Source organism: Microbacterium oxydans, from assembly GCF_900095745.1.
GTDB lineage: Bacteria > Actinomycetota > Actinomycetes > Actinomycetales > Microbacteriaceae > Microbacterium > Microbacterium oxydans_B.
In genome coordinates this window covers 1-55580 of sequence record NZ_FMIR01000011.1, presented here as the reverse complement: position 1 = coordinate 55580, position 55580 = coordinate 1, and the positions used below count along the sequence as shown (strand labels likewise).

The 55580-nt window shown below is 68.4% G+C and carries 59 protein-coding genes and 1 tRNA gene (1 of these 60 running past the window's edge); 21 read left to right on the top strand and 39 right to left on the bottom strand.

The genetic code is table 11. The annotated features are described in order from the left end of the window. From BQ2383_RS04915 to infC, 7 genes are all read right to left on the bottom strand, one after another. Positions 1 to 879, bottom strand: the 5' portion of a protein-coding gene (locus BQ2383_RS04915) for a TAXI family TRAP transporter solute-binding subunit (RefSeq protein WP_091030410.1). It extends 84 nt beyond the left edge of the window; only the first 879 of its 963 coding nucleotides appear in the window; the start codon lies at positions 877 to 879; its stop codon lies off the left edge, out of view. Continuing rightward, positions 876 to 2252, bottom strand: coding sequence for a sensor histidine kinase (locus BQ2383_RS04910; RefSeq protein WP_091030406.1), 1377 nt, complete (start codon positions 2250 to 2252; stop codon positions 876 to 878). Before BQ2383_RS04910 ends, BQ2383_RS04915 begins: the two co-directional genes overlap by 4 nt. A gap of 3 nt (positions 2253 to 2255) precedes the next feature. Then, a complete protein-coding gene (locus tag BQ2383_RS04905) occupies positions 2256 to 2927 on the bottom strand; it encodes a response regulator transcription factor (RefSeq protein ID WP_091030403.1) in 672 nt (223 codons plus the stop codon). A gap of 35 nt (positions 2928 to 2962) precedes the next feature. Then, positions 2963 to 3775, bottom strand: coding sequence for a TrmH family RNA methyltransferase (locus tag BQ2383_RS04900; RefSeq protein WP_091030501.1), 813 nt, complete (start codon positions 3773 to 3775; stop codon positions 2963 to 2965). Positions 3776 to 3859: 84 nt separating this feature from the next. After that, positions 3860 to 4246: a 50S ribosomal protein L20 gene (gene rplT, locus BQ2383_RS04895; RefSeq protein WP_029262486.1), complete on the bottom strand. Its 387-nt coding sequence runs from the start codon at positions 4244 to 4246 to the stop codon at positions 3860 to 3862. 35 nt (positions 4247 to 4281) lie between these two features. After that, positions 4282 to 4476 (bottom strand): 50S ribosomal protein L35, encoded by a 195-nt coding sequence (rpmI, locus tag BQ2383_RS04890; protein ID WP_017828564.1) that lies wholly within the window; start codon positions 4474 to 4476, stop codon positions 4282 to 4284. A 72-nt stretch (positions 4477 to 4548) separates the two neighbouring features. Continuing rightward, positions 4549 to 5199 carry a translation initiation factor IF-3 gene (gene infC, locus BQ2383_RS04885; protein WP_091030399.1) on the bottom strand — a complete coding sequence of 217 codons (651 nt, stop codon included), beginning with the start codon at positions 5197 to 5199 and terminating at the stop codon, positions 4549 to 4551. A gap of 230 nt (positions 5200 to 5429) precedes the next feature. Here infC and BQ2383_RS04880 point away from each other — a divergent pair, with 230 nt between their 5' ends. Next, entirely contained in the window at positions 5430 to 5828 is a 399-nt protein-coding gene (locus BQ2383_RS04880) for a DUF1844 domain-containing protein (protein ID WP_091030396.1), read from the top strand. On the opposite strand, the gene BQ2383_RS04875 is transcribed toward BQ2383_RS04880, so the two are convergent. The 7 genes from BQ2383_RS04875 to BQ2383_RS04845 all read right to left on the bottom strand — a co-directional run bounded on the left by BQ2383_RS04875 (position 5829) and on the right by BQ2383_RS04845 (position 10664). Then, on the bottom strand, positions 5829 to 6242 hold the full coding sequence (locus BQ2383_RS04875) for a hypothetical protein (protein ID WP_091030392.1): 414 nt from the start codon (positions 6240 to 6242) through the stop codon (positions 5829 to 5831). A 24-nt stretch (positions 6243 to 6266) separates the two neighbouring features. Then, positions 6267 to 7064, bottom strand: coding sequence for an SseB family protein (locus tag BQ2383_RS04870; RefSeq protein ID WP_091030389.1), 798 nt, complete (start codon positions 7062 to 7064; stop codon positions 6267 to 6269). After that, a complete protein-coding gene (gene priA, locus BQ2383_RS04865) occupies positions 7048 to 7794 on the bottom strand; it encodes a bifunctional 1-(5-phosphoribosyl)-5-((5-phosphoribosylamino)methylideneamino)imidazole-4-carboxamide isomerase/phosphoribosylanthranilate isomerase PriA (protein ID WP_091030386.1) in 747 nt (248 codons plus the stop codon). Before priA ends, BQ2383_RS04870 begins: the two co-directional genes overlap by 17 nt. Positions 7795 to 7897: 103 nt before the next feature. Beyond that, positions 7898 to 8533, bottom strand: coding sequence for an imidazole glycerol phosphate synthase subunit HisH (hisH, locus tag BQ2383_RS04860; protein ID WP_091030383.1), 636 nt, complete (start codon positions 8531 to 8533; stop codon positions 7898 to 7900). Continuing rightward, positions 8530 to 9147 (bottom strand): imidazoleglycerol-phosphate dehydratase HisB, encoded by a 618-nt coding sequence (hisB, locus tag BQ2383_RS04855; RefSeq protein WP_091030380.1) that lies wholly within the window; start codon positions 9145 to 9147, stop codon positions 8530 to 8532. Before hisB ends, hisH begins: the two co-directional genes overlap by 4 nt. Continuing rightward, positions 9144 to 10229: a histidinol-phosphate transaminase gene (locus BQ2383_RS04850; RefSeq protein WP_091030377.1), complete on the bottom strand. Its 1086-nt coding sequence runs from the start codon at positions 10227 to 10229 to the stop codon at positions 9144 to 9146. The genes hisB and BQ2383_RS04850 overlap by 4 nt, the downstream gene beginning before the upstream one ends. Positions 10230 to 10295: 66 nt before the next feature. Continuing rightward, the gene (locus BQ2383_RS04845; RefSeq protein WP_091030375.1) at positions 10296 to 10664 is read right to left on the bottom strand and encodes a LysM peptidoglycan-binding domain-containing protein; all 369 of its coding nucleotides are present in this window, start codon (positions 10662 to 10664) and stop codon (positions 10296 to 10298) included. 290 nt (positions 10665 to 10954) lie between these two features. Between BQ2383_RS04845 and lexA the strand changes: the two genes are divergently transcribed. Both lexA and BQ2383_RS04835 read left to right on the top strand, forming a co-directional pair. Next, the gene (lexA, locus tag BQ2383_RS04840; protein ID WP_091030373.1) at positions 10955 to 11641 is read left to right on the top strand and encodes a transcriptional repressor LexA; all 687 of its coding nucleotides are present in this window, start codon (positions 10955 to 10957) and stop codon (positions 11639 to 11641) included. Between the two features lie 21 nt (positions 11642 to 11662). Further along, positions 11663 to 13528: a S9 family peptidase gene (locus BQ2383_RS04835; RefSeq protein WP_091030369.1), complete on the top strand. Its 1866-nt coding sequence runs from the start codon at positions 11663 to 11665 to the stop codon at positions 13526 to 13528. A 10-nt stretch (positions 13529 to 13538) separates the two neighbouring features. Here the strand turns inward: BQ2383_RS04835 and smpB are convergent, their stop codons facing one another. From smpB to ftsE, 3 genes are all read right to left on the bottom strand, one after another. Beyond that, entirely contained in the window at positions 13539 to 14015 is a 477-nt protein-coding gene (gene smpB / locus BQ2383_RS04830) for an SsrA-binding protein SmpB (protein ID WP_021199784.1), read from the bottom strand. Positions 14016 to 14078: 63 nt separating this feature from the next. Next, positions 14079 to 14993, bottom strand: coding sequence for a permease-like cell division protein FtsX (ftsX, locus tag BQ2383_RS04825; RefSeq protein WP_091030366.1), 915 nt, complete (start codon positions 14991 to 14993; stop codon positions 14079 to 14081). After that, on the bottom strand, positions 14990 to 16132 hold the full coding sequence (gene ftsE, locus BQ2383_RS04820) for a cell division ATP-binding protein FtsE (protein ID WP_091030363.1): 1143 nt from the start codon (positions 16130 to 16132) through the stop codon (positions 14990 to 14992). Before ftsE ends, ftsX begins: the two co-directional genes overlap by 4 nt. Before the next feature lie 184 nt (positions 16133 to 16316). Between ftsE and BQ2383_RS04815 the strand changes: the two genes are divergently transcribed. Together BQ2383_RS04815 and BQ2383_RS19435 are read left to right on the top strand one after the other, a co-directional pair. Further along, positions 16317 to 17369 carry a DUF2510 domain-containing protein gene (locus tag BQ2383_RS04815; protein ID WP_091030359.1) on the top strand — a complete coding sequence of 351 codons (1053 nt, stop codon included), beginning with the start codon at positions 16317 to 16319 and terminating at the stop codon, positions 17367 to 17369. Between the two features lie 25 nt (positions 17370 to 17394). Further along, complete coding sequence (locus tag BQ2383_RS19435) at positions 17395 to 18351, top strand: DUF2510 domain-containing protein (RefSeq protein WP_208617621.1); 957 nt, start codon at positions 17395 to 17397, stop codon at positions 18349 to 18351. Between the two features lie 50 nt (positions 18352 to 18401). On the opposite strand, the gene prfB is transcribed toward BQ2383_RS19435, so the two are convergent. Continuing rightward, on the bottom strand, positions 18402 to 19511 hold the full coding sequence (gene prfB, locus BQ2383_RS04805; protein WP_091030353.1) for a peptide chain release factor 2: 1110 nt from the start codon (positions 19509 to 19511) through the stop codon (positions 18402 to 18404). Positions 19512 to 19629: 118 nt separating this feature from the next. Here prfB and BQ2383_RS04800 point away from each other — a divergent pair, with 118 nt between their 5' ends. From BQ2383_RS04800 to BQ2383_RS04780, 5 genes are all read left to right on the top strand, one after another. Further along, on the top strand, positions 19630 to 20889 hold the full coding sequence (locus BQ2383_RS04800; RefSeq protein ID WP_091030350.1) for an MFS transporter: 1260 nt from the start codon (positions 19630 to 19632) through the stop codon (positions 20887 to 20889). Next, entirely contained in the window at positions 20886 to 21446 is a 561-nt protein-coding gene (locus BQ2383_RS04795) for an NUDIX hydrolase (RefSeq protein ID WP_091030348.1), read from the top strand. Before BQ2383_RS04800 ends, BQ2383_RS04795 begins: the two co-directional genes overlap by 4 nt. A gap of 90 nt (positions 21447 to 21536) precedes the next feature. After that, complete coding sequence (locus tag BQ2383_RS04790) at positions 21537 to 21872, top strand: ArsR/SmtB family transcription factor (protein WP_244175895.1); 336 nt, start codon at positions 21537 to 21539, stop codon at positions 21870 to 21872. Between the two features lie 71 nt (positions 21873 to 21943). Further along, positions 21944 to 23122 carry an MFS transporter gene (locus BQ2383_RS04785; protein WP_091030342.1) on the top strand — a complete coding sequence of 393 codons (1179 nt, stop codon included), beginning with the start codon at positions 21944 to 21946 and terminating at the stop codon, positions 23120 to 23122. Between the two features lie 214 nt (positions 23123 to 23336). After that, positions 23337 to 24536 carry a hypothetical protein gene (locus BQ2383_RS04780; RefSeq protein ID WP_091030339.1) on the top strand — a complete coding sequence of 400 codons (1200 nt, stop codon included), beginning with the start codon at positions 23337 to 23339 and terminating at the stop codon, positions 24534 to 24536. A gap of 98 nt (positions 24537 to 24634) precedes the next feature. Here BQ2383_RS04780 and BQ2383_RS04775 read toward each other — a convergent pair whose 3' ends face one another. The 7 genes from BQ2383_RS04775 to BQ2383_RS04745 are packed head-to-tail and all read right to left on the bottom strand — an operon-like array spanning position 24635 to position 29081. Further along, the gene (locus BQ2383_RS04775; protein ID WP_091030336.1) at positions 24635 to 25075 is read right to left on the bottom strand and encodes a pilus assembly protein TadG-related protein; all 441 of its coding nucleotides are present in this window, start codon (positions 25073 to 25075) and stop codon (positions 24635 to 24637) included. Between the two features lie 14 nt (positions 25076 to 25089). After that, the gene (locus BQ2383_RS04770) at positions 25090 to 25545 is read right to left on the bottom strand and encodes a TadE family protein (protein ID WP_091030332.1); all 456 of its coding nucleotides are present in this window, start codon (positions 25543 to 25545) and stop codon (positions 25090 to 25092) included. Then, the gene (locus BQ2383_RS04765) at positions 25514 to 25915 is read right to left on the bottom strand and encodes a TadE/TadG family type IV pilus assembly protein (RefSeq protein WP_091030328.1); all 402 of its coding nucleotides are present in this window, start codon (positions 25913 to 25915) and stop codon (positions 25514 to 25516) included. The genes BQ2383_RS04770 and BQ2383_RS04765 overlap by 32 nt, the downstream gene beginning before the upstream one ends. A gap of 1 nt (position 25916) precedes the next feature. Beyond that, positions 25917 to 26129: a hypothetical protein gene (locus tag BQ2383_RS04760; RefSeq protein WP_091030325.1), complete on the bottom strand. Its 213-nt coding sequence runs from the start codon at positions 26127 to 26129 to the stop codon at positions 25917 to 25919. A gap of 20 nt (positions 26130 to 26149) precedes the next feature. After that, positions 26150 to 27088, bottom strand: a complete 939-nt coding sequence (locus BQ2383_RS04755; protein WP_091030323.1) for a type II secretion system F family protein — start codon at positions 27086 to 27088, stop codon at positions 26150 to 26152. Then, positions 27085 to 27942: a type II secretion system F family protein gene (locus tag BQ2383_RS04750; protein ID WP_091030320.1), complete on the bottom strand. Its 858-nt coding sequence runs from the start codon at positions 27940 to 27942 to the stop codon at positions 27085 to 27087. The genes BQ2383_RS04755 and BQ2383_RS04750 overlap by 4 nt, the downstream gene beginning before the upstream one ends. After that, positions 27939 to 29081, bottom strand: coding sequence for a CpaF family protein (locus BQ2383_RS04745; protein WP_432206334.1), 1143 nt, complete (start codon positions 29079 to 29081; stop codon positions 27939 to 27941). Before BQ2383_RS04745 ends, BQ2383_RS04750 begins: the two co-directional genes overlap by 4 nt. 189 nt (positions 29082 to 29270) lie before the next feature. On the opposite strand from BQ2383_RS04745, the gene BQ2383_RS19170 reads away from it, so the two are divergent. From BQ2383_RS19170 to BQ2383_RS04735, 3 genes are all read left to right on the top strand, one after another. Then, positions 29271 to 29486, top strand: coding sequence for a hypothetical protein (locus BQ2383_RS19170; RefSeq protein ID WP_140403302.1), 216 nt, complete (start codon positions 29271 to 29273; stop codon positions 29484 to 29486). A gap of 85 nt (positions 29487 to 29571) precedes the next feature. Next, positions 29572 to 29653: transfer RNA gene (locus BQ2383_RS04740), tRNA-Leu, on the top strand. 96 nt (positions 29654 to 29749) lie between these two features. Next, positions 29750 to 30514 carry a DedA family protein gene (locus tag BQ2383_RS04735; protein WP_091030316.1) on the top strand — a complete coding sequence of 255 codons (765 nt, stop codon included), beginning with the start codon at positions 29750 to 29752 and terminating at the stop codon, positions 30512 to 30514. Between the two features lie 32 nt (positions 30515 to 30546). On the opposite strand, the gene BQ2383_RS04730 is transcribed toward BQ2383_RS04735, so the two are convergent. Next, positions 30547 to 31356, bottom strand: a complete 810-nt coding sequence (locus tag BQ2383_RS04730; protein WP_029262512.1) for a Ku protein — start codon at positions 31354 to 31356, stop codon at positions 30547 to 30549. Between the two features lie 58 nt (positions 31357 to 31414). Between BQ2383_RS04730 and ligD the strand changes: the two genes are divergently transcribed. Then, positions 31415 to 33385 carry a non-homologous end-joining DNA ligase gene (gene ligD, locus BQ2383_RS04725; protein ID WP_091030311.1) on the top strand — a complete coding sequence of 657 codons (1971 nt, stop codon included), beginning with the start codon at positions 31415 to 31417 and terminating at the stop codon, positions 33383 to 33385. 20 nt (positions 33386 to 33405) lie between these two features. On the opposite strand, the gene BQ2383_RS04720 is transcribed toward ligD, so the two are convergent. The 4 genes from BQ2383_RS04720 to murI form a co-directional block, all read right to left on the bottom strand. Continuing rightward, positions 33406 to 34326: a cation diffusion facilitator family transporter gene (locus BQ2383_RS04720; RefSeq protein WP_091030308.1), complete on the bottom strand. Its 921-nt coding sequence runs from the start codon at positions 34324 to 34326 to the stop codon at positions 33406 to 33408. Between the two features lie 106 nt (positions 34327 to 34432). Beyond that, the gene (gene rdgB / locus BQ2383_RS04715; RefSeq protein ID WP_091030495.1) at positions 34433 to 35026 is read right to left on the bottom strand and encodes an RdgB/HAM1 family non-canonical purine NTP pyrophosphatase; all 594 of its coding nucleotides are present in this window, start codon (positions 35024 to 35026) and stop codon (positions 34433 to 34435) included. Between the two features lie 2 nt (positions 35027 to 35028). Then, positions 35029 to 35766, bottom strand: a complete 738-nt coding sequence (gene rph / locus BQ2383_RS04710) for a ribonuclease PH (RefSeq protein WP_091030304.1) — start codon at positions 35764 to 35766, stop codon at positions 35029 to 35031. 53 nt (positions 35767 to 35819) lie between these two features. Further along, complete coding sequence (gene murI / locus BQ2383_RS04705; RefSeq protein WP_091030299.1) at positions 35820 to 36650, bottom strand: glutamate racemase; 831 nt, start codon at positions 36648 to 36650, stop codon at positions 35820 to 35822. Between the two features lie 63 nt (positions 36651 to 36713). Between murI and BQ2383_RS04700 the strand changes: the two genes are divergently transcribed. After that, the gene (locus BQ2383_RS04700) at positions 36714 to 38039 is read left to right on the top strand and encodes a nicotinate phosphoribosyltransferase (protein ID WP_091030295.1); all 1326 of its coding nucleotides are present in this window, start codon (positions 36714 to 36716) and stop codon (positions 38037 to 38039) included. A gap of 2 nt (positions 38040 to 38041) precedes the next feature. Here the strand turns inward: BQ2383_RS04700 and BQ2383_RS04695 are convergent, their stop codons facing one another. From BQ2383_RS04695 to BQ2383_RS19625, 3 genes are read right to left on the bottom strand one after another with little or no spacing between them, the layout of a single operon-like run. Then, positions 38042 to 38308: a DUF3039 domain-containing protein gene (locus BQ2383_RS04695; RefSeq protein ID WP_046013003.1), complete on the bottom strand. Its 267-nt coding sequence runs from the start codon at positions 38306 to 38308 to the stop codon at positions 38042 to 38044. Between the two features lie 40 nt (positions 38309 to 38348). Next, positions 38349 to 39914 (bottom strand): hypothetical protein, encoded by a 1566-nt coding sequence (locus tag BQ2383_RS04690; protein WP_091030292.1) that lies wholly within the window; start codon positions 39912 to 39914, stop codon positions 38349 to 38351. Further along, the gene (locus BQ2383_RS19625; RefSeq protein ID WP_347876381.1) at positions 39890 to 41710 is read right to left on the bottom strand and encodes an ABC transporter ATP-binding protein; all 1821 of its coding nucleotides are present in this window, start codon (positions 41708 to 41710) and stop codon (positions 39890 to 39892) included. Before BQ2383_RS19625 ends, BQ2383_RS04690 begins: the two co-directional genes overlap by 25 nt. A gap of 247 nt (positions 41711 to 41957) precedes the next feature. Between BQ2383_RS19625 and BQ2383_RS04680 the strand changes: the two genes are divergently transcribed. The 4 genes from BQ2383_RS04680 (at position 41958) to BQ2383_RS04665 (ending at position 45605) form a co-directional block, all read left to right on the top strand. Further along, positions 41958 to 42650 (top strand): NTP transferase domain-containing protein, encoded by a 693-nt coding sequence (locus tag BQ2383_RS04680; protein WP_091030288.1) that lies wholly within the window; start codon positions 41958 to 41960, stop codon positions 42648 to 42650. A 79-nt stretch (positions 42651 to 42729) separates the two neighbouring features. Continuing rightward, positions 42730 to 43689 carry a hypothetical protein gene (locus BQ2383_RS04675; RefSeq protein WP_091030285.1) on the top strand — a complete coding sequence of 320 codons (960 nt, stop codon included), beginning with the start codon at positions 42730 to 42732 and terminating at the stop codon, positions 43687 to 43689. Between the two features lie 87 nt (positions 43690 to 43776). Then, entirely contained in the window at positions 43777 to 45366 is a 1590-nt protein-coding gene (locus BQ2383_RS04670) for an acyl-CoA carboxylase subunit beta (RefSeq protein ID WP_374225477.1), read from the top strand. Next, positions 45363 to 45605, top strand: coding sequence for an acyl-CoA carboxylase subunit epsilon (locus BQ2383_RS04665; protein ID WP_374225478.1), 243 nt, complete (start codon positions 45363 to 45365; stop codon positions 45603 to 45605). Before BQ2383_RS04670 ends, BQ2383_RS04665 begins: the two co-directional genes overlap by 4 nt. A 7-nt stretch (positions 45606 to 45612) precedes the next feature. Here BQ2383_RS04665 and BQ2383_RS04660 read toward each other — a convergent pair whose 3' ends face one another. The 6 genes from BQ2383_RS04660 to BQ2383_RS04635 form a co-directional block, all read right to left on the bottom strand. Continuing rightward, a complete protein-coding gene (locus BQ2383_RS04660) occupies positions 45613 to 48642 on the bottom strand; it encodes an alpha-mannosidase (RefSeq protein WP_091030280.1) in 3030 nt (1009 codons plus the stop codon). A 98-nt stretch (positions 48643 to 48740) separates the two neighbouring features. After that, complete coding sequence (locus BQ2383_RS04655) at positions 48741 to 49940, bottom strand: ROK family transcriptional regulator (protein ID WP_091030276.1); 1200 nt, start codon at positions 49938 to 49940, stop codon at positions 48741 to 48743. Between the two features lie 315 nt (positions 49941 to 50255). Further along, positions 50256 to 51263, bottom strand: a complete 1008-nt coding sequence (locus tag BQ2383_RS04650) for a hypothetical protein (RefSeq protein ID WP_244175894.1) — start codon at positions 51261 to 51263, stop codon at positions 50256 to 50258. Further along, complete coding sequence (locus BQ2383_RS04645) at positions 51260 to 52495, bottom strand: hypothetical protein (protein ID WP_091030269.1); 1236 nt, start codon at positions 52493 to 52495, stop codon at positions 51260 to 51262. The genes BQ2383_RS04650 and BQ2383_RS04645 overlap by 4 nt, the downstream gene beginning before the upstream one ends. Then, positions 52485 to 53144, bottom strand: a complete 660-nt coding sequence (locus BQ2383_RS04640) for a response regulator transcription factor (RefSeq protein ID WP_091030266.1) — start codon at positions 53142 to 53144, stop codon at positions 52485 to 52487. The genes BQ2383_RS04645 and BQ2383_RS04640 overlap by 11 nt, the downstream gene beginning before the upstream one ends. Positions 53145 to 53184: 40 nt before the next feature. Next, on the bottom strand, positions 53185 to 54432 hold the full coding sequence (locus BQ2383_RS04635; protein WP_091030264.1) for a class I SAM-dependent RNA methyltransferase: 1248 nt from the start codon (positions 54430 to 54432) through the stop codon (positions 53185 to 53187). A gap of 23 nt (positions 54433 to 54455) precedes the next feature. Between BQ2383_RS04635 and BQ2383_RS04630 the strand changes: the two genes are divergently transcribed. Together BQ2383_RS04630 and BQ2383_RS04625 are read left to right on the top strand one after the other, a co-directional pair. Continuing rightward, positions 54456 to 55094 carry a Maf family protein gene (locus BQ2383_RS04630; RefSeq protein WP_091030484.1) on the top strand — a complete coding sequence of 213 codons (639 nt, stop codon included), beginning with the start codon at positions 54456 to 54458 and terminating at the stop codon, positions 55092 to 55094. A 78-nt stretch (positions 55095 to 55172) separates the two neighbouring features. Further along, positions 55173 to 55580, top strand: a 408-nt coding sequence (locus BQ2383_RS04625; RefSeq protein ID WP_279627346.1) for a biotin carboxylase N-terminal domain-containing protein, incomplete at its 3' end; no start/stop codon positions are given.

Here is a 55580-nt window from a genome sequence, read left to right as displayed (position 1 = left end):
CAGCGCGGCGGTCGGAACCTCCCCTGCGATCCGCAGGCGGGCATCGAACAGTCCGGTCAGGATGTCGTGCGCGACCCCGTCCGGGGTCGAGGAGCTCGTGACGAGATAGTTCGGGACGGCCATGGTCGGCGCCGAGGCGGCGATGCCGTAGGTGCCGGCGGGCACATCGGCGGGTCGATAGGCATCCGAGTACCGATCGTTCACCTCGTTCACCCAGTCCTGCTCGATCGGGAGCAGGCGCACGGATGTCGTCTGCGAGAGCGCCGCGATTCCCGGTGTCGGCAGCCCGCCCACCCAGAAGAAGCCGTCGATCTCGCCGCGCTCCATCGCTGCGATCGATTCGCCGAGGTCGAGCTGGGGATCACGGAGAGACCCGATGCCGACACCGGCGGCGTCGAGCACGCGAGCCGCGATCACGTTCACCCCGGAGTTCTCGGCACCGAGGGAGACCGTCCGCCCCGCGAGATCGGGGAGGCTCATCACATCGGAGTCGCCACGCACCACGACCTGCACGTACTCGTCGTAGAGACGCGCCAGAGCGCGTACCTGAAGGGGCTCGTCGAAGGCACCGGTTCCCGCCACCGCATCGGCTGCCGCATCGCCCTGCGCGAAGCCGATCAGCGCCTCGCCGGAGTCCACACGCAGCAGGTTGTCCACAGACCCGGCTGTCTCCTGCCCCACGATCCTGATGTCCAGTCCGGCAGAGAGCTCGTCGGCGAGATGGGTGCCGTAGTCGTAATAGACGCCCGTGGAGCCGCCGGCCGCGATCGCGTATTCGGCGTCGGTCCACTCGCTCGCGCGCTGGCTGCAGGCGACGAGCGCCCCGACCATCATGACCGAGAGGATTCCGGCGATCACCCGCCGCGCCACGGCCGTCATGGAGTCGTCCTGTCGGGGAGCAGCAGCACGACCTCGAGCCCGCCGCCGTCGGCCGCTGCCACCGCCACCTCGCCGCCGACCGTCGCCAGCAGGTCGCTCGCGATCGCGAGCCCGAGCCCGGAGCCCGGCGTGTCCGCGCTCTCGGCGCTCCGCCAGAACCTGTCGGTCGCCGCCGCCGCCTGCTCGGCGCTCAGCCCCGGACCCTGATCGCGGACCGTGATCCGGCAGACGTCGCCCTCGCGATGCGCGCCGATGCCGATCCACGCGCCGTCCGGCGAGAACTTCACGGCGTTGTCGATCACCGCGTCCAGCGCGCTCTCCACGACCGTGCGGTCGGTCACGCTCATCACCGACGGCTCCCCCGTCGAACGCAGGGCGATCCCCCGCTGCCCGGCCACGTCGCGCCAGGCGTCGAGACGGCGAGCAGACAGCGTCGCGAGGTCGACGGCGGAGATCGTGATGTCCGCGCGCCCGCCTCGGGCGAGGCCGAGCAGCGTCTCGAGGATCCGCGTCATCCGGCGCCCCTCCTCCCTCGTCTCCTCCACATCGTCACGCCATTCCCGCCCGAGCCCGGTCGCGAGGTGCTCCACGCGCAGGAGCAGCGCGTTGAGCGGATTGCGCAACTCGTGCGACGCGTTGAGCGCGAACTCCTGCTGCCGCGTCATGACGCGCTCGATCTGGTCGGCCATGCCGTTGAAGACCTGGGCCATGCGACGGAGCTCCGGTGGTCCCGCATCCTCGGGGACACGCGCGTCCATCTCCCCCCGCTCGATGGCCACCATCGCCTCGTCCAGCCGCCTCACCGGCGACAGCACCCATCGGGCGAGCCGGAAGACGAGCAGCACGCCCAGCGCGATCAGCACGAGAGCGATGGCCGAGATGACCAGAAGCTGCTGCGCGATCGCGGCTCGTGGGGCGTCGACGTCTCCGGCGACCAGCACCGCACCGATCACGTCGCCGTCGTCGAAGACCGGCTCCGCCAGCGCGGCATCCGCCACCGTCCAGGGGAACACGGCCGCCGGTTGCTCGGCGCGTCGTCCGGAGAGTGCCAGCCGCACCCGCTCCGCGTCCTCCTCCGCGAGCACGGCCGAGCCGTGCTCCCCCGCCGCCCAGGGCGCACCGCCGAGATCGAACACCGTCACCTCGATGCCGTACACCTCCTCGAAGCGGTCGACCTCGGCGTCGATCACCGCTGAGCTGCCGGAACGCAGCGACTGACGCGCGCTCGTGACGAAGTAGCCGAGGTCACCGAGCTGTTGGGCATAGAAGGACTGCTGCACGCTCTGTGCCGCACTCCATCCGGCCGCACCGCCGAGGGCGACGAGGATGACCACGAGCGGCACGAGGAAGACGATGACCAGACGCCGACGCATGACTCAGGACCCCGCGAGGCGGTAGCCGACTCCGCGCACGGTCTCGATCACACCACGGGATCGGGTCTTCTTCCTGATCGCCCCGACGTGCACCTCGAGGGAATGCCCGAAGCCCCGCCAGTCCGTGTTCCACACCTCGCGGATGAGACGCTCCTTGGGAACCGCCACCCCGGGATAGCGCGCGAGCACCGCGATGATGTCGAACTCCTTGCGGGTGAGCTCGATCGGCACACCGTCGACCAGCACCTGCCTCCCGACGAGGTCGATCTCCAGTGAGCCCCCGAGGAGCCGTACCCGCGCGTCGGACTCCGGTCGCATCGGCCGTGAGCGTCGGGTCACAGCCTCGATCCTGGCCAGAAGCTCATGCACGTCGTAGGGCTTGACCACGAAGTCGTCGGCGCCGGCGCGCAATCCCTTGATGCGCTCGGCGACCTGGTTGCGCGCGGTCACGATCATGATCGGAACCTCGGAGCGTCCACGGATACGACGGCACAGGTCGACGCCGTCCACGTCGGGGAGCCCCAGGTCGAGGAGCACGACCTCGGTGTCGGCGCCGAGGAGATCCAGCGCCGAGGCCCCATCGCAGGCGCGCACCGTCGCATAGCCCGACCGCGCGAGGAACGCTTCGAGCGCCGCAGCGACACGGTCGTCGTCTTCGACGATCAGAATCCTCATCGACCCTGCTACCCGCTTCCTTCGTCGGCCGGATGTCAGCCGACAGACGTCGCCCGCTGCGCGAAGGCGCTCTCGTACAGGCACACGCTGGCAGCGGTCGCCAAGTTGAGGGACTCCGCCTTGCCGAAGATCGGCAGCCGCAGCACCTGGTCGGCCAGGGCGAGAGCATCGTCTTCCAGACCACGCGCCTCGTTGCCGAAGAGCCATCCCGTCGGCTCGGCGAGCACGCCCTCCGCCCGGGCCTCCAGCAGGTCGTCGCCCTTCACGTCGGCCGCCAGGATGCGCAGACCTGCGGCATGCGCGCGCTTCACGACGTCGGCGAGATCTCCCCCGACCGAAACCGGGAGGTGGAACAGCGAGCCGGTCGTGGCACGCACGACCTTCGGGTTGTAGGGGTCGACGGTACGACCGGTCAGCACGACGGCATCCGCGCCCGCCGCATCAGCCGCCCGGATGATCGTGCCCAGGTTCCCGGGATCGCGCACCTCTTCGCAGATGGCCACGAGACGCGGCGAGGCATCGAAGATGTCGCGCACCGAGGTCGGGGTCTGCTGGACGACGGCGACGAGGCCCTGCGGAGTGACGGTGTCGGCCATCGCGTTCAGCACGTATTCGGTGACGTACTCGACATCGATGTCGGCGTCGGCGGCCTTCGCGCGGATGTCCGGATGCTTCTCCCACCCGCTCGGCGTCGCGAACAGCTCGACGATCGCCTCCGGGCGGTACGTGAGCGCCTCACGCACCGACTGCGGACCTTCCAGCAGGAACAGGCCCGTCTCGGTTCGCGCACTGCGCTTGGTCAGCTTCGCGACGGCACGGACTCGGGGCGAACGGGGGTTCTCCAGCACGTTCACAGTCTAGGGTCCCTGCGGACGCCGGATACGCGAAACGGGCGCCTCCCCGAAGGGAGGCGCCCGTTTGAAGCGAGATGCTTACGCAGCCGACTTCGGTGCGTTGACGTCGGAGGGCAGAGCCTTCTTCGCCGTCTCGACCAGCGTCGTGAACGTGGCAGCGTCGTTGACCGCGAGGTCGGCGAGCATACGACGGTCGACGGTGACACCCGCGAGGCCGAGGCCCTGGATGAAGCGGTTGTACGTGATGCCGTTCTGGCGAGCCGCAGCGTTGATGCGCTGGATCCAGAGGCGACGGAAGTCACCCTTGCGCTTGCGACGGTCACGGTACGAGTAGACCAGCGAGTGGATGACCTGCTCTTTGGCCTTGCGGTAGAGGCGCGAACGCTGACCGCGGTAACCCTTTGCGCGCTCGAGGATGACCCGGCGCTTCTTGTGGGCGTTTACTGCCCGCTTGACTCTTGCCATTTTCCTGTGTTCCTATTCGTGCGTTCGGGCGCGCGTCAGCGGCCGAGAAGCTTCTTCGCGACCTTGGTGTCAGCCTTCGAGAGCACCTGGTCCTGGTTCAGACGACGGGTGCGACGGCTCGACTTGTGCTCGAGGTTGTGGCGCATCCCGGCCTGCTGCTTCTTCAGCTTGCCGCTGCCGGTGATCTTGAAGCGCTTCTTAGCACCCGAGTGGGTCTTCTGCTTCGGCATCTTCTCTTCCTTCGTATGGCGCCTTCTCAGGCGACGGTGTCAACCCGCGGTGCGGGAGTTCTGGGGGCGGATCTACTCCGCTGCAGCTTCCGCCGGTGCGTCGGTATCGCTCTTGGCGTCGCGGGCGGCCTGCTTGTTCGCTGCGCGCTGCGCGTCGCGAACCGCGTTCTGCTCCTGCTTCGCTTCGGACTTGCTCTTCAGCGGAGCCACGATCATGACCATGTTGCGACCGTCGATGGTCGGGTTCGACTCGACCGTTCCGAGCTCGGCCACGTCTTCGGCGAACTTGCGCAGCAGACGAACGCCCTGCTCCGGACGCGACTGCTCGCGACCGCGGAACAGGATCATGGCCTTGACCTTGTCGCCGGCCTTGAGGAAGCCCTCGGCACGCTTGAGCTTGGTCGTGTAGTCATGAGCCTCGATCTTCAGACGGAAGCGGACTTCCTTGAGGATCGTGTTCGCCTGGTTGCGGCGAGCTTCCTTGTCCTTCTGGGCGGCCTCGTACTTGAACTTGCCGTAGTCCATGATCTTGACGACGGGCGGCTTCGAGTTGGGGGCGACCTCGACGAGGTCGAGATCGGCTTCCTGCGCGAGGCGCAGCGCTGCCTCGATGCGGACGACGCCGATCTGCTCACCCGCGGGGCCGACGAGGCGGACCTCGGGGACGCGGATGCGCTCATTGGTACGGGGATCGCTGATGCGGAACTCCTTAGACGATGTGATTCGGCCACCGCGACGCTGTCTGCATCACGGGCGAAATCGGAATCGTCCCACCCACCGGCAGTCAGACGCCGGCTCCGCACCCTACCTGCCGGGTCCGTCTTGCGGACGGAGCCGGTGGAGTGCAAGACCCGGTAGCCTGGAACGGCAAGCGCGGGTGGGAAGTGAATCCTCTTTCGATCCGGAGCATAACGCTCCGGAGCCCGCCAAAGTCTAACAGAAAGCAAGGCGAAGTGACGAACCAGGCACCGGACGAGGCCGCACGCGAGCGCGAAGAGCGCTGGGCACGTCAGGAGGAGGCCGCGTCGTCGGCCACTCGAGACATCGCCGACGTACCCGCGGTCGAGGTGATCACCACGGCGGCCGTGCACCTCATGAGCGCGGGAGCGGTCAAGCTCGGCCTCGCCGACGATCCTGACGCGGCGGCACAGCTCGACCTCGACGAGGCTCGCAAGCTCATCAACGCCCTCGCCGGGCTCATCACGGCCGGCGCCCCCGAGATCAGCGACATGCACGCGCGCTCGCTCCGCGACGGACTCCGCTCCCTGCAGCTCGCCTTCCGCGAGGCCTCCTCGATCCCCGACCCCATCGGCAAGGGCCCGGGCGAGAAGTGGACCGGGCCGGTCAACTAGTCAGGGTTCGAGGACGATCGGATCCGCGGTGGAGGGTCCGCCGCACGGCTCATCGGAATGCGTCCACGCGATCGACTCCTCAGACTCGTGGATGAGCGTGTTCTGGGCGTCGAACAGGCGGATCTCGACGACCTCGGGCGTCGACATGTCGAACCCGAGCGCCCACGTCCCGTCGTCCTGAGGCGTCGCCATGAACAGGTTTGTCGATGAGGTCGGCTCGGTACCCGGTGCCGGCGAGCACTCCCCCTCGACGCAGAACTGGACTCCCGCTGCGCCCGGGACTGCACTCGCATCGAGGGTTGCTCCGTTGAACCAGCCGATGGCTGGGCAGGCCAGGGCACAGCCTGAGCCGCCCGTGACAGCGCCGCCGAGAAGAGCGACGACCGCGATGGTGCGCAGGAGACGTCGGGACATGCCCCCGATCGTAGCGAAGCGTGATCAGATGCTGCGGCGGAGCTTGACCGTGAGGGAGTCCGCGAGCACAGCGATGCGGTCGTCCGATGCCCAGCGCTGAGCCAGACGCGAGAGCACGGCATCGAGCACCTCGCGTTCCAGGCCGTCGACGAGTTCCAGGACGACGATCAGCTCGGGGCCACGCAGACGCGCGTCGGGGTCACCGGACGCCACCGCCACGTCGATCACGGCCAGTTCGTGGGCCACGCTCTCCTGGAGCGCGGTGTAGACCTCGGTGGAGAGGAAGCTCGGCTCCCAGGCATGTTCCTGAGCGATTGCCCACACGGCCGGTCGCCGGATGACGAATTCCGTGTCGGAGGTCGGATCGAGCACGATCAGGTCGGTGTCGTCGGCCGACGCCGCCAGCGCGGCACGGAGCGCCTCCACGGGGATCGGGCGCGCCGCGGGATCCCACTTCTGCATCGCCTCGACCGAGGAGAACACCGGCTGCACCCGCCGCCCGTCGGGAGCCGCGACCGTGACGATCGACAGCTCCTGCGTCTTGTCGACGGCGAGACCGTTCGGGGCGATGCCTTCCTCGCCCTTCTCGGCGATCAGGGGGACCAGCACGCGAGCGGAGCGGAAGGCGTCGACGACCTCGACCTGACTGCCCTCACCCGCGCGGAAACGCAGGAGGGCGGCCAGCAGCGCGGGGTCGGCCGAACCGTCGTCCCCGGCGTGCGGATTCGACTCGAAGCTGCGCCCCTCCCAGGGGACTCCGGCCGAGTCGCCGTGGTTGTGCGGCTCCGGCCCGCAGGCGTGCGCGTCAGTCTCCTGCGACATCCAGTGCCTCAGCCAGCGTGAATGCACCGGCGTACAGGGCCTTGCCGACGATCGCACCCTCGACACCCAGCGGCACGAGCTCACGAAGCGCGGCGATGTCGTCGAGGTTGGAGATGCCCCCGGAGGCGACGACCGGCTTCGGCGTGCGCGAGGTCACCTCGCGAAGGAGTTCGAGGTTCGGGCCGCGGAGCGTGCCGTCCTTGGTCACGTCGGTGACGACGTAGCGGCTGCAGCCGGCGTCTTCCAGGCGGTCCAGGACCTCCCAGAGGTCGCCGCCCTCCTTCGTCCATCCGCGTGCGGCGAGCGTGGTGCCGCGCACGTCGAGGCCCACAGCGATCGCCTCGCCGTAACGACCGATCACGTCGGCGGCCCACTCGGGGTTCTCCAGTGCGGCCGTGCCGAGGTTGATCCGAGTGGCGCCGCTCTCGAGGGCGGCCTCGAGGGTCGCGTCGTCACGGATGCCACCGGAAAGCTCGATGTTGACGCCCTTGAACTGCTTGATGACCTTGCGCAGGATCGGCGCGTTGCTCCCGCGACCGAACGCGGCGTCGAGGTCGACGAGGTGGATCCACTTCGCACCCTGTGCGGCCCACTCCCCTGCGGCGTCGAGCGGGTCGCCGTAGCTCGTCTCGGTTCCGGCCTCGCCCTGGGTGAGGCGGACGGCCTTGCCCCCGGCGACATCGACCGCGGGAAGGAGCGTGAGCGAGGGAGACTGTGCGAAGTCGTTCATGGGGTCCTTGGCTAGGGAAGGTCTGCAGCCCGGAACGGGCACGAGAACCGAGGGTAGTCCGCCGGACGGCGGGTGACAAAACGGATGACGTCCGCCGTGGGCGTCAGAGGCTCCCGACCCAGTTGCGCAGCAGCTGGATGCCCGCTTCACCCGACTTCTCGGGGTGGAACTGGGTCGCCGAGAGCGGACCGTTCTCGACGGCGGCGAGGAAGGGGTCGCCGTAGGTCGTCCAGGTCAGCACGGGTTCGGGGAACGGCGGGATCACGTCGAGCTCCCAGGACTGGGCCGCGTAGGAGTGCACGAAGTAGAAGCGCTCGTGCTCCAGGCCACGGAAGAGCACGCTGTCGGCACCGGGCTCGACGGTGTTCCAGCCCATGTGCGGCAGCACGGGTGCGTTGAGCTCGGTGACCGCGCCGGGCCACTCGCCGAGGCCCGCGGTGTCGTGGCCCCGCTCGACGCCATGCTCGAAGAGCACCTGCATGCCGACGCAGATCCCGAGCACCGGTCGTCCACCGGCCAGACGACGGTCGATGATCTCGTCGCCGCCGTGCGCGTGGAGCGCGTCACGGACCGCCTGGAACGCGCCGACACCGGGAACCAGGAGACCGTCGGCCTCGAGCGCGACCTTGCGGTCGCGGGTCAGCACGGCATCCGCTCCGGCCGCAGCCAATGCCTTGACGGCCGAATGGACGTTTCCCGACTCGTAGTCGAAGACGGCGACGCGGGGACTCTGGCTCACAGTGCGCCCTTGGTGGACGGGATGCCGTCGACGAGTGGGTCGAGTGCTTTGGCCTCGCGGAACGCGCGGGCGAACGCCTTGTACTCCGCCTCGGCGATGTGGTGCGGGTCGCGGCCGCCGAGCACGCGGACGTGGACCGTCAGCGCGGCGTTGAAGGTGATCGCCTCGAACGAGTGCCGCACCAGCGAACCGGTGAAGTGCCCGCCGATGAGGTGGTGCTCGAAACCGGCGGGCTCGCCGGTGTGCACGAGGTACGGACGTCCAGAGATGTCGACGACCGCCTGCGCGAGCGCCTCGTCGAGCGGCACGAGCGCGTCGCCGTAACGGGAGATGCCGGACTTGTCACCCAGCGCCTCGAGGATCGCCTGTCCGAGCACGATGGACACGTCTTCGACGGTGTGGTGCGCGTCGATGTCGGTGTCGCCCGAAGCGCGCACGGTCAGGTCGGTCAGCGAGTGCTTCGCGAAGGCGGTGAGCATGTGGTCGAAGAACGGGACCGAGGTGTCGATGCGGCTCGCTCCGGTGCCGTCGAGGTTCAGCTCGAGTTCGACGGTGGACTCCGACGTGCTGCGTACGCGGCTCGCGGTGCGCGGGGTCGGTGACGGGGTGCTCATGATGCCGATCCTATCGAGGCCAGAGCATCGAGGAACGCGGTGGTCTCGGCCTCGGTGCCCGCGCTGACCCTGAGGTGACCGGGGATTCCGACGTCGCGCACCAGCACACCGCGATCGTAGAGCTGCTGCCAGGTCGCATGCGGATCGGCGACGCCGCCGAAGAGGACGAAGTTCGACCAGGATTCGTGCGGCGCATAGCCGAGAGCCTCGAGGGTCGCGGTGATGCGATCGCGCTGTTCGACGATCTCCTCGACCATGCCGAGCATCACATCGGAATTGCGCAGAGCGGCGACGGCCGCAGCCTGCGTGAGTGTGCTCAGGTGATAGGGCAGGCGTACCAGACGCAGCGCATCGATGAACGTCGGGTCGGCGGCAAGATATCCGACCCGCGCACCGGCGAAGGCGAAGGCCTTGCTCATCGTGCGGGAGACCGCCAGGCGCGGACGCCCCTCGAGCAGTGTCAGCGCGGAAGCCGCGTCGCGCGGTGCGAACTCCTGGTAGGCCTCGTCGACGATCACGATGCCTCGCGCCGCTTCGTAGACGGCCTCGACGACGTCCAGGCCGAGCGGGGTGCCGGTGGGGTTGTTCGGCGTGCACAGGATGATGACGTCGGGGTCGGCCGCGCGCACCTGCTCCGCCGCTTCCTCCGGTGTGATCGTGTAGTCGGGTTGCCTCGTCCCGGGGATCCAGCGTGCACCGGTGCCCTGCGCGATCAGTGGGTACATGGAGTAGGTCGGCGCGAATCCGAATGCCGTGCGTCCGGGCCCCCCGAAGGCCTGCAGGATGTGCTGGAGCACCTCGTTCGAGCCGTTGCCTGCCCAGATCTGCTCCGGGGAGAGGCCGTGCCCCAGGTACTCCGCGAACGACTCGCGAAGAGTGGTGAACTCCCGGTCGGGATAACGGTTCACATCGCGGATCGCGAGCGCGATGTCGTCGAGAATGTCACTCGCCACCGCGTCCGGGATGGGATGCGTGTTCTCGTTCACGTTGAGAGCGATCGGGAGCGGCGCCTGCGGAGCACCGTACGGCGTCAGTCCGCGAAGATCGTCACGTAGCGGGAGATCGTTGAGGGAGAAGGTCACCCTTCCCATGTTAAGCGGACCCCCGCGTCGATGACGCAAAGTTGCCGCAGCCTCGCCGCGACGGGATCAGTCCACGTACTGGGCCGGGATCGCGAGTGTCTGGCCGATCTGCAACTCTCCGCCACGCAGCAGGTTCATCCGGCTGATCTCGCCGATGACGTCACGCGGGTCGGCACCGGGGGCGACGCCGGTGGCGATCGACCAGAGAGTGTCGCCGGGCATGACGGTCACGGTCTCGACACTGACAGCTGCTGTGTCTGCGCCCGAGGCGATCGCACTACCACCGCTGAGCGCGGCGAACGCGATGCCGATCGCGAGCGGCACCGACGCGACCGCCAGCAGCACGGCGCGGCCACGCGTCGTCAGCCGGAGTCGCGTCGAAGGACGGGTCGACGCCGGAATGACTGCTGCGGTGCTGAAGCCGATGCTGCTCATGTGGTGCTCCTTAGCCTGTCCCGGAGCGGTGAGGCTGCCGGGGAAGTTGGCGTAGCGTTCGCATTCCCGTCTCGGCCGGGAGCCGTGAATGCGAAGCTACGTACCGAAGATATCTTCGAGTTCGAACATCTGTCAAGTTGTCTTCGAAACCGGATGCACGATTCTGCCGACACGCTCGAACAGATCTTCCAGATCGGGCCGTTTCTCGGATACGGTTTCGATGAGAACACCACACCACGGGCCTCCGACATTCGAAGAGCGACGTCGGAACACCGCACTTAAGGAGCACCATGAGCGAGAACTCGGCCCCCGAGTCGGAGGCACCGCGGACGCGCCGCCGCAAGAGCCTGAGCCCCAAGCAGATGGCGATCCTCGAGGTCATCCAGAACTCCATCGCCCATCACGGCTACCCGCCGAGCATGCGCGAGATCGGAGACGCCGTCGGCCTGAAGTCCCTGTCGAGCGTGACCCACCAGCTCGGCCAGCTCGAGCTGAGCGGCTACCTGCGACGCGATCCGGGCAAGACGCGTGCCATGGAGGTACTGATCGACCTCCCCGGCACAGGCGGCGAGAATCCGGCCGACGTGGCGACTCCGGTCGGCGACGCGGCGCTCGTGCCCCTGGTCGGTCGCATCGCCGCCGGCGTGCCGATCACCGCCGATCAGCAGGTGGAGGAGATCTTCCCTCTCCCCCGTCAGCTGGTCGGCAAGGGCGACCTCTTCATGCTGAAGGTCTCGGGCGAGTCGATGATCGACGCGGCGATCTGCGACGGCGACTGGGTCGTCGTCCGCTCGCAGAACAACGCGGAGAACGGCGAGATCGTGGCCGCGATGCTCGACGGTGAGGCCACGGTCAAGGTGCTCCGCCGTCGCGACGGCCACACGTGGCTCCTCCCCCGAAACTCCTCTTTCGAGCCCATCCTCGGCGATGAGTCCGTGGTGCTCGGCAAGGTCGTGGCGGTGCTGCGCGCCGTCTGACGTCAGCCATAGGCTCGATGCATGTCGTCGCCTCACGGTTCCTGGCCCTCTCCGTTCTCCGCAGCATCCGTCGCGGCAGCCTCCCCGAGAATCGACGGGGCGCGCTTCGTCGGTGCCGAGATCTGGTGGGGCGAGTCTGTGCCCGCCGAGAAGGGGCGGGTCACGGTGCGAAGCTCCTCCGGCGCCGAGATCCTCCCAGCGCCCTGGAGCGCTCGCTCCCGCGTACACGAGTACGGCGGCGGGGCATGGACCGCCGAGTCCACGGGCATCCTGTACTTCGTCGATGCGGGCGATCAGCGCGTGCATCGGCTGGCTCCGGGGGCCGAGCCCGTTCCGCTGACACCGGCGGGTCCCGCGCACGGCGGTCTGCGCGTGCAGGGGGGCCGTCTGCTCGCCGTGCGCGAAGACCTGTCGACCGCACCGCATACCCGCGCGATCGTCGAGATCCCGATCGACGGCTCCGCCGCGGAAGACGCGTCCGGAGTTCGCGTGATCGCCGAGGGCGACGGCTTCTTCGCCCACCCCGCACTCTCGCCGGATGGCAGCCGCGTCGCCTGGGTCGCCTGGCACCGCGGACGGATGCCGTGGGAGGCGGCCCACCTGCAGATTGCGAAGAGCGACGGCGGCGACGTGTACGAGGTCCCTACTCGGGCGGCATTGCAGCCCGAGTGGCTCAGCGACTCCGAGCTGGTGTTCGCCGATGATCCGGACGACCGCTGGGGGCTCTACCGCCTCGAGCTCGACGGCGCCTCGCCGGTCGGCGCCCCGCGCGCGCTCGCCCCGGCCGACGCCGACACCGGCTACGGACTCTGGGTGCTCGGCAACCGCTGGTATCGGCCGCTCGCCGACGGACGCATCGTCGCGACCCGCACGAACGGGCGTGACGAGGTCGTCCTGATCTCTCCGGACGGTGCCGCACGCCCGATCGATGTCCCGGCCGATGGTCATGTGAGCGTCGACGATGTGGACGGGTCTCGCGTGCTGCTCTCGGGCAACGGCTCGGGAGTGGCCGCCGGCCTGTGGTGCGTCGATGTCGACTCCGGCGAGACCGTCGCGGTGCGAGGAGGCGAGCCCGTGGATACCGGTTGGATGCCGCGCGCCCTGCCGATCGAGGTCGACGGTCGGCACGGCATCGTGCATGCCTTCGCCTACCCTCCGGCGAACCCCGACGCGACGGCACCCGCCGACGAGCTCCCCCCGTATGTGGTGCTGGTGCATGGAGGCCCGACCGCGCACGTCACCGGTGCGGCATCGGCAGCCAATGCCTTCTACACCAGCAGGGGAATCGGCGTGCTCGACGTCAACTACGGCGGCTCCACCGGCTACGGTCGCGCCTATCGCGAGCGTCTGGACGGCCAGTGGGGGGTCGTGGACGTCGACGACGTGATCGCCGCCGCACAGGGCCTCGCGGATGCCGGGCTCGCCGATCCGTCCCGCATCGCCATCCGCGGTGGATCCGCAGGCGGGTGGACGGTGCTGTCCGCACTGGTGCGCGGTGGGACCTTCGCCGCGGGGATCAGCCGATACGGCGTGGCCGATCTGCGGATGCTGGTGGCCGAGACGCACGACTTCGAGGCGTCGTACATCGACGGTCTCGTGGGGCCCCTCCCGGAGTACGAGCCCGTGTACGTCGAGCGGTCACCACTCACCCATGCGGATCGCATCGGAGTCCCCGTGCTGCTGCTGCAGGGCGGAGAAGATCGTGTGGTCCCGCCGTCGCAGTCCGAGGCGATCAGAGACGCACTGGCCGCCCGGGGCGTCGACCACGAGTACGCGCTGTACCCCGCAGAGGGACACGGCTTCCGCAGTGCCGACACGATCATCGACGCGCTCGAGCGCGAACTGACCTTCCTCGGCCGCGTGTTCGGGTTCGAGCCGACGCTGTGAGGACCGGTCGCTACTCGCCCACGCGATTGCGCAGCCGCATGGCACGATCCGCCTCGCGGGTGTCCTGACGTTCGCGCAGAGTCTGCCGCTTGTCGTACTCGCGCTTCCCCTTGGCCAGGGCGATCTCGACCTTGGCGCGACCGTCGGAGAAGTACAGCTTGAGCGGGATCAGGGTGTATCCGCCCGCTGAGACGGCATGAGCGATCTTGGCGATCTCCTCGCGATGCAGCAGCAGCTTGCGGATGCGCTTCGCAGAGTGATTGGTCCAGTGCCCCTGGGAGTACTCCGGGATGTGCACCGAGTCGAGGAAGACCTCATTGCCCTTCACGAACGCGTAGCCGTCGCTGAGGTTGGCGCGCCCCTGACGCAGTGACTTCACCTCGGTGCCGGTGAGCACCATCCCCGCCTCGTACGACTTCTCGATCGTGTAGTCGTGACGTGCGCGACGATTGGTCGCGACGACCTTCTCTCCGCGTTCCCTGGGCATGATGCTCTCCTGTTGCCGTGATGAGCTCGATCGTTCGTTCCGACCGAGCAGCCTTTCAGGATATCAGGTACGGAGCCAGCGCCTGATCGCGAAGCCTGCAGAGAGCGCTGCCAGCACGATGCCGATGCCGATCAGCACCGGGACCACGAGCATCGCGTCCTGCATCGTCACCCACGTCGTGATGAACGGGACGCGGCCTCGGAGGTAGCCGTTCACACCGAAGTGCATGCCGGCCACGACCGCGGCGCTGGCCAGCGCCGACCCGAGGAACGCCGCAAACACGCCTTCGAGCACGAACGGTGTCTGGATGAAGCGGTTCGATGCGCCGACCAGGCGCATGATGCCGATCTCCTTGCGCCGTGCATACGCCGACAATCGGATCGTCGTCCCGATAAGCAGGGTCGCCGCTATCAGCATGAGAACCGCGATGCCGACGGCGATGTACGTCGCGACGGTCAAGGCGGAGAACAGTGGTTCGAGGTATTGGAGCTGGTCTTTGACCTGCTCCACTCCGGCCTGGCCGCTGAATGCCTCGGCGAGCACCTGCGACTGCCCTGGGTCCTTCATCGTCACGAAGAAGACCTCGAACGCCTGGTCGGGCGTGAGCACACTCGCCTGGTCCTCGCCGAGCTGCTCGACGAGCTTGGCGTACGTGTCTTCCTTGGTGTCGAAGGTCAGCGAGCTGATGAGCGGTGCCAGTGCGTCGCCTTCGAGCTGTGCACGTACCGCGGCGACCTGCTCCTCGCTCGCGGCCCCATCGATGCAGGTGTCTGATTCCGAGACCGCGGAGCACATGTACACGGCGACCTGGGCGCGCTCGGCCCAGTAACCCCGCATGACGCCGATCTGCGATTGCATCAGGATCGCCGCGCCGACGAAGGTGAGGGAGACGAAGGTGACGAGGATCACCGAGATGACCATCGAGATGTTCCGCCGGAGACCGCCCAGGGCCTCGGTCAGGATGAGTCCGATTCTCATGAGGTCGGGCCCACTTCCTCATCGTCTTCGTCGGAGAGCCCGAGACGATCTGCGACTCCGAGCTCCGCGACATCGACGGTCGGGAGGGTGATCGGGTGGGTGCGGGGGCGGATGACCGCCGGCGGCTCCTCCGCGGTCGGCGGCTCGACGACAGCTGGTGGCTCCACCGCTGCGGGCGGCTCCACGACAGCAGCGACGACACTGGTCGCCGGGACGGCACTCGACTCCGGAGGTTCGACCGTTCGCGGGGGTTCGACCGTCTGCGGCGCTCCTGCCGGAGCATCCGACGCGCCCTCCCCTGCGGCGGCCTTCCGCTGCGAGCTGAGCTCTTCGGCGAGAGCAGCGCGGACCGAGGAGAGGTCCGCCGTCTGGCGCTGGACCTCCTGCACTGCCGTCAACGCCGCTGCTGCGGCCGCACCGCGCACCTTCTCGGGAACGAGGCGCGGGATGTTGGAGGTGTCGCCATATCCGCCGTGCACCTCGTCGCGCACCATCTCGCCGTCACTCAGCTCGATCACCCGGCGCTGCATCTGGTCGACGAAGCCGGCCTCGTGCGTGGCCATCAGCACGGTCGTGCCTCCGGCGTTGATGCGGGCGAGCAGCTGCATGATGTCGACGGAGGTCGCAGGGTCGAGGTTGCCGGTGGGCTCGTCGGCGAGCAGCACCTGCGGACGGTTGACGAGGGCGCGCGCGATCGCGACGCGCTGCTGCTCGCCACCGGAGAGTTCGTGCGGCATGCGCTTCTGCTTGCCGTCGAGCCCCACGAGCGCGAGCGCCTCGGGCACCGCCTGCTGGATGAATCCGCGCGAGGAACCGGTCACCTGCAGGGTGAAGGCGACGTTCTGATAGACCGTCTTCGACGGCAGGAGGCGGAAGTCCTGGAACACCGAACCGATGTGGCGCCGGAAGTACGGCACCTTGCGGTTGGCGAGCGCGCGGAGGTCCCGACCGAGCACGGCGACGCGGCCCGCGGTCGGTACGTCTTCGCGCAGGATCAGACGAAGACAGGAGGACTTGCCGGAGCCGGAGGCGCCGACGAGGAAGACGAACTCCCCGCGTTGCACTTCGAAGTCGACACCGGAGAGGGCGGGCTTCGACGTCCCGCGGTAGCGTTTCGTGACGTTCTCGAACCGAATCATGACGGTTCGAGCCTAAGCGCGCCCCTCCTGCTGACCGCGAGCGACACCCCGCACCGGCGCGTCCGCATCGGGAGAGCATGGGGATTGCTCCCCATGCCGAACACCCTGCGAAGTCACCGGCCACTGCTATACATAAGGGTGCGGTCGCACCATGGAGCGGCCGAATCGTCTTCGAGGGGGACCCATGAGCACGACACCTGCAGGTTGGTACGACGACGGCAGCGGACGCCAGCGGTGGTGGGACGGTGAGCAGTGGACCGAGCACTTCGCCCCGGACGCGACCGCCGCAGCCGATGCAGAGGCACCGGATGTCGCCGAGGGTTCGACCGGCATCGAGACGCCGGCGACCGAGGTTCCCGTCGTCGACGAGGCGCCCTCTGCAGACGCGTCTGAGGCGCCGTCGGCGGATGACACGGTGATCCGCACCTCCGCCGAGGCTCCGACCGCGGCGACCACACCGCTCGGCGATGACGTCGCCGCCTACTCCGCAGCGGCCACGCCGGTTCCTCCGGTCGCCGCATCCGAGCAGCCGGCGCCCGACCAGTTCGCGGCGAGCTACCCGGGCGCTGCACCGGCGTATCCCGGTGCAGGTGTACCGTCCGGCTATCCGGCCGCCGCGCCGTATGTGCAGACCGGGCCGGAAGCACCCAAGAAGCTCTCGGTCCTGGGTCTGGTCGGTCTCGGACTCGCCGTCGTCGGAACGATCCTGGTGTTCATCCCTGTGGTCGGCGTCGTCGGGTTCGTCCTTCTCGCCGCGGCGTTCATCGTCTCCCTCATCTCGCTCTTCCTCAAGGGCAAGAAGTGGCCGGGCATCGCGGGTCTCATCCTGGCGGTCGTGGGAACGATCATCGGCGTCGTGATGTCGTTCGTCTACCTCTTCGCGATCGCACAGGGCGTGAGCGACGAGATGGACTCTCTGCCCAGCTCCTCTCCGTCGATCGAGGCCACCGAGCCGAGCGAGACCGACGGCACGGACGGTGCCGACGACGCCACGCGCCCGACCTCGGCCGAGGTGGCGGTCGGCCTGACGGCGATCCTGGCATCCGAGGGCACGGAGGGCTACACCGAGCCGCAGATCACCTGCCTCTCGGATCTGCTCGTCGAGTCCGACCTCGACAACTCGACGCTGCGCGCGATCGCGGAGAGCGACGGCACGCTGACGGATGTCGACGCCGCGTACGGTTTCGCCGAGGTACTGGGCGACACCGAGGCGGTCTCGGCGTGCTTCGTCCCCTGAGCCCTCTGACGAGCGGGACCATCCGATGACGACGCCTGCCGGCTGGTACGACGACGGATCCGGCAGCCTGCGGTGGTGGGATGGCACGCAGTGGACCGCGCACGTACGGACCACTGACAGTGCGCCGGCGGCCCCCGAACGAGTTTCGGTCGAGCCGGTCGCATCCGAGCTGCGCTCTCCGGACATCGCGCCGTTCGCTCCGCCGTACGCACTGCCATCGTCGGGGGCATCGACCGCACAGGCGATCGCGCCCGATTCCGTCGGAGCACCCGGCGGGGTGTGGGGTGCGCCGGCACCGCAGCCGCCCGCGTCCGGCGTCTCCGTGCTCGGAGTCGTCGGCCTCGTGGTGGTGGTCGTCGGCGTCGTGTGCGCCTGCATCCCGATGATCGCGATCGTCGGCTGGGCGCTTCTCGGCGTCGGATTCGTGCTGTCGCTCGTCTCCCTGTTCCTGCGTGGCCGCAAGTGGCCGGGGATCACGGGTCTGTCGGTGGCGGCGATCGGAGCGCTCCTGGCGCTCGCCGTGTCGCTGCTGCTGGTCGCGACCGTCTCGGTCCCGGCCGACGACGCCGCGAGCGCTGAGGGGCTCACGGACCCTTCGTCGATCGAGGGTGCCGAGATGGTGCCCTTCGCCGAGCTTGAGGTCGGCGACTGCCTGCCTTTCGTCGACTACGGGGACACGGGGCAGATCTACGAGCTGCCCGTCGTCCCGTGCGATCAGCCGCACACGGATGAGGTGTACTTCATCTTCGAGCTCGACGGCGAGGACTTCCCCGGCGACGACGCTCTCGAGGAAGCGGCATGGGACGGCTGCGCGTCTCATTTCGACGCGTACGTCGGGGTCGCCTACGAAGATTCGGTGCTGGATTTCTACAACTATCAGCCGACGGAGACATCCTGGGCTCGCGCGGACGACCGCACGGTCCAGTGCATCCTCTTCAGCTATGAAGACGTGACCGGCAGCCTCGAGGGCGCGAGGTACTGACGATCCACAGGAAGAAGGCCCCGGAGTGCTCCGGGGCCTTCTTCCTGGATTCAGTCTTCGATCTTGCGCTTGCGCCAGCGGATGCCTGCGGAGATGAAGTCATCCAGGTCTCCGTCGAACACGGCGGCCGGGTTGCCCGACTCCTGGCCGGTGCGCAGATCTTTCACCAGCTGCTGGCCGTAAAGGAAGTACGAGCGCATCTGGTCGCCCCAGCTCGCGGTGATGTTGCCCGCGAGCTCCTTCTTCTTGGCTGCTTCCTGTTCCTTCTGCAGCAGCAGGAGGCGGGTCTGCAGCACGCGCATGGCGGCGGCGCGGTTCTGGATCTGCGACTTCTCGTTCTGCATCGACACGACGATGCCGGTCGGAAGGTGCGTCAGGCGCACAGCGGAGTCGGTCGTGTTGACCGACTGACCGCCGGGGCCGGAGGAGCGGAACACATCGACGCGGATGTCGTTCTCGGGGATGTCGACCTCGGTCGCCTCCTCCATCAGCGGGATGACCTCGACCGCGGCGAACGACGTCTGGCGCTTGTCGGCGGATCCGAACGGGCTGATACGGGCCAGACGGTGCGTGCCAGCCTCGACCGAGATGGTGCCGAACGCGTAGGGCGCGTCGATCTCGAACGTCGCCGACTTGATGCCGGCGCCCTCCGCGTAGGAGGTGTCCATGACCTTGACCGGGTACTTGTGCCGCTCGGCCCAGCGCAGGTACATGCGCATCAGCATCTCTGCGAAGTCTGTGGCGTCGTCGCCGCCCGCGCCGGAGCGGATCGTGATGATCGCGCTCCTCTCGTCGTACTCGCCGTCGAGCAGCGTCTGCACCTCGAGCTGGTTGATCAGGTCGGTGAGCGAGGCGAGTTCGGTACGGGCCTCCTGCGCGGACTCCTCATCCCCCATCTCGTTCGCGAGGCCGATGAGCACCTCGAGGTCGTCGAGACGCTGCGCGATGCCGGTGATGCGGGCGAGCTCGGACTGACGGTGGCTGAGTGCGCTGGTCACCTTCTGCGCGTTCTCGGTGTCGTCCCAGAGGTCGGGTGCGCCGGCCTCCTCGCTGAGACGCGCGATGTCGTCGCGGAGACGGGAGACATCGACGACCTCGCTGATGTCGCCGAAGGTGTGCCTGAGCGCCTGGATTTCGGCGGAGAGATCTAGTTCGAGCATGACACCTCAGCCTAACGTGCCGCCTGCCTGCGCGGGGACCTCGTCTTCGGCCGCTGAGCAGCCGGAGTACCGTGAAGTCGTGAGCAGTGCGTCAGCGGTCCTTCGACAGTTCGGGCCCATGGTGTACCTGCCGACGGTCCTGTTCGCGCTCGGCGAGGGCGCCGTGATCCCGCTCATCCCGGTGTTGGCGGCATCCATGGGTGCCGACGTGGCGTTCGCCGCGCTCGTGGCGTCGGCGCTCGTGATCGGCCAGCTGTGCGGCAACCTTCCTGCGGGATGGGCGGTGGGCAGGATCGGCGAGCGGTACACGATGGTGATCGCCGGTGTGATCGCGATCATCGCGGGGGTCGGGATGGTGTTCGCGCCATCGCTCGGCGTGCTGGCGGCGTCGGTCTTCCTGCTCGGCATCTGCGCGGCGGCCTTCGGCCTCGCCCGTCATGCCTTCATGACCACCCGCGTACCGGTCGCCTTCCGTGCGCGCTCCCTCTCGCTGCTGGGCGGCAGCTTCCGGCTCGGCATCTTCATCGGCCCGTTCGTCGCTGCCGGGCTTCTGCAGCTCTTCGGCAGCGAGAGCGCCGCGATCTGGTTCTTCCTCGGTTGCCTCGTGGTCATGGTCGTCCTGGTGCTGTTCGGTCCCGATCCGGAGAAGATGATCCCTCCTGTCCCGACGACCACTCACGACCGCTATCTGGAAGACTCCGGCGAGGCCGTGAGCGGATCGATCCCGACCATCGAACGCGCGGGGATCTTCCAGACCATGTGGCGCCAGCGCGCGGTGCTCGGACGACTCGGACTGGCCGCCGCCTCACTCTCCGCCGTGCGATCGGCACGGCAGGTCGTGCTCCCCCTGTGGGGCCTCTCGCTGGGCCTGGATGCCTCGACGATCGCCCTCGTGGTCGGCGTCTCCGGCGCGATCGACTTCGCGCTGTTCTACGCGAGCGGCCAGGTGATGGACCGCTTCGGGCGGCTGTGGGCGGCGATGCCCGCGATGGTGCTGATGGGTGCCGGCTTCCTCGCCCTGTCGTTCACGCACGATCTCGATGCGGCGGTGCTGTGGTTCGGGATGTTCGCGGCGGTGCTGGGCGTCGGCAACGGACTGTCCAGCGGCATCCTGCTGACGCTGGGCGCAGACGTCGCCCCGACGCGGGAACCCGCAGCATTCCTCGGATCCTGGCGCACGCTGACGGATGCCGGTGGTGCGATCGCTCCCCTGCTGGTCTCGGCGATCACCGCCGTGGCCGCCCTGCCGTTCGCCGCAGCCGCCATGGGCGTTGTCGGTCTCGTCGGCGCGGCCGGGTTCCTGCGCTGGATCCCGATGTTCGTGCCGCGCGAGCGACCGGCGTCCGGCGACGACTCGTCTGAGGGGGAACAAGAATGATCCCGGCTCTGGAGGCAGACGCGTACCGCCTGGTCTCGGCCTTCAGGCCCCGCTCGAAACGAGACCGCGCCGCGCAGGCCGACTTCGCCTCATTCTTCGGCGCCGACGGTGGGCCGGTACATCGCGAGGCAGGCCCGGATCACCTCACCGCGTCGTGCGTGGTGTTCGACACTTCGCTCGAGCACACGCTGCTCGTCTTCCATCGCAAGGGACAGTTCTGGGTGCAGCCGGGTGGTCACGTCGAGGACGGCGATGACTCGGTCGTGAGCGCAGCGCTACGGGAGCTGCACGAGGAGACGGGCATCGTGACGGAGTCGCCGGCCGCTCCCCTCGCGTATGACCTCGACCACCATGGACTGTCCTCCCGCTTCGGCGCCTGCGCCTCGCACCTGGACATCGGGATCGCCGCCGTGGTCGATCGCGATGCAGCGCTCACTGTGAGTGACGAGTCGGAAGACGTGCGTTGGTGGCCGGTCGACGCCCTGCCTGCCGCAGTGCCGCCGCAGCTCGCACCCCGACTCGAAGGCCTGCTCGCACAGCTGCGCGACCCGCGGTGAACCGAAGATCCTGTCGCTCCAGCGCCGCGACGTGCAGCTGGTGGCCATCGACCGGCGCGATTCGCGACACATATCTGTTATTCTCGATATGTGAATGGCACACATGCGGGAGAAGTCTCATTGGGGGTCGTGTACCGAGCTCTTGCCAACGACACGCGACGCCTCATCCTCGATCTCCTCCGGGAGCCCCACGCCCACTTCGACGACAAGCAGTATCGAGGCTTGGGTCTGAGCATCGAGGATGGTGTGTGCGTTCAAGACATTCAGAAGGCGACCAAAATCTCGCAGTCTGTGGCCTCGACGTACTTGAAATCTCTTCAGTCCGCCGGCCTCCTGACCTCGTACCGCGAGGGGCGCTGGACCTACTACCGGCGCGATGAGGATGCGATCCGCACCATCGCCGACCGCATCGGTCGGTCCCTCTAACCTCATCCCCAGTCACCAAGGAGCAGGAAACCTCCGGCGCGACGTATCTAATTATCTAAATATGGAGATTTATGAGACACGGTTTTCTGGCCAGCGCCATGCTCGCGCTTGGCGTCTTCAGCATTATCACCACCGAGATCGGGATCGTCGGCGTGCTTCCGGAGCTGGCCGACCGGGCAGACGTGTCCATTTCGCAGGCCGGCCTGCTCGTGAGTGTCTTCGCTCTGGTCGTCGCAGTGAGCGGGCCCTTCGGCGTGCTCGCGGCATCTCGCTTCAATCGCAAAACCGTCCTCCTGCTCACCATGGCGATTTTCGCTCTCGCGAACATCGTCTACGCGTTCTCCGAGAGCTTCCCGGTACTTGTCGTGTTCCGCATCGTTCCGGCGCTCCTGCATCCCATCTACTTCGCGGTGGCCCTCACCGCCGCGACCGCGCTGGCGCAACCGGGCAAGGAGGCGGGCGCGGCCGCTCGCGTGTTCACCGGAGTCACCGTCGGCTTTGCTTTCGGGGTTCCGGCCATGGCATTCCTGGCCAGCAGCGCCTCGGTGCCGGTCGCGTTCTGCATCGCCGCCCTGGTGAATGTGCTCGCTTTCATCGGAATCGCTCTCTGGGTGCCGACGATGCCGTCCGAGCAACACTTGAGCTACGGAAGGCAGGTGCAGATCCTGCGTCGCCCGCAGCTCTGGCTTCAGCTGACTGTCGTTACGCTCGTGTTCGCGGCCATGTTCTCCACCTACAGCTACTTCGCCGACTATCTGGGCGGTGTGAGCGGCATCTCCTCGCTCACCATCGGCGCACTGCTCATGCTCTTCGGTCTCGTCATGGTCGCGGGCAACCTCGCCTTCGCGCAACTGATCAAGCGCGGCCTGCTCGCGACTCTGCTGTGGTTCCTGGGCGGCTATCTGCTGCTGTATCTCGTGATGTATGCGGTGGCGCCGTCCGCTTGGGCCATGTCGCTTCTCGTGATTCCGTGGAGCCTTCTCCACTCTGGCGGGCTCTTGCTCGGCCAGTCGCTCATCGCCCGCGAGTCCACGGACGCGCCAACTTTCGGCAACAGCCTCTTCGTGTCCTCATCCAACATCGGCATCACTCTCGGCTCGGCGCTGGGCGCGCTTCAGATCGCCATCGCCGGAACTCGGTCGCTCGTCTTCGTCGGCGTGTGCGCAGTGCTGCTCGCACTGCTGACGGTCGGAGTCAGCCGCACGATCCGCAGGAGAGACACAGCACGGCAGCCCGCCGGACGCAGATAGACGGACGTCGCCGTGAGCCGGGACTCCGAACGAACGAATGCTCCGGCGTGGTCGTCTAGATCTGCGAGCCCGGGGGTCCCATCACGCAGCGCCGTGCGGCTGGTGGCGGTCGACTCCAGTGGAACGCCGTCGGGCATGAACACGGACACCGACGGGTATTCTCGACACGTATGGATCGTCGATACGCTCCCCCGCGCACCACTGGAGGCACGTTATGGAGTGGCTGCTCGCGGCGGTCGTCCTCATCCCGGCGATTGCCCTCGCGCTCCTGAGTATCGATGCGCCTCGACGTCCTCCCACCGGTGAACGACGGGGGCGGGTGCGCCACACGCTGTCGATTGTGGGATGGGCCGCTGTAGTGTTCCTCCTCCTCTCTGATGGTGTGACAGGGCTGCGAGAGTACAACGCGTTGGAACAGGGCTCTGTGACGATTGACCCCCGCGATACGAGACAAGCGAGCGCTACTGAGGGCGTCAGCGAAATGTTCTCGTTCGGCCTCAGCGTTGAGACTCCGACTGAAAGGCTGGCGCCCATCGGCGCAGCACCGGTCGGCCTCCGGGTACAACCGGTGTCGGGGAGGGATGACCTCTGGCTGGCGTGCGTGTACGTTTCCCTTCGGGACTATGCCCCCGACGGGCTCACCGCGCTTTCGCTCTATGCGCCCGCGAACGCTCGCGCACCGCGAGACGACCTCGACGTCATCTTCGAGTGCCCACAAACCAGCGATACACAACAGCTCTATCCCGCCGTCGAATCCGGCGTGATGTCAACCGGACTTACCCAGTTCCTCCTCGATCTGGAACCCAACTCGACTCTCAATGGAGTCGCTGTGGTGGACGCAGTTTACGCGGTCGTCTGGGAACCCAAGCTTGTATCGCAACAGTCTCTCGCGCGCGAGGTGATGCAGGTCAGCTACGACGGGGCCATGCCTCAAATGTTCGCGGAAGCCGGGCAACGATCGGTTGAGTCCTACTTCGTCGGAAGCACTGCTCTCGTTCCATCAAACGGCGGCAAGGACGTGACGAAGATCGGTGTGGACGTCGTTCTTGCAGCAGACGTCATGGGCGGCGAAGAGATCGTCGCAGCATACGGAGATGGCGTCGAGATGATCCCCATCGCCGCATCGGGCACAAGTTCCTTCAATCGTGAACGCGTAGATATAACGGCCGTCATCGAAAGGCCCGCGTTTCGGCATCGCGTGGGGGTCATGGCTCAAATCTCACTGGCTGTGATCGGTATGGGTCTTCTTGCTGCCCTGAGCGGACTGGCCAGAGCTGTGAGGCGAAAGAAGGAGGGGACATATCCGGCGATCGCCGCGGGCTTCATCGTCACTGGCACCATCGTCGTGGCGCTGTACGCGACGCCGCCGTTTCGAATCTCGCACCTGATCGGATCCTTTATCGGAATCAACTAGCTGTTGACGAGCTGTTGACTAAGACGGTTACAAACGTTCTCCGACGGCCAGGTCGACTCATCACGTGGCTCTGCCTCGCCCGGGAGCCGAGAATCCCATCACCGTAGAGCAGTGCGGCTCGTGGCCGTCGACCCGAGAGGGACGCCGTCGGGCACGAAGACCGACACCAACGGCGGATCCCACTCCGCGGCGACGGTGACGCGCGCCGTGACGCCATCGGGCGTTCCTGCCGTGATGATCGATGCCTCCCCGGGCAGTGCGGCCACCAGAGCATCGGCCTGTTCCGCGACACCGGCATCCGTCAGCTCGGCCCGCACGCTGCCGTCGCGCACGACCAGTGTGAAGCCGTCCGCTCCGGCGAGCGCAGCGGAATCGGCCAGGGCATCCAACCGCTTCTGGGCGATGTAGAGATCGGTGGCGCAGACGCAGGCGAAGATCACGGCCAGCGCGAGCAGCACGTAGCCGAGGGTGAGGAGCAGCACGCTCCCCTCATCCTGCCCCTCCGCAGGGCCACTCGTTGTTCGGATCTGCTCTGACATCCTGCGTCGCCCCGTCATTGCGCACCCCACAGCCGCGACACCTTCTGCACCGCTTCGGCCTGCACCGGGACGGCCGTCGACCGGTCGAGTCCGAGCACCTCCGGCACCAGGGGCAGCCGCACGCGCGTGGCGACGGTCACGACCACCGTCGCCCCGGCCGACGGACACTCGACGGACCGCGGCATGCAGGCGAGAGTCAGGTCCACCGCATCCTCATCGAGGCCGTACTCGCCGACGATCCCCGCAAGCACGGCATCGCTCCGCTCCGCCGCCGTCTCTGCGTCCGGCGCCCGTGCGATCACGCGGGCGATATGACGTGCTGCCGCTTCCGCTCCGAAGGTCTGCTCCTGGATCGCACCGAGAGCGATCACGAGATAGATCAGCGGGACCAGGAGGATCACCCCGACCGTGATGAACTCGAGAGCGGCCGATCCCTCGTCATCTCTCCCCGAAAGTCTCAGCGGGTGCATGAGCCTCCACCTCCATCGCAAGGGGAAGACCGATCAGTCCGAGCAGCGGAAACGTCGTGCGGACGCGAATATCGACCGTCTCGTACGGTGGAGCGCCGGAGACCCCGACTCTGATGTCCTCGGCATAGGTCGCGCCGACGGCACGCGAGATCACGTCGCGGGTGAGTTCGACGCCTTCTTCCGGAGTCGTATCGGCGAGGGCCGCGTGATACGCGCCTTCGACGGCAGCGTCGTGCACCACGTTGCGTACGTACACCGCGAACGCGAGCTGCAGCACAGCGAGGGTGAGCGCCGTGAGGAGGGTACCCACCAGCACGAACTCCACCGGGCTGGAGCCGCGGTCATCCGCCAAACGACGTCGGCCGTTCATCTCAGAGTCCCGAGACCCGCTGGATCGCCTGCTCGAACAGTGAAGTCAGCGCGGGACCAGCGACGGCCCAGATGAGCACCACCAATCCCGCAGTCATCAACGTGACGAGCACCCAGCCCGGCACGTCGCCCGCTTCGTCGTCAGCGAACGCACGGAATCGGGTCGCAGTGCCGCTCCACGGGAGTAGCCGGCGGGCACGGGTTCGTGCAGTCATGGTGGTCCTTTCGTTGGTGGTCAGCCGATACCGAGTCGGAGGATGAAGAGTCCCGGGTAGACGGCGAACAACACCGACAACGGGAGGATGAGGAAGACGAGCGGCAGCAGCATCAGGATCTCCTTGCGTCCCGCCTGCTCGATCAGCGTGCGTTTCGCGTCTTCCCGCGCGTCTCCTGCCTGCGCATGCAACACCGCGGCGAGTGGCGCACCGTGCTCGAGGGCGGCGATCACCTGATCGACGGCGCGCGACAGCACGGCCAGGTCGAGGCGTCTCGCCATCTCGGTCAGTGCATCGGACAGCGGCGACCCGGTGCCGACCGCGAGCACGACCCTGCGGAGCTCACCGGTCAGCTCGCCGGAGCCGACAGCGGCCACACGGCGCAGGGCATCGAGGAAGCCCTCGCCGGCCGAAAGGCACAGGGCCAGGAACTCCAGAGTCGTCGGAAGCTCATCGGTGAGGCGGGCACGGCGCGCTTTGGCCCGCGCCGACAGCTGCAGGTCGTACGCGGCCGCGGCGGCCGCGCCGCACAGCAATGGCATGACACCCGTGGGGACGGACAGTCGTCCGGTGAGGGCGAGCACGATCAAGACGACGGCGCCCGCACCGATGCCGGCGAGCGCCCAGCCCAACTGCCTACCGCGAAACGTCGCCGGCTCCATCGAAACACCGGCCTGGGAGAGCCGCTGCCGAAGTGACTCTCCGCCTCCGAGCATGCGCTCGAAGGCTTCCCGCAGCCCGCCCCACAACGTTCGGGCGCTCGCGGGCAGGGTGCCCGCGAGCGGGAGGACCCCCCGCGGAAGGTCCTCATCCGGAACCACGTCTCGAACGTAGGGACCGATCCGCACGGTCAGTGAAGCGGCCCTCCAGCGCGGGAGGCCGGAGAGGATGCTCAGTACCCCGGTGGCGAAGCCCCCACCGACGAGCACGGCACAGGCGAGCGCAGAGAACCCGCTCACCCGAACCACCGCCGAGGTTCCGGGAGCCGCCCGATCCGGACCATGATCTGGAAGGCGATGATCGAGACCCCCGCACCGACGCAGATCACGATCACGCCTTCGGGTGTGCCATACGCCGAGGCGCCTTCCGGTCGCATGACCAGCAGCGCGAGGATGACCCACGGTGCGATCGCGCCGAGCACGGCCGCGCCGCGAATCCACGACTGCCGCGCCTCGACCTCTCCCCGCAGGGCGGCATCCGCCCGCACGGACGCGGAGAGCGCGCGGAGCACCCCGACCAGCTCGGTGCCGCCGACCTGACGCGCCATCCGCAGGGTCTCGACGATGCGATCGCCGATCGGGTCCGCCAACGACGACTTCAGCCGATCGAGGCTCGTCTCGAATCGACCGCTCGCTTGCAGGTCTCTGGCGAACACGCCGAACGCAGGCCGCAGCATCGTGGGTGCGGACTCGGCCAGGCTCGCCACGGCATCGGGGAGGGAGAGTCCGACGCGGATCGACGCGATCAGAAGGTCGCACACATCGGGCCAGAGCTGCCGACGCAGGCGTCGCAGGCGCAGCCGCCTTCCCCGCAGGAACATGATCGGTGCCGTGGCTCCTGCTGACGCGGCGAGCAGCACCAGCACGGGGAGCCCCGTCAGCAGCCATACCGTGGAGGCGGCGATGAGCCCGGCGGCGACGATCACGGCGATGAGCGCTCGTGCCGAGAGACTGTCGAACCCGGCCTCGGCGTTCAGCCGGATCAGGCGCGACCTGGGGGCCGTCGGGATCGCGTCCGGCCTCGGCGGCCACAGCCACGGCGACGCGCACAGGAGCACTCCGGCCGCGAGAACGGCCCCGAGGAGGAACGTCACGACGCGACCTCGGCGTGATAGATCCGGGTGGTGAGGATGCGTCCGTCTTCGACGGCGCCCGTGGGGGCGACGATCTCCTGCACGCGCCGCTCCCCCGCGCGGTCGCGCACGCAGTGCACCACGAGGTCGACCGAGCCCGCGAGCGCGGGTGCGATGAATCCGCGATCGATGTTGCGGCCGGCCAGCAACGGCAGGATGCTCAGCTTCTCGAGCGCCTCCGTGGCGGAGTTCGCGTGCACGGTACAGGCGCCGGGAACGCCGGTGTTGAGTGCGAGCACCAGATCGAGAGCCTCGGCATCGCGCACCTCGCCGACGACCAACCGATCGGGTCGCATGCGCAATGCCTCCTTGACCAGGCGGCGCAGGGTGATCTCGCCGGTGCCCTCCAGGCTGGCCTGACGCCCCTGGAGCGCGACGAGGTCGGGACCGTCGACAGCCAGCTCGAACGTCTCCTCGACCGTCACGATGCGCTGCGACCCGGCGCACGAGTCCAGCAGCGCCCCGAGGACGGTCGTCTTGCCGGCATGCGTCGCTCCGGAGACGATCACACTGCGACCGTCGTGCATCGCGCCCCTCAAGGTCTCCGCGATGGTGGCGGGCATCATGCCCTGAAGCGTCAACGCCTCGAGCGACCGGTACTTCGGCAGGAACTTGCGGATGTTGACAGCCCACGAACCGCGCACGACATCGGCGATGGCAACGTGCAGACGCGAGCCGTCCGGCAGCGACGCGTCGACGAACGGCTGGCTGATGTCGACGCGCCGTCCGGTCGACTGCAGCATCCGCTCGACGAGGTCACGCACCGCGATCTCACCGAGGCGCAACGGAGTTCGTTCGGCCACGCCTTCGCGAGCCACGTGCACATGCCCGGTGCCGTTCAGCCAGATCTCCTCGACTTCAGGATCGTCCAGCAGGGGCTGCAGCGCCCCGAATCCACTGAGGGATGCCAGCACCTCGCGGACGCAGGCCGCCTCATCCTCGATCAGGGCCTCTCCACGCGCCAGGGCATGGTCGTCATGACGACGTACCTCCGCGTGAGTGATCCGCCAGGCCGAGTCCGGATCGACGGTGGGGTCGACCCCCTCGGATCGGAGACGCATCCGCACGCGTTCGGCGACGAGGGTGGAAGGATGACTCACCCCGGCATCCTCGCAACAATCCGCCAGGCGGGTCCGAAGTTATCCACAGCCGTCGTGCGGACCGGCGCGAGGGCCGCCTCACCGCGACCCCCACCACATCCGTCACCGCTGCGCAAGGGAGCAGACACCGAGCCGTCGCGCTGCTGAACTCGCGGGAACAAGCCGTGATCTCAGCGAAAGGACACCGACATGACCGACACCACCCCGTCCCCGTCTAACCCCGACGAGCCCTCTCCGCTCTTCCCCGATGAGCCGCTCGCCCCGAACCCGGAAGAGCCACTTGCCCCGAACCCTCAAGAGCCGCTGGCGCCGAACCCCCAGGAGCCTCTGGCCCCCAACCCCGAAGAACCTCTCGCGCCGAACCCGTCGGAGCCCGGCATCCCGCCCTCGACTCCTCAAGCGTGACGCGCGGCCCGTCGGTCGGCGGGGGCGAACTGCGGGCTGATCCCCAGACACGCCGTTTCAGCGGTCACTAGACTGATTCCACCGCGCGGGAGTGGTGGAATTGGCAGACACGCAGGATTTAGGTTCCTGTGCCCCAGGGCGTGTGGGTTCAAGTCCCACCTTCCGCACGAGAGACGACGGCAGCCATCTCAGGCCGCCACGACATCGCTCTGTTCTACCGCCGACCAATCACGACCGACGGGACTCCCCCAGTGCTCGAAACCATGCTGCACGCGCCGACCGCCCTCATCCCCTGGCTCGACCCCCAGACGATCATCGGCGCGGCCGGGCCGTGGGCACTTCTCGTCGTGTGCTTCATCATCTTCGCCGAGACGGGTCTGCTGGTCGGGTTCCTGCTTCCCGGCGACACGCTGCTCATCATCGCGGGCCTGCTCACGCACACCAGCAACGTGTTCGGCGTGAACATCTGGGTCGTCTCGCTCCTGATCGCCCTCTCGGCGTTCATCGGCGGCGAAGTCGGCTATCTGATCGGCCACAAGGGCGGCCCAGCGATCTTCGAGCGCAAGGAGTCGGGCCTCTTCAGTAAGAAGAACGTCGAGCGCACGAACGCGTTCTTCGAGCGCTTCGGCGGTCTCACGGTCATCCTGGCGCGCTTCGTCCCGATCGTGCGCACCTTCGCCCCGGTCGCAGCGGGCGTCGGACACATGCCGTGGCGTCGATACTCGCTGTACAACTTCATCGGCGCCATGATCTGGGGCTTCGGCCTCACGATGGTCGGCTACCTGATCGCGTACATCCCGTGGGTGCGCAATCTCGTCGTCGAGTACATTGACGTGATCCTGCTGATCGCGGTCGGCGGCACCGCGCTGGTGACCCTCTGGCACTACTTCTCCGAGCGCCACAAGGCGAAGAAGGCCGCGGCCGCCGGTGAAGACGTCGTGACCGATGCCGAAGAGGCGCAGGAACTCGTTCTCGACGCCGACGTGTTCGACCGCGCGCCCGACCTGGACGGCGACGGCAAGCACTGAGAACCCGGCGCCGCCACCGCGGAGCCGATCTCTCAGCCCGCGTTCTTGGCGCGCTCCTCTTTGGTGCGCGCAACGCTGGCACGGAGGGCCTCCATCAGGTCGATGACCTCGCCGCCCTCGGCCGCCTTCTCGGCTTCGCCGAAGGTCTCGGCCACGTCGAACGTGTCGCCCGCCTCGATCTTCGCGTCGATGAGGGTGCGCAATTCCTTCTGGTACTCGTCGACGAACTCCTCGGGGTCGAAATCGGCCGAGTAGCTGTCGACGAGGGATGCCGAGAGCTCCAGTTCCTTCTTCGAGATCCGCACGTCCTCGTCCAGCGCGGGGAACTCGGCTTCGCGCACCTCGTCGGCCCACAGGAGCGTCTGCAGCACGAGCACCTTGCCCCGCACACGGAGCGCCGCCAGCCTCGTCTTCTGCCGCAGCGTGAACCGCACGATCGCGGTGCGGTCGGTCTGTTCCAGGGTCTTCCGCAGCAGCACGTACGCCTTGGGAGACTTCGAGTCCGGTTCGAGGTAGTACGGCTTGTCGAGCGTGAGCAGATCGACCTGGTCGGACGGGACGAACTCGACCACGTCGATCTCCCGGCTCTTCTCCGCAGGGAGGGCGGCGAGGTCGTCCTTGGTGAGCACGACGGTCTGCCCCTCCTCGACGTAGGCGCGGTCGATGTCGGCGTAGGCCACGGTCTCGCCACACACCTCGCAGGTGCGCTGGTAGCGGATGCGCCCGCCGTCCTTCTCGTGCACCTGATGCAGCGGCACGTCGTGGTCCTCGGTCGCGGAGTACACCTTGACCGGCACATTCACGAGGCCGAACGTCAGCGCGCCCTTCCAGATCGTTCTCATGTGACCAGTGAACACCAGCCGACGCCGTCGCGGCCAGACCCTTGACTACGCTGGCTGCATGGTCGGACAGGGGCAGGTCGTGCAGGTCGACGGCCGTCGTCTGCGCGTGACCAACCTCGACAAGGTCGTCTATCCCGAGACCGGCACCACCAAGGGCGAGGTCATCGCCTACTACAGCGCCATCGCTCCCCTTCTGCTCCCCCTCCTGGACGGGCGACCGGTCACGCGCAAGCGCTGGGTGGAGGGCGTCGGGACCGAGGATGCTCCGGCCGATGCATTCTTCACGAAGCAGCTCGAACCCGGGGCACCCGAGTGGATTCCGCGGCAGGCGATCCAGCACTCCGATGGACCGAAGGACTATCCGCTCGTCGAAGACGTGCCCACCCTGGTGTGGCTCGCCCAGGTCGCGGCGATCGAGCTGCACGTGCCGCAATGGCGCTTCACGTCGGAGGGTCTGCCCGGTCGTCCGGACCGACTGGTCCTCGACCTCGATCCGGGACCCGGCGTGGGCCTCGCGCAGTGCGCGGAGCTCGCCCGGTTCGCCCGCGTCATCCTGACCGACATGGGCCTCGATCCGTTCCCCGTCACGAGCGGGAGCAAGGGCATCCACCTCTATGCGGCCCTTCCGGGCGAGCAGACCAGCGACGAGATCTCCGCCGTCGTGAAAGAGCTCGCGCGCCTGATCGAGAACGATCACCCCGACCTCGCCACCAGCGTCATGTCGAAGGCAGTGCGCGGGGGCAAGGTCTTCCTCGACTGGAGTCAGAACAACGGCAAGAAGACGACCATCTCGCCGTACTCCCTCCGTGGCCGCGCACGGCCCTGGGTCGCTGCCCCTCGCACCTGGGACGAACTCGACGACCCCGCCCTGGCGCAGCTTGACTTCGATCAGGTACTGGCCAGGGCCGCTTCCGGCACCGACCCCCTCGCGAGCCTTCGGCCTCTCGCCGTCGAATCGACGCCGCCGCCCGCAGCGACGGTATCGCCGCGTCGACCGTCGCGCCATCCGCGGAGCGAGCCGATCCCGGCGACCGACGGCACCGCCGCCACGCTCGCGCCGATGCTCGCGGAGAACGGCACCCCCGGGGTCGCGCGCGCGCTGAGCGCCCCCTCCTGGGTCGAGGTGAAATGGGACGGCATCCGCGCGATGGGCACGTGGGCGGACGGGCGGATGCGGCTGCACGCGCGTCGCGGCACCGACATCACGGCCCGCTACCCCGAGCTGACAGCCGATGGAGCGCCGTTCCTCCCGGTCGTGGACGCCGTCGTGGATGGCGAGATCGTGGCGTTCGACGCCCACGGTCGGCCGAGCTTCTCGCTGTTGCAGAACCGCATGCATCTCACGCGACCGCGCGAGATCGAGCGCGAGGTCATCCGCACGCCGATCGTCTACATGCTGTTCGATCTGCTGCGGCTCGACGGTCATGACCTCACCGGCATGCCGCTGCGGGAACGGCGCACACTGCTCGAGGACGTGATCGCCGATCTCGATGCCCCCGTCCAGCTCCCGCCGATCTTCGACGACGTCGATGCCGCCCTGGCCGCGAGCCGGGAGTTCGGTCTGGAGGGGGTCGTGGTCAAGGATCCGCAGTCCCGCTACCGCCCGGGGCAACGAAGCCCGTCATGGCTGAAGCTCAAGCACACCCGAATGCAGGAGGCCGTGATCGTCGGCATCCGCCCGGGAAAAGGCGACAGGGAGAGCACCCTCGGCTCTCTGCTGCTGGCGGTGCCCGAACCGGCGCGCGGCGTCGATGGATCGGTTCGGCTCCGCTACGTCGGCCGCGTGGGCTCCGGGTTCACCGACCGCATCCTGCGCGACCTTCTCGCTCGCCTCGAACCTCTGCGCGTGAAGACCGCTCCCCTCGATGGGGTGCCGGCCCCCGATGCGTCCGATGCGCTCTGGGTGCGCCCTGAGCTCGTCGGCGAGGTGGAGTTCGCGAACTGGACCCCGGACGGAATCCTCCGTCACGCACGGTGGCGGGGGCTGCGCCCGGACAAGGAGCCGGACGACATCGTCGTGGAGGTCTGACCACCGCTCGTCACAACGGCTCAGGCGTGATGCGGTTCGCAGTCGGACTGCTCGGCCGGCTCGATCTGGAACGTCGAGTGCGCGACATCGAAGTGATCGGCAAGACACGCCTGCATGTCGGAGAGCAGTTGCGTCGACCGTCCGTCGGCGAGCAACTGCGGATCGACGCTCACGTGGGCCGTGAAGACCGGGGCGCCTCGGGTCAGCTGCCAGACGTGGACGTCATGCACGCCGATGACACCCGCATAGCCGAGCAGGTGCGTCCGTATGTCGCTGACAGCCGTCCCCTTCGGCGCGGACTCGGCGAGGACCGAGAAGACCTCGCGCAGGAGCGTGATCGCCCGCGGGATGATCATCGCGGCGATGAAGAGCGAGGCGATGGCGTCCGCCGGCATCCATCCGGTGAGGAGGATGACGATCGCCGCGACGATGACAGCCGCCGATCCGATCAGGTCGCCCATCACCTCGAGATACGCGCCGCGTACGTTGATGCTCGTCCGCTGCGCGCGGCTCAGCAGCCACATCGAGATGGCGTTCGCGAACAGGCCCACCACGGCGACGACCAGCATGAGCCCGCCGGCGACCTCGACCTCGCCCGGGTTCACGAGCCGCCCGATTCCCTCGACGGCGACCCAGGTCGCCAGGGCGATCAGGATCACGGCGTTGATCAGCGCCCCGAACACCTCGGCGCGCTGATAGCCGAAGGTGCGTCGGTCGTCGGCCGGGCGTGCGGCCACCGTCGCCGCGATCAGAGCGATCACGAGGGCGGATGCATCCGTGAACATGTGCGCGGCATCCGCGAGCAGGGCGAGCGACCCGGTCAGGATCGCGCCGATGACCTGCACGACCATCACGGTCGCGGTGAGCGACAGCGAGATCGCCAACAGGCGTCGACTGCTGGCTGAACGGATGCCGCCGGCGGCGGGTGCGTGATCGTGCATGCCCCCAGGCTAGACCGGGAAACCGGGCCGGAAGCCCGGTTCCGACTAGTCGGGAAGGGTAACGATTCTCACCGTCATCTGCGGTTCGCTGAAGGACGGTCCGACGTCAGAGCGCGCCGAGCAGCGGCAGCAGTTCCGCGAAGGCGCGGGCCCGATGCGACTGCGACTGCTTCTCGTCAGCGGAGAAGCCGCCCACGGTCCGCTCCTGCCCCTCCGGCTGCCCGTCCGGGATAAAGATGGGGTCGTACCCGAAGCCGCCTTCCCCGGACGCTGCGTGCGCGAGGCGCCCCGGCCATCGGCCCTCCACGACGTGCTCCTGCCCATCCGGCAGGACGAGGGCGATCGTCGAGGTGAAGTGTGCGGCCCGGTGCGGGTCGGCGATATCCCGCAGCTGGTCGAGCAGGAGCTCGAGATTCGCCGCGGCATCCTTCTGCTGTCCGGCCCAGTAGGCGGAGAAGACCCCGGGCGCACCGCCGAGCACGTCGACGCAGATCCCGGAGTCGTCGGCCAGGGCCGCGAGTCCGGTATGGGCAGCAGCGGCGCGCGCCTTGATGAGTGCGTTCTCGGCGAAGGTGACGCCGTCTTCGACCGGCTCGGGGCCGTCGTAGGCGACGACCTCGAGATCAGGGCGCGCCTGCGCCACGATCTGCTGGAACTCCGCGACCTTGTGGGCGTTGTGGGTCGCGAGGACGACCTGCATCGTCACTCCCCCGCCAGCGCGGCGAGCTGCTTGCCCTTCAGATCCTCGCAGCCGGCCACGCCGAGCTCGAGCAGCGCATCGAGTTCGCGCTTGTCGAACGGCGCTCCCTCGGCGGTGCCCTGCACCTCGACGAAGAGCCCGCGCCCGGTGACCACGACGTTCATGTCGGTCTCGGCGCGGACATCCTCGGTGTATGCCAGATCGAGCATGGGTTCGCCGTCAATGATCCCCACCGATACGGCGGCGACGGAGTCGAGGAGTGGCGTGGAGTTCTTACCGATGAACTTCTTCTCCCGACCCCACTCGATCGCGTCGGCCAGCGCCACATAGGCACCCGTGATGGCAGCGGTGCGAGTGCCACCGTCGGCCTGCAGCACATCGCAATCGATCACGATCGTGTTCTCGCCGAGTGCCTTCGTGTCGACGACGGCGCGCAGCGCACGGCCGATGAGGCGGGAGATCTCGTGGGTGCGACCGCCGATGCGGCCCTTGACGCTCTCGCGGTCGTTGCGGCTGTTCGTGGCGCGGGGAAGCATCGAGTATTCCGCCGTCACCCATCCCTTGCCCTTGCCGGTGAGCCAGCGTGGGACGCCGTTGGTGAAGGATGCCGTGCACAGCACCTTCGTGCCGCCGAAGCTGATCAGGGCGGACCCCTCGGCGTGCGCGCTCCAGTTGCGCTCGATGGTGATCTCTCGCAGCTGATCGGTGGAACGGCCGTCGACGCGGACGATTTCGGACATGTGCTTCTCTCGGTCGGGGTGGAGACGAATCGAGCGGACGATTCGAAGAGGCCTTACTCGAAGGCGATGTCAGGAAGGGTGATGACGCCGGTCTGCACGAGCTGCACGTCCCGGACCTCGCGACCCATGAGTCGGTTGGCCAGTGCCGTGAATTCATCGGCCGAGGCGCCGGTGGCCTCGTAGACGTAGGTCGCTGTCGCATCGGGCGATGCCAGGAGGTCGCCTCTGACCAGCTGGCGGTACACATCACCGGCGGTCTCATCATCGCTGGAGACGAGGGTGACGCCCTCGCCCATGACGTAGCTGATGGCACCGCGCAGAAAGGGATAGTGCGTGCATCCGAGCACCAGTGTGTCGACGTCCGCGTTCCGCAGCGGGGCGAGGTACTCCTCGGCGACCGCGAGGACCTCGGGAGTCCCCGTGATCCCCGCTTCGACGAATTCGACGAACCGCGGGCAGGCCGCGGTGAAGACCTGAAGCCTCTCGTTCACCTCGAGCATGTCCTGATAGGCGCGGGATCCGATCGTGCCCACCGTGCCGATGACGCCGACTCGTCCGTTGCGCGTCGTGGACACCGCTCGGCGCACGGCGGGCCCGATGACCTCGACGACGGGGATCTCGTATCTCTCGCGCGCGTCACGGAGCATCGCCGACGACGCGGTGTTGCAGGCGATCACGAGCATCTTCACACCCTGGTCGACCAGTGTGTCGAGCACCTCGAGGGAGTACCGGCGGACGTCGGCGATCGGCTTGGGGCCGTACGGGGAGTGCGCGGTGTCGCCGATGTAGACGAACGACTCTCGGGGCAGCTGGGCGCGGATGGCCCGCGCCACCGTGAGCCCGCCGACACCGGAGTCGAAGATCCCGATCGGCGCGTCGTTCATGACTCCCCAGCCTACCCGCGCGCGACCCGACCCGCGCATCAGCACGCTCAGTAAGCTGAGCGCATGACCACGTCGACGGCGCTGCTCACCGACCGCTACGAGCTCACGATGCTCGCCGCTTCCCTTCGGGATGGGACGGCCTTCCGCCCCAGCGTCTTCGAATTGTTCTCCCGACGATTGTCCGGCGGCCGCCGGTTCGGCGTGGTCGCCGGCACCGGCCGTCTTCTCGGACTGCTGCGCGACTTCCGCTTCGGAGAGGACGAACTGCGCTTCCTCCGCGACGCGCAGGTCGTGGATGCGGCGTCGCTGAAGCACCTGGAGGCCTACCGATTCACCGGATCGATCCACGGTTACCGCGAGGGTGAGCTGTACTTCCCCGGCTCGCCCATCCTCACCGTCGAGGGAACATTCGCCGATGCCGTGGTCCTGGAGACCCTGGCGCTCAGCGTGCTCAACCACGATTCAGCCGTCGCGACCGCCGCCGCCCGGATGAGCATCGCGGCGGGCGAGCGTCCGCTGGCCGAGATGGGCTCACGCCGCGCGGCCGAGCGCTCGGCCGTGGCCGCAGCGCGCGCCGCCTACATCGCGGGGTTCGGCGCCACGAGCAACCTGGAAGCCGGTCGGAGCTGGGGCATCCCCACGATGGGCACGGCCGCCCACTCGTGGACGCTGCTGCACGACTCCGAGGAGGAGGCGTTCCGCGCCCAGGTGGAGAGCATGGGCACCGACACCACACTGCTCGTCGACACCTACGACATCCGCACGGGCGTCGAGACGGCGATCCGCGTCGCCGGCACCCGGCTCGGCGGCGTGCGCATCGATTCCGGCGACCTTCCGACCGTCGCCGCCGATGTGCGCGCGCAGCTGGACGAGCTCGGGGCCGCCCACACGCGCATCACCGTGACCAGCGACCTCGACGAGTACGCCATCGCAGCCCTCGCCGCCTCACCGGTCGATGCCTACGGCGTCGGCACCTCCGTGGTGACCGGCTCCGGTTACCCGACAGCGAGCATGGTCTACAAGCTCGTCGCACGGCAGGATGCCGACGGGTCATGGATCGGCGTCGCGAAGGCATCTGCCGACAAGGCGTCTTACGGCGGCCGCAAGGCCGCGTTCCGCACGCTGGTCGACGGCGTCGCGACCGCAGAGACAGTCGTCGTCTCCGACGGCTTCGAGGAGCTCGACACGCCCGACGAGCACCCCGATGGCCGTTCGCTTCAGGTGACCTTCGTCGAGGCGGGAGATATCGACACCGCCCACGAGGGGGCGGCGGGGACGGCGGCCGCGCGAGCGCACCACCTGCGCGTGCGCGAGGAACTGCCGGTGCGCGCTCTCGCGCTCAGCAAGTCCGACCCGGCGATTCCCACCGTGTACGTCGAAGCCGACTGACGTCAGCTGATCATCGACTCGTAGATCTCCTTGCACGTGGGGCAGATCGGGAACTTCTCCGGGTCGCGACCCGGCGTCCACTTCTTGCCGCACAGCGCCCGCACCGGTTTCCCGGTGATCGCGGACTCGAGGATCTTGTCCTTCTTCACGTAATGCGAGAAGCGCTCGTGGTCGCCCGGCTCGAGATTCTCCTCGCGGAGGAGCTCTTCCAGTTCGCGATCAAGCGTTGCCACGCCGCCCTGATCGGGGCTGTCCAGCGGAGTACTCATCCCGAGAGTCTAGCGGCGTCGAAGACACCGCGGGCGGTCGTCACGCGGTCTCGACGAACTCCATCAGCCGCTCGCCGCTGCGCTCGAAGATACGGCCGCCGATGACCGCTCCTGCCACCAGCACCGCAAGCCCCATGAGGAGCCCGACCCAGAACGTCGCCGGCGCATAGGCCGAGCCCTCGAGAAGCGTGGCAGCGAACAGCCAGATGGTCGGGATGCTGACCAGTATCGCTCCGAGGAAAGCGGCCGCCGGGCCGTACGTGCCTCGCGAGCTGGGCCGCTGCGGCTGCTGGAAGGGGCTGTCACCCGGCCGGGACACCGCGTACGGGGCCACGACGGAGACGATGCTCGAGATACCGAGCGCCGAGAACAGCAGACTCGCCGCGAGCCCCCCGAGCGGCAGCAGGAGACTCCAGTCGCCGATGAGGAGGAGCGACAGCGGTGTGGCGATCGCGAGGACCGGCACCGCCACCAGCAGGACCGGAACCAGGCGGCCGAGGCGGTCGGGAAGCCCTCGCACCCCGCTGGCCACGTGGGTCCACAGGGCCGTCGAGTCGTAGGCGACGTCGTTGTGCGGCAGCCAACCGAAGAACAGTGCCATCACCGGGACGGGCACCAGTGCGGCGACCTCGACGGGCACGCCAGCGACGATGAGCGGAAGCACCGTCAGCACCCCGGCGACCGGGACGACGATGATGTTCATGATGTACCGGCGGTCCCGGAGCCAGTAGACGAGGCTGCGGGCGGCGATCGCGCCGAAAGCGTTGGACGGCAGCAGACCGAACCAGCCGAGCCCGGTGCGCTCTCGCGAGGTGACGGGGCGCTCGGTCGTCGTGAGCAGGCGACGCACGAGCCACGACCAAGCGACCCACAGGAGGCCGACGGTGAGGACCGCCACGATGCCACTCACCCACGCCGATGCCGTCTCTCCCGCCGCGGACGAGAAGAGGAAGGCCGGCGAAGCCGCGAACGGGCTGAACCCGAGCACGGTCGACAGCGTCGCCAGAGAGTCGGGGACGAGGCCGTCCCAGCGCAGCGAACCGAGGAACACAGCGACCGGGAACGCGATCACCAGCAGCGCGAGCGCGAACAGTGCGGTGAGCTCGCGCGATCGGCGCTCCGGGAGCAGCAGGGCATTGACCCCCATACCGATCCGGGAGATGAGCACGGTCGTGACGACGCCGAGGAGCGTCATCAGGATGGCCAGCGGCCACGGTGTCCCCGCCCGGACCGCGACGATGCAGACGCTGATGTAGACGGCGAGCAGTGCCAGGCTCGGCACACTGACGAAAGCCGCCAGCGTGAGCACCCAGGGCATCTGACGCTCGTCCACGCCGAAGACGGCGAATCGGCGGGGATCCAGCTGGTCGACCGCGCCGACGAGGATCGGGCCGACGAGGAAGCCGACGAGCAGGGCAGCCCCGCCGAGCACAGTGACCGCGCGGGCGACGGGAACAGGAGCATCGGCGAGGCTGAAGACCGCCAGGCAGACGACGACGGTGACCGCGACGACCGCAGCGAGCAGAACGAGCATCCGAACCCGACGATCGCTGCGCAGCGCCCCGACGAGCAGCGCGAACCTCAGTCGGAGAACGTGTGCAGCCACTCGAGCCCCTCCACCTCTCCGCTGGAACCGGCGAGTTCCACGAAGCGCGCTTCGAGGGTCTGGCCTGCGCGCACCTCGTCGATCGTTCCCTCTGCGAGCACCTCGCCGTTGACGATGATGGCCACCCGCGAGCAGACGCGCTCGACCAGGTCCATGCCATGGCTGGAGAGGATGACGGTGCCACCGTGTGAGACGTAGGCACGCAGGATGTCGAGGATGACCGCGGACGAGACCGGGTCGACCGATTCGAACGGCTCATCGAGCACGAGGACGCGCGGCGAATGGATCATTGCCCCGGCGAGCATGATCTTCTTCGTCATGCCGGCCGAGTAGTCCGAAACCACCCGGCTGAGCGCGTCGCCGAGATCGAACGCACGGGCGAGGTCGGACGCACGCTTCTCGATGACATCGGCCGTGAGCCCCCGCAGAAGCCCGTAGTAATAAAGGAGTTGACGCCCTGTGAGCCTGTCGAACGTGCGCAGCCGGTCGGGCAGCACACCCATCATGCGCTTCGCGGCCTGCGGCTGCGTCGCCTGATCGATTCCGCAGATCACGACGCTTCCCTCATCGGCGCGCAGCAGGCCGGCGACGATCGAGAGCGTGGTGGTCTTGCCGGCACCGTTGGGGCCGACGACCCCGTAGAACGACCCGGCAGGCACGGTCAGGTCGATCCCGGAGACGGCACGATTGTCGCCGAACTGCTTGACGAGACCGCGGATGCTGATGGCCTCGCCGCCGGACGCACTGTTGATCGCGCCGACGGCGTCAGACGTCGCATCATCCGAGTCGACCACGGCTTCGACGACCTCGACCGACGTCGCTTCTTCTGTCGGTTCCGGCTCGGCGATCACGGTGGGTGCAGCGACGTCGTCGGCGACCGGCACCACGGGTGCGTCTGCCTCGCCGAGCGCCGGTTCCTCGAAAGCGGGAGCGGACTCGAGTACCGGAGCGGACTTCACCGGGGGCGTCTGATCGGCAGTGGGTGATGGCTCTACGACGGGCGTCGCCGGGGCGTCGGCACGTGCCTCGGCCGCTACTGCACTCTCCGTCGCCGCATTCTCCGTTGCCGCCTTCTCTGCGGCGGCCTCTTCTGCGGCCGCCTTCGCCGCGGCCGCCTTCGCCGCCGCAGTCTTCGCAGCCGCCGTCTTCGCCGCAGTCGTCTTTGCCGCCGTCGTCTTCGCGGTCGCCGACCGGGCTGTTGTCTTGGCGGCGGTGGTCTTGGAGGCTGCCGTCTTGGCGGCTGCCGTCTTCGCAGCCGCGGTCTTGGCCGCCGCGGTCTTCGCAGCCGCCGTCTTCGCCGCCGCGGTCTTGGCCGCCGCCGCTGTCGATGAGGGGGACTTCGTCGCTGCGGCACGTGCGACCGTGTTCTTCGCCGCGGCCGTCCGGGCCGCCGCGGGCGTCCGCTTCGGCGCAGCCTTCGCCCCCGGTCGATCGAGCATCGCGTTCTTCAGCGGCTCCACGACGACCTCAGCGGTCGGCGCCGCCTTCTCGGCAGCCGCCTTCGCCGTCGTCTTGGTGGAGGGCACCTTCGCTGCCGTGCCCTTCGAGGCAGCGGGTCTCGCCGGAGCGCGAGTCGCGGCGGGCTTCTTCGCGGCGGGCTTCTTCGTGGCACTCGCCGTGGTGGCGCTCGTCTTCGCGGCATTCGACTTCGCGGTCGACGTGCGACTCGTCTTCTTCGGCGCTGAGGCGGCGTCCGGCGTGGGCTCACCAGTCGGAGCACGCTTCGTCGATGCCTGGGGCGGCGCGGTCTCGGTATCGTCCACCTCGGCGGCGCGGTCGTCAGGGGAGGAAGTCACCGTCCTACGGTATCAATGGGTGGCGGCATACCAAGGCCGCCGCGCAACATTCGACCGCACAGCCCTCGGATCCGATACAAACCGGCTCGTGGCGAGCCTGTGCGTCCGGTGTGTACTCGATCACGAAATGACAACGGGAGGCCCCTCGACCCGGGGCTTCCCAGGCTGCCTCGCTACCATGAACTCGGCACGACGAAGTGTCTGGTCGATGAATCGACCGTGAACACAACTTCCTTTAGGAGCACTCGTGACTCTTCAGACCGTCATCCTCGCCGCCGGCATGGGCTCGCGCCTCGGCCGAGCGCTGCCGAAGCCGCTCACCGAACTGAGCGACGGCCGCACGATCATGGGCCAGCAGCACGACAACATCCGCGCCGCCTTCGGTTCGGACGCGCGCATCACCACCGTGGTCGGCTACCGCGCCGAGACCATCATCGACGCCTTCCCCGCCGTCAACTACGTCCACAACGAGCGCTACGACGAGACGAACACGTCGAAGAGTCTGCTGCGCGCCCTCGGCGCGACCGGCAAGGGCGGCGTGCTGTGGATGAACGGCGACGTGGTGTTCGATCCGATGATCCTCGGTCGGGCGGCTGCCTACATCGAGCGCGACCAGTCGTTCGTCACCGTCAACACCTCCAAGGTCAGCGACGAAGAGGTGAAGTACACGGTCACCGCCGAGGGCTTCATCAACGAACTGTCCAAGACCGTCAAGGGCGGTCTGGGCGAGGCTGTGGGCATCAACTACATCTCCTCCACGCACAAGAAGGCGTTCATGCGCCAGCTGCAGCGCGTCGAGGACCAGGACTACTTCGAGCGCGGGCTCGAGCTGGCCATCGCCGAAGACGGTCTGCTCCTCGAGCCGATGGACGTCTCGGACCTGTACGCGGTGGAAGTCGACTTCGCCGAGGACCTCGAGCGGGCGAACCTCTTCGTCTGACCCGCTTTCCCGAAAGCCCGGCCCCTTCGAGGGGCCGGGCTTTCGGCGTTTTCGCGGCCGGGCTTCGTAGGATCACTCCATGGCCCCCAAGGTGCACAAGATCCATTCCCTTCCGGACGACGCCCCGTGGGACAAGAGCGTGCCGCCCGCCGGGTCGCCTGAGCATCCGATGATGGTGCGCGGGCTCGACCGCGTCCTGTCGATCCAGCGCCCACTCGTCCTCGCGCACATCCGCAGCATCCGCCTGCGCAACCCGCACGCGACGCCCGCCGAGATCATCCGCATCCTCGAGCGGCGCTACCTGGCTGCCGTCACCACAGGCGGGGCCGCGGTGGGAGCGACCGCGGTCGTTCCCGGCATCGGCACGGGAGTGACCCTGGCACTGTCGGGAGTCGAGACGGTGGGGTTCGTGGAATCGACGGCCCTCTTCGCCCAGTCCGTCGCCGAGGTGCACGGCATCGCGGTCGCCAACCCTGATCGCGCACGCGCACTCGTGATGACACTCATGCTCGGCAAAGAGGGCGTCGATCTGGTCGGGCAGCTCGCCGGACAGGTGGCCGGACGCGGTGGGAGCAGATCGTCCTACTGGGGCGAGCTGGTCACGAAGTCGCTGCCCCGTGCCGCCGTCGGGCCCCTGGTCGACCAGCTCAAGAGCATGTTCGTAAAGCAGTTCGCCGCGAAGGGCGGAGCGTCGATCATCGGCAAAGCGCTGCCGTTCGGTATCGGGGCGGCGATCGGCGGGGCCGGGAACCACATCCTCGGTCGTCGCGTACTCACCACATCCCATCGGGCGTTCGGAGCGGCCCCGATCGATCTCCCTCTCGAGCTGGAGCCCGTTCCCGGTGCCGAGAAGGTCGAACTTCGTATGCTGCGCGGCGCCCGGTACGCGGGCACGGCGGTGGCCGGCGCTGCCGGGACGACGGTCCGCGGTGTCGAGTGGGTCGGTCGCAAAGCGCTCTCCCTCGGCCGCTCACCCAAAACAGATCCGGCACTCGAAGGCAATGGCCAGGAGCAGGACCCGAACCCCAGCGGGCACTGAGCTCGCGCGTTCATCGCCAAAGGATCGACCGCCCCGTTGTGCCGAGCATCCAACGGCGCGCGTCGCCCCGACGCTAGGGTGGAATCCGTGACGGACAAGCCCGACCTCTTTACCACCGCCGGCAAGATCGCGGATCTGCGCGCTCGCTATACGGAAGCCGTCGTCGACGCGGAAGCGAAGGCGAAGGAGAAGCAGCACGCCAAGGGCAAGATGACCGCCCGCGAGCGCATCGAACTGCTTGTCGACCCCGGGAGCTTCGTCGAGTTCGACGAGTATGTGCGCCACCGCACGACCGCGTTCGGCATGGACCGCTCCCGTCCCTACGGCGACTCGGTCGTCACCGGCGTCGGCACGATCAACGGACGCACCGTCGCGGTGTACTCCCAGGACTTCTCGACCTTCGGCGGATCGCTCGGCGAGGTCGCCGGCGAGAAGATCATCAAGATCATGGAGTTCGCCCTCTCCGGAGGCATGCCGTGCATCGGCATCCTCGACTCGGGCGGCGCACGCATCCAGGAGGGTGTCGTGGCCCTCGGCAAGTACGGCGAGATCTTCCGCCTGAACACCCGCGCTTCCGGCGTCATCCCCCAGATCTCGATCATCATGGGCCCGGCCGCCGGAGGAGCTGTGTACTCGCCTGCCCTCACCGACTTCGTCATCATGGTCGACAAGACCAGCCAGATGTTCGTCACCGGACCCGACGTGATCAAGACCGTCACCGGCGAGGACGTGGGCATGGAGGAGCTCGGCGGCGCGTACACGCACAACACGCGCTCCGGCGTCTCGCACTATCTCGCCGAGGACGAGGACGACGCGATCGACTACGCGCGCACGCTCCTCAGCTTCCTCCCCGACAACAACATGGCGGAGCTGCCCTCGTACGAGAGCACCTTCGAATTCGAGACCACCGACGCCGACCGCACGCTGAACACGATCGTGCCGGACTCGACGAACCAGCCCTACGACATCCACACGGTGATCGAGCACATCGTCGACGAAGGCGACTTCCTCGAGGTGCAGCCGCTGTTCGCCCCGAACATCGTGATCGGCTTCGGCCGCATCGAGGGGCGCTCGGTCGGCATCATCGCCAACCAGCCCTCCCAGATGGCCGGAACGCTCAACATCGAGGCCGGAGAGAAGGCCAGCCGGTTCGTGCGCTTCTGCGACGCGTTCTCGATCCCGATCGTCACCCTCGTCGATGTGCCCGGATACCTGCCGGGCACCGACCAGGAGTGGACCGGCGTCATCCGCCGCGGTGCGAAGCTGCTCTACGCGTACGCCGAGGCCACCGTGCCGCTGGTCACCGTCATCCTGCGCAAGGCCTACGGCGGCGCGTACATCGTGATGGGATCGAAGCAGCTCGGCGCCGACGTGAACCTCGCCTGGCCCACGGCCGAGATCGCCGTCATGGGTGGCCAGGGCGCCGTCAACATCCTCTACCGCGGCGAGATCAAGAAGGCGGAGGAGGCTGGCGAAGACGTCGCCGCCGTGCGCACCCGCCTCGCGAACGAGTACACGTACAACGTGGCGTCGCCGTTCCTCGCGGCGGAGCGCGGCGAGCTCGACGGCATCATCGAGCCGGCGAACACCCGCGTCTCGATCGCGAAGGCACTGCGGGCTCTGCGCGGCAAGCGTGCAGAGCTGCCGCCGAAGAAGCACGGGAACATCCCGCTGTGACCGCGCACGACGCACAGGGCGGAGCATCGGGGGACGTCGCCCCGATGCTCGAGATCACCCGCGGGGCCGCCACCGAAGAGGAACTCGCCGCCCTCATCGCGGTGATCAGCGAGGCGTACGCCACCGAGGCGGCGGACGCCGTCGTCGAAGAGCCATCGGTCTCGGCGTGGACCCGCACGCAGCGCCCGCTGCGCCGTCCGCTGCGTCGAGACATCCCCTGGGGACGATTCTCCGGCTGATCGCGGATCAGGCCCCGGGCGACGATGCCCCGCGGAAGCGGAGCGTCACCAGCTGGAAAGCACGCAGCTCCAGCTGCACCGACTGCTGATCGACCCCGCCGACCGTGCCGGTGGCGATCTCGCGCTCGAGGAGGTCGGTCTCGACGACGGAGTCGAATGTGAATCCGGTGGTCAGCGCGGCAGCCGCACGCCCACCGTGCGCCTCGTAGAGGCGCACCACCACGTCACCGCTGCGGTCCTCCGCGAGCTTCACCGCCTCGACGACGACCGCGTCCGACGAGACGGAGAACAACGGTTCCACCGGGCCTGCGCCCTGGATACGACGCAGCGGCAGGTTCAACCGGTACCCCTCGCGGACCGCATCGGCGATGGTCGACGCCGGGCGCACGCTCACGCGGAACGTGTGCGTGCCCTGATCCGCCTCCGGGTCGGGATAGAGCGGCGCCCGCAGGAGCGAGAGGCGCACGGTCGTCGTGGTTCCGCCGCCCGCACGCGGTGCGCGAGTGATGTCGTGCCCATAGGTGGCGTCGTTCGCGACCGAGACGCCGAAGCCGGGTTCCTCGACGTGCACCCATCGGTGCGCGACGGTCTCGAACCTCGCGGCGTCCCACGAGGTGTTCATGTGCGTCGGGCGATGCACATGACCGAACTGGATCTCGGAGGTCGCCCGATCGGTGTGCACGTCGAGCGGGAACGCGAGCTTGAGGAGCTTCTGCCGTTCGTGCCATTCGACGACGGTCTCGATGTCGAGCGCCTCGGCGTCGGACGCGAGCGTCAGCGTCTGCGTGATCCGCGAACCCCCCGACTCGCGGACCACGCAGACGACCGCCGACGCGGGATGCGGGACGATGTCGACCGAGACCGCATCCGTCACATCGATGACGTGTCGGCGGTAGTGCTCGTCGATGTCCCAGGCATCCCAGCGAGTCGGCGTATCGCGATGCAGCTGGAGGAGGTTCCCCCGCTCCCCCACCGCGATCGCGTCTCTCCCGGTCGCGCGGACGACGAGTGACGTCACCAGGCCCGCGCTGTCGATCGTCACCCTCAGGTGCGCGTTCTCCAGCACGAAGCCGCTCGTCGTCCGCGAGACCGCCGCAGGACCCCCAGTGCCCCGCGTGGCGGCGATCCCCATCGCCGCCACTCCCTCCCGTGCGTAGGGACCCGCGTTCGCGACCAGCTCGGATCCACCCGAACCGGCGACGACAGCCAGTGCCTCCGCGATCATGCGCTCCGCCGAGGCGAGGACCTCGTCGTAGCGTCGTTCCGCCTCCCGATGCACCCAGCCGATGGAGCTGCCGGGGAGGATGTCATGGAACTGCTGCAGCAGCACGACCTCCCAGAGCGCGTCGAGTTCGTCATACGGGTAGTCGGCACCACGCAGCGCCGCAGCCGTCGCCCAGAACTCGACCTCACGCAGGGCGTGCTCACTGCGCCTGTTGCCCCGCTTCGTCCTGGCCTGAGAGGTGTAGGTGCCTCGATGGAATTCGAGATACATCTCCCCCGTCCACACCGGAGGATCGGGATATTCGGCCTCGGCGGCCTCGAAGAAACGGCGCGGCGTCGACAGTGTCACGGTCGGAGACCCCTCCAGCGAACGCAGGCGTGCGGCCGCGGCGAGCATCTCGCGATTGGGTCCTCCGCCGCCGTCACCGTAGCCGAACGGCACGAGCGAGGTGTTCGCGCGGCCCTTCTCGGCATACTGGGCCTCGGCGCGCGCCAGTTCCTCTCCGGAGAGCTGTGCGTTGTACGTGTCCACCGGCGGGAAATGCGTGAAGATCCGGGTGCCGTCCATGCCCTCCCACTGGAAGGTGTGATGCGGCATCCGGTTCGACTCGTTCCACGACATCTTCTGCGTCAGCATCCATCGCGATCCGGCCGCCCGCGCGATCTGCGGCAGCGCCGCGGAGTATCCGAAAGAATCCGGCAGCCAGACATCCAGCGGTTCGACTCCGAACTCCTCGAGGAAGAACCGCTTGCCGCGGATGAACTGCCTCGACAGCGCCTCACCGCCGGGCATGTTGGTGTCCGACTCGACCCACATCCCGCCCGCCGGGACGAAGCGTCCCTCGGCGACCGCGCGACGCAACCTCTCGAACAGCTCCGGTTGGAACCGCTTCATCCACGCGTACTGCTGCGCCGACGACGCGGCGAAAGCGAAGTCCGGGTCCTCCTGCTGCAGCGAGAGGACGTTCGAGAACGTCCGTGCCACCTTCCGCTGCGTCTCGCGCACCGGCCACAGCCACGCCGAGTCGATGTGCGCGTGGCCGACCGCGTGCACGCGATGCGCCGACGCTGCGGCCGGATGCGACAGCACTCCGACGAGCTCTGCCCTGGCGGCTGCCGCAGAGCCGGCGATGTCCTCGGGGTCGGCGGCGTCGATCGCGCGTTCGAGCGCCCGCAGGATCTCGGCGCGCCGCGACGACTGCGCGGGAAGCTCGTGCATCAACGAACGCAGCACCACGACATCCTGCAGGAGCTCCCACGCCGTCACGTCGAGGACGGCGACGTCGGCCTGCCGGAAGACGTAGAGGGGGGATTCCCCCGCCGTGTGCCACTCACCCAGCGTGGTGGGCCGGAAGAGCCGGAACCCTTCGCCCACGTCGGGGTTCGCCGCGGCCTCCAGGTAGAACTCGAACGAGTCTCCGGCGGCACCGTCGAGCGGGACGTAGGAGTTGCGGGGCTCGACGGCCTTGACGATCGATCCGTCAGGGCGATAGACGGTGCCCTCGGCCTGGAATCCGGGATCCGCCGTATTGAAGCCCAGATCCAGCAGCAGCTCTGCCCGCTGTCCCTCGCCGACGGCGGGGATCACCCCGGTGATGCGCAGCCACATCGTGCTCCATGCCCGACCCCACGGCGTCCCCACCTCGAAGTCCGCGAACCGCTGCTGCGCCGCCTCGGCGAAGGGCACCGGCTCTCCGGGAGCCGTCCACGCCGCAAGTTCGAGCGCCACCGCTCCGGCGTACACGGCGGGACGCAACCGCTCCTCCACGAAGCGCTCGAGGCGCGCGTCGACGAGCACGGAGTTGTCATGCATCGGTGGTCCGATCGCTGAGGGGGGATGACAGATAATACATCGATTGGAGTTATTTCTGTCAAGCGTTCGCCACGGATCCCTCGCCTGCGGAATCCCGCTCAGTGATCGAGCAGCAGAGTCGATGCTCGCGGGCTCAGCACCGCGTCGAGCACCACGCAACCGGCCCCCACAGCGGCGACATCGTCACCGACGACCGTTCCGTCCACAGGCAGCGAGCGCACCGAGCGTGTGGCACTCGCCTGTTCGAGCAGGTCGGGGATCTCTCGCAGATAGACCTCGGCCAGCCGCGACCAGAACGGGCCGCCGAACACCACACGATCCACGTCGAGCATGTTGGTCAGGGCAGCTGTCAGCACCGACATGTGCGCCGCCGACTGCCGCAGCACACCGTCGGCGAGCGCATCACCCTCGGCCGCCCGTCGACACAGCTCGGTGAAGCGCGTGTCGACCACCTCGACATCGCTCACCTCGACATCGTCGCGGAACACTCCCGCTCGCTCCGCCTGCGCGACGATCGCCTGCGGCGTGCAGACGACTTCGACGCAGCCGCGGGAGCCGCAGGTGCACGGCGGTCCGTCCGGGTCGACGATGAGGTGTCCGACCTCTCCGATGTTGCGGGTGCTTCCGGGGACCGCTTCCCCGTCTCTGACCAGCGCCGCACCGATGCCGGTACCCAGATACACGAACACGAACGAGTCATCGGCCGACGCCCTCCGCGTCCAGAGCTCGCCCACCGCGGCGGCGGTCGTGTCCTTCTCGAGCACCACGGGGAGACCGATCGCCTCGGCCAGCACCGAGCGAAGCGGCACCCGGTTCCAGCCGAGCAGCTTGGGCGGATCGATCACGGTGCCCTTCTCCGCGTCGAGCGGGCCGGGGGCCGCGACCCCCACACCGGCGATCGATGCCCGGTCGACGCCCGACACCGTGATGAGGGCGTCGATCGTCGCCGCCATGGCCTGGACGATCCGGCGCGGCTCCATGGCCGGGGTGCGCACACCGACACGCCGCACGACCGCACCGGAGAGGTCGAGGAGCACGAAAGTCATGATGGCGGGGTCCAGATGCACCCCGACCGAGAACCGGCTGTCCGCGACGAGCCGCAGCGTGACCCGGGGCTTGCCCGGTCCGTTGATGGTGCGCCCGGCCTCGCGGATGAGGCCTTCGTCGAGCAGCCGCCGCGTGATGTTGGTGACGGTCTGGGCCGACAGGCCCGTCGCCTCGGCGAGCTCGATCCGGCTCGATCCGTCACCGGACTGCCGAATGGCCTCCAGCACGACGGACTGGTTGAAGTCGCCCATCCGCGGAAGATTCGTGCCCCGGCGCGTTCCCATCGTCCAATGATCCCCCATTGCCGGGGAAATCGTGTCCCCCAAAATACCTACAGACAACGATTGGAAGAACCTTCAGACTGAGTGAGACGCTTCGCGTTCGGCTGGTCTCTCTGTCCCAGGGTAGACAGACGCTGATCGGCCACCAGCGGACGGTTTTCGGGTAACTGTCCGCACGGCGAGGGGCAGGCGGATACGCCGCCCCTCGCCCACTCTCTCTACTGCCTCGACTCCGGTCTCCTCCCCCACCGGAGCCGAGGGGCGGCGCGCCGCGTCGGGCGGCGATCAGACCGCAGCGGCTTCCCTCAGGATCTCGTGCCACAGGTCGACGGAATCGTCGTCCCCGGAGGCGCGGGTGCCGGCGCGGCCGACCACGGTCACGGCGACGCGCGGGTCGCGGGACGAGCGGATGATGAGGCGAGCGCTCTCCGCGCGGGTGAGCACGGCGGCCAGCTCATCTCTGATCTCGACCCGACGCGCCGCCTCGATACCGTCGAAACCGCCTTCGTCGAACACCGTCACGACAGCGCCGCGGCGACGCGCGGCTTCGATCGCGTTCCGCACCGCGTCGTTGAGCAGGTCCGCCCCGCGCAGCTCATCCCGCAGTCGCCCCTCGGCCAGACGCGCATCCAGGCGCTCCTGATCGTCCAGCGCTCCACGAGACGCCACCACACGGCTCAGGACGGGCCCCGCGACGGCCAGAGCGAACTGCGTGCGCAGGCGGCGTTCACGCTGACGCACCCGCTGCGTGGCATGCCAGGCCGAGACCGCCTGCTGGATCTCGGCGAGGCGCTCGGTGTCGCGGACCGCTCGGTCCCAGAACATGACGAGCAGTCGCGCGACGACGACCCACATGATCGAGCCGACCAGACCGAGGCTCAGCGCCACGCCCAGGCCCAGATAGGCGGACGTCGCCGCCACCAGGACCGCGAGTGTCGCCCAGCCGACGAGGAACCGACGACGGACGACGCACACGACCCCGAGCAGGCCGAGTGCGCCGATGTACCAGGTGGCGAACGGCGCAGTGCGGTCGGCGGGATCGAGCGCGAACGTGACCAGCGCCGGGATGACGGCGCTCGCCAGCAGCGCGAGCACGGCCGACCACAGAGGCATCCGCACCGAATTGGCGCTGCCGAGGATCGCGACGTTGACCACGACGAGATAGAGACCGATCGCGAGGACCATCACCAGCGGTGCGGTCGGTTGCTCGATCCACCAGATGCCGCGCGCGACGAAGTACAGCGCGAAGCCGACGGCGAGGGAGGTGGCGACGCTGCGGACGGTGCGGTTCACGAGCGCTCCCACCCCAGGACCACGATCGTGCCGTGGTCGTCGGACCGGATCTGCGCGGTGCCGGCGACACCGGCCATGCGAGCGAGGATGGACGCCCGGATGCCGAGACGATCCGCGCCGATGCTGTCGACATCGAAACCCGGCCCGGCATCGGACACCGTCACGGCGATCCCCTCGTCGCCATGACCCTCGGCGATGATGTGCAGGCCCCGCCCGCCGGCATGAGCGACGGCGTTGCCGATGGCCTGACGCGCGGCGAGCACCAGGGCCCGGGCGGCGCGACCCGGAATCAGCCCGATGCCGCCCCGCTCCTCGACGATCGCATCGGCGCCGAGTTCGGAGAGCGCGCGACGCAGCTCCACCACGATCTGCGCCGTCCCGATCGGCTCATCGCTCCCCTCCTGCGCCACCGCGACCTCGGTATTGGCGAGTCGGGTGAGCGCTTCGCGCGCCATCGCGACCGCGAGCTCCTTCGCCCGCTCGCCCTCCGCACGCTCGGCGGCGATCAGCGCCGCCAGGACGCTGTCGTGCATGAGCGCCGACATGGCCACCCGCTCCTCCTCTGCGGCAGCGGCAGCGGCGGCGGTCGAGTACGACGAGACGGCCTGACCTCTGGCCTCGTCCACACCGGCGGCGACCGAGCGGAACATCCAGCCGAGCGCGATCATGACCACGCCCAGGATCAGCGTGAACGACACGTCGAAAGCGGTCGTCACCCAGAACTCCCGCGAGAACTCGCCCTGAACGAGTCGGACGTACCCGTAGACGAACGGCATCCCCGCCGCCCAGGCGAACTGGAGCCGCAGCGGGAACGCGAGCATCGCCGCGACCACGCCGACGTTGACGAGGAAGAAGATCCACGGCTGATCGCCCGCGCTCTTGTCGGTCGGATCGACGACGCTCGGCCAGGCGGCCAGGGCCAGGACGTAGATCACGGCGAAGACGCCGGAGAAGAGGCGTACACCGCGTCCGATCAGACAGGCCACGAGCATCGCAGCCAGGGGCACGAACACCGCGGCCAGGATCACGACATCCCCCGCATCGGCCCGCATCGGAGAACTCAACGCGGCGATCAGGGCCTGCACGCCGAGCGCGGCCGAGCCGATCGCCACCACGATCGCGAGGATCCGCTCCATGCGCTTGCCGGTGAAGCGCTCGAACTCGGTGTCCGCGCTGCCGGGAGAAGGGATCTTGCTCCAGGCATCGCGGATGCTGAGCGGATCAGCGGGCACTCGGCGCCCCGTCGGCCGCGACGATCCCGTCCTCCATGGCCCGACGGAGGAGGTCGACCTTGGTGGGTGCGGGGCGACCGACCTCGACGTACTTCACGCGAACGCGGGTGATGTTCTCCTTGGCCGTCGAGTACGCGACGCCGAGGCGTTCGGCGACCGCCTTCAGCGGCAGCCCCGTGGCGTAGAGCCGGAGCACCTCGCGCTCGCGAGTGGAGAGCTGGGCGTCGGCGAAGGCCCGATCCCCGTCGACGGCACTGGCCCATTCGACGTTGTTGAGCGCCTCGCCCTGAGCGACGGTGCGGATCGCATCCAGCACGTCGTCGAGAGCGGACGACTTGCTGACGACACCGGCGGCCCCGGCGGCGAGCGCCTCGCGCACCGCTGCGGGACGGTCCGCGACGCTGTGGATGACGACGCTCGCGCCGTCGTTCACGAGCGAGGTCACGTTCTCGGTCACGGTCGAACCGTCACCGAGAGTGAGGTCGAGCACGACCACGTCGGCCGGAGCGGACGCGGAGGCCACTCGCCACTCGAGGTAGGAGACGACCGTGCTGCCGGAGAAGACCACCGTCTGCGAATCGCGCGCGCACGCGGCCTCGAGGCCGAGGCGAACGGACTCGTGATCGTCGATGAGTGCGACCCTGCTCATCCACCCAGCCTAGTGAGTACCCGGCGGCGGCCCGGATCGGTCACCGGGTGAGGAGCGCGACGACCTCGAAGTGGTGCGAGTGCGGGAAGAGGTCGAAGCCGCGCAGGCGGTCGACCTTCCACCCGAGGGTACGGAACGTCCCGAGGTCTCTGGCGAGGGCCACCGGGTCGCACGCGACGTATGCGATGGCCTCCGGCGCGAGGGCGTGCACCGCGTCGACGACCTGGCGCCCGGCCCCGGCACGCGGCGGGTCGAGGATGACCGCTCCGGTGCGCCCCCCGCTCTTCTGCGTGGAGAGGAAGCGATCGACGCGCGCGGTCACGGCCTTCACATCGAGCGGGGCGAGGTTCGCGGCTGCGTGCTGCGTGGCCCGCGCGCTCGACTCCACCGTGACGATGTCGGTGCCGCCGAGGTCGGCGAGCGTCGCCGCGAAGAGCCCGACACCGCCGTAGAGGTCGTAGTGCGTCTTCTGCTCGTCGACGTGCCCCTCGAGCACGCCGTAGACCGCGGCGTCGAGCACGGACGCCGCGCGCGGGTGCACCTGCCAGAAGCCCGTCGCATCGACCTGGAAGCGGCGGTCGCCGACGACTTCCTCGATCACTTCCGGTGTCGGACGGCGACGGAAGCCGCGAGCGACCTTCGCCGGCCGCTCGGTCTCTTCCCGCCGGATGACACGGACCTTGCCGTCAGCGGGCTCGACGAGTTCGATGCGTCCGGGTGCCTCGCCGTGCAGCGCGAGCGCGGCCTCGGCGATGGCAGGACGGGAGAGCGGGTAGCTGGTGACGGGGATCACGCGGTGGCTGCGCGCAGCGAACGGACCGACCTCACCCGACTCATCGACGTGCAGGGTGACGCGGGTGCGCCAGCCGGTGCCGTCACCGGAATCGACGGCCTCGATCTCGGGAGCGACGAGGCCTGATCCCGCGAACCGGTCGAGCGCCTCGGTCAGCACCTGGCGCTTGAGCACCCGCTGGTGCCCGAGGTCGATGTGGCCGAGATCGGCTCCGCCCGGGCGGTCCGCCGGATCACGGGAGAGATCGGCCTCGGCCCAGATGTGCGGGCGGCGGTGCTCCGAGGCGTCGAGCACCTCGATCGTCTCGGCCCGCCAGAAGCTGCGGGTGGAGGCATCCGCCCCTTCCTGCGGGGCGATCACCCTGGCGCGCACGCGCTCCCCGGGGATCGCATCGGAGACGAAGACCACGCGGCCCTCATGGCGGGCGACGAAGGTGCCCCCGTGTGCGATGCCGGTGATGTCGAGTTCGAGCACGTCGGCTGCGGAGGAAGTCATTCTTCGAGGATACGGTGGTGGACATGCGCGTCTGCCTCGCCTCCACGTCTCCCGCTCGACTGATGCTGCTGCGGCAGGCGGGGATCGAGCCACTCACCCTGTCTCCGGACGTCGACGAGGATGCCGTCGCCGCGGCCGCCGAGGCCGAACACGGCAGCCCGCTCGCACCCGCCGAACTGGTGCTGCTCCTCGCCCGCGCCAAGGCCGCAGCGGTCGCCCGCAGTCTCGCCGAGGCGGGCGAGTTCGACGGTCTCGTGATCGGCGGTGACTCGATGTTCGCGCTCGGCGGGCGGGTCTACGGCAAGCCGTACACCGCGGAAGAGGCCACCCGACGCTGGCAGGAGATGCGCGGCGCGACCGGCATCCTGCACTCCGGGCACTCGGTGTTCCGGATCGTTCCCGGCGAGGAGCCCGTCGAGGCGACCGCCGTCGCCCAAGCGGCGGTGACCTTCGCCGCAGATGTCAGCGACGCCGAGATCGTGGCCTACGTGGCCTCGGGCGAACCGCTGCACGTGGCCGGAGCATTCACCGTCGACAGCCTGGGCGGCGCCTTCATCACCCGGGTCGACGGCGATCCCTCGACCGTGGTGGGCATGTCCCTGTCGACCGTGCGGCGCCTGGCCGCAGAGCTCGGCGTCCGGTGGACGGACCTGTGGTCGTAGACTCCCCTCCACGTTTCCCCCTCTTTCTTGTGGGGAGTCGTCAAAGGGATCGAGTGCCTTCTCGCTAGGCTGGCAACCATGCCTGCTATCGCCAAGGTGCTCATCGCCAACCGCGGCGAGATCGCCGTACGCATCATCCGCGCCGCTCGAGACTCCGGGATCGCGTCGGTCGCCGTCTACGCCGACCAGGATCGTGATGCCCTGCACTCCCGTCTCGCGGACGAGGCGTACGCGCTCGGCGGCTCGACCAGCGCTGAGACGTACCTGCAGATCGAGAAGATCCTCTCGATCGCCCGCCGCGCCGGTGCCGACGCCGTGCACCCCGGCTACGGGTTCCTCGCGGAGAACGCCGAGTTCGCCCGCGCCATCATCGATGCGGGGATGACCTGGATCGGCCCGTCGCCCGAGGCGATCGAAGCCCTCGGCGACAAGGTGACCGCACGTCACGTCGCCGAGAAGGTCGGCGCTCCCCTCGCCCCCGGAACC

Coding starts and splice junctions, on each gene's coding strand:
- rph (WP_091030304.1), bottom strand. CDS start 35,766: ATGTCCGAAATCGTCCGCGTCGACGGCCGTTCCACCGATCAGCTGCGA.
- BQ2383_RS04835 (WP_091030369.1), top strand. CDS start 11,663: ATGTCGTCGCCTCACGGTTCCTGGCCCTCTCCGTTCTCCGCAGCATCC.
- BQ2383_RS04785 (WP_091030342.1), top strand. CDS start 21,944: ATGAGACACGGTTTTCTGGCCAGCGCCATGCTCGCGCTTGGCGTCTTC.
- BQ2383_RS04720 (WP_091030308.1), bottom strand. CDS start 34,326: ATGCACGATCACGCACCCGCCGCCGGCGGCATCCGTTCAGCCAGCAGT.
- BQ2383_RS04660 (WP_091030280.1), bottom strand. CDS start 48,642: ATGCATGACAACTCCGTGCTCGTCGACGCGCGCCTCGAGCGCTTCGTG.
- BQ2383_RS04775 (WP_091030336.1), bottom strand. CDS start 25,075: ATGTCAGAGCAGATCCGAACAACGAGTGGCCCTGCGGAGGGGCAGGAT.
- murI (WP_091030299.1), bottom strand. CDS start 36,650: ATGAACGACGCGCCGATCGGGATCTTCGACTCCGGTGTCGGCGGGCTC.
- BQ2383_RS04630 (WP_091030484.1), top strand. CDS start 54,456: ATGCGCGTCTGCCTCGCCTCCACGTCTCCCGCTCGACTGATGCTGCTG.
- rdgB (WP_091030495.1), bottom strand. CDS start 35,026: ATGCAGGTCGTCCTCGCGACCCACAACGCCCACAAGGTCGCGGAGTTC.
- ligD (WP_091030311.1), top strand. CDS start 31,415: ATGGTCGGACAGGGGCAGGTCGTGCAGGTCGACGGCCGTCGTCTGCGC.
- BQ2383_RS04815 (WP_091030359.1), top strand. CDS start 16,317: ATGAGCACGACACCTGCAGGTTGGTACGACGACGGCAGCGGACGCCAG.
- BQ2383_RS04655 (WP_091030276.1), bottom strand. CDS start 49,940: ATGGGCGACTTCAACCAGTCCGTCGTGCTGGAGGCCATTCGGCAGTCC.
- prfB (WP_091030353.1), bottom strand. CDS start 19,511: ATGCTCGAACTAGATCTCTCCGCCGAAATCCAGGCGCTCAGGCACACC.
- BQ2383_RS04760 (WP_091030325.1), bottom strand. CDS start 26,129: ATGACTGCACGAACCCGTGCCCGCCGGCTACTCCCGTGGAGCGGCACT.
- BQ2383_RS04635 (WP_091030264.1), bottom strand. CDS start 54,432: ATGACTTCCTCCGCAGCCGACGTGCTCGAACTCGACATCACCGGCATC.
- lexA (WP_091030373.1), top strand. CDS start 10,955: ATGAGCGAGAACTCGGCCCCCGAGTCGGAGGCACCGCGGACGCGCCGC.
- BQ2383_RS04675 (WP_091030285.1), top strand. CDS start 42,730: ATGGCCCCCAAGGTGCACAAGATCCATTCCCTTCCGGACGACGCCCCG.
- BQ2383_RS04845 (WP_091030375.1), bottom strand. CDS start 10,664: ATGAGCAGCATCGGCTTCAGCACCGCAGCAGTCATTCCGGCGTCGACC.
- smpB (WP_021199784.1), bottom strand. CDS start 14,015: ATGCCCAGGGAACGCGGAGAGAAGGTCGTCGCGACCAATCGTCGCGCA.
- BQ2383_RS04730 (WP_029262512.1), bottom strand. CDS start 31,356: ATGAGAACGATCTGGAAGGGCGCGCTGACGTTCGGCCTCGTGAATGTG.
- BQ2383_RS04870 (WP_091030389.1), bottom strand. CDS start 7,064: ATGTCGCAGGAGACTGACGCGCACGCCTGCGGGCCGGAGCCGCACAAC.
- BQ2383_RS04735 (WP_091030316.1), top strand. CDS start 29,750: ATGCTGCACGCGCCGACCGCCCTCATCCCCTGGCTCGACCCCCAGACG.
- rpmI (WP_017828564.1), bottom strand. CDS start 4,476: ATGCCGAAGCAGAAGACCCACTCGGGTGCTAAGAAGCGCTTCAAGATC.
- ftsX (WP_091030366.1), bottom strand. CDS start 14,993: ATGAGAATCGGACTCATCCTGACCGAGGCCCTGGGCGGTCTCCGGCGG.
- BQ2383_RS04640 (WP_091030266.1), bottom strand. CDS start 53,144: ATGAGCAGGGTCGCACTCATCGACGATCACGAGTCCGTTCGCCTCGGC.
- ftsE (WP_091030363.1), bottom strand. CDS start 16,132: ATGATTCGGTTCGAGAACGTCACGAAACGCTACCGCGGGACGTCGAAG.
- BQ2383_RS04700 (WP_091030295.1), top strand. CDS start 36,714: ATGACCACGTCGACGGCGCTGCTCACCGACCGCTACGAGCTCACGATG.
- BQ2383_RS04780 (WP_091030339.1), top strand. CDS start 23,337: ATGGAGTGGCTGCTCGCGGCGGTCGTCCTCATCCCGGCGATTGCCCTC.
- BQ2383_RS04770 (WP_091030332.1), bottom strand. CDS start 25,545: ATGCACCCGCTGAGACTTTCGGGGAGAGATGACGAGGGATCGGCCGCT.
- BQ2383_RS04765 (WP_091030328.1), bottom strand. CDS start 25,915: ATGAACGGCCGACGTCGTTTGGCGGATGACCGCGGCTCCAGCCCGGTG.
- BQ2383_RS19170 (WP_140403302.1), top strand. CDS start 29,271: ATGACCGACACCACCCCGTCCCCGTCTAACCCCGACGAGCCCTCTCCG.
- rplT (WP_029262486.1), bottom strand. CDS start 4,246: ATGGCAAGAGTCAAGCGGGCAGTAAACGCCCACAAGAAGCGCCGGGTC.
- BQ2383_RS19435 (WP_208617621.1), top strand. CDS start 17,395: ATGACGACGCCTGCCGGCTGGTACGACGACGGATCCGGCAGCCTGCGG.
- BQ2383_RS04695 (WP_046013003.1), bottom strand. CDS start 38,308: ATGAGTACTCCGCTGGACAGCCCCGATCAGGGCGGCGTGGCAACGCTT.
- BQ2383_RS04905 (WP_091030403.1), bottom strand. CDS start 2,927: ATGAGGATTCTGATCGTCGAAGACGACGACCGTGTCGCTGCGGCGCTC.
- BQ2383_RS04795 (WP_091030348.1), top strand. CDS start 20,886: ATGATCCCGGCTCTGGAGGCAGACGCGTACCGCCTGGTCTCGGCCTTC.
- hisB (WP_091030380.1), bottom strand. CDS start 9,147: ATGAGCACCCCGTCACCGACCCCGCGCACCGCGAGCCGCGTACGCAGC.
- BQ2383_RS04800 (WP_091030350.1), top strand. CDS start 19,630: ATGGTGTACCTGCCGACGGTCCTGTTCGCGCTCGGCGAGGGCGCCGTG.
- priA (WP_091030386.1), bottom strand. CDS start 7,794: ATGAACGACTTCGCACAGTCTCCCTCGCTCACGCTCCTTCCCGCGGTC.
- BQ2383_RS04875 (WP_091030392.1), bottom strand. CDS start 6,242: ATGTCCCGACGTCTCCTGCGCACCATCGCGGTCGTCGCTCTTCTCGGC.
- BQ2383_RS04910 (WP_091030406.1), bottom strand. CDS start 2,252: ATGCGTCGGCGTCTGGTCATCGTCTTCCTCGTGCCGCTCGTGGTCATC.